The sequence below is a fragment of the Paenibacillus curdlanolyticus YK9 genome (assembly GCF_000179615.1).
Classification (GTDB): domain Bacteria; phylum Bacillota; class Bacilli; order Paenibacillales; family Paenibacillaceae; genus Paenibacillus_T; species Paenibacillus_T curdlanolyticus.
In genome coordinates this window covers 403,411-460,861 of record NZ_AEDD01000002.1, presented here as the reverse complement: position 1 = coordinate 460,861, position 57,451 = coordinate 403,411, and the positions used below count along the sequence as shown (strand labels likewise).

The 57,451-nt window shown below is 47.9% G+C and carries 56 protein-coding genes (2 of these 56 running past the window's edge); 44 read left to right on the top strand and 12 right to left on the bottom strand.

Translation table 11 applies throughout. The annotated features are described in order from the left end of the window. From PAECUDRAFT_RS05360 to PAECUDRAFT_RS05350, 3 genes are all read right to left on the bottom strand, one after another. Positions 1 to 1,050 carry the 5' portion of a Ger(x)C family spore germination protein gene (locus PAECUDRAFT_RS05360; RefSeq protein ID WP_006037098.1) on the bottom strand. The gene continues 144 nt to the left of window position 1, outside the view, so 1,050 of the gene's 1,194 nt are visible here — the first part of the coding sequence; the start codon lies at positions 1,048 to 1,050; its stop codon lies beyond the left edge, outside the window. 6 nt (positions 1,051 to 1,056) lie between these two features. Further along, complete coding sequence (locus PAECUDRAFT_RS05355) at positions 1,057 to 2,472, bottom strand: spore germination protein (protein WP_006037097.1); 1,416 nt, start codon at positions 2,470 to 2,472, stop codon at positions 1,057 to 1,059. A 121-nt stretch (positions 2,473 to 2,593) separates the two neighbouring features. Further along, positions 2,594 to 3,355, bottom strand: coding sequence for an alpha/beta hydrolase (locus PAECUDRAFT_RS05350; RefSeq protein WP_006037096.1), 762 nt, complete (start codon positions 3,353 to 3,355; stop codon positions 2,594 to 2,596). Between the two features lie 130 nt (positions 3,356 to 3,485). On the opposite strand from PAECUDRAFT_RS05350, the gene PAECUDRAFT_RS05345 reads away from it, so the two are divergent. From PAECUDRAFT_RS05345 to PAECUDRAFT_RS05300, 10 genes are all read left to right on the top strand, one after another. After that, positions 3,486 to 3,773 (top strand): HesB/YadR/YfhF family protein, encoded by a 288-nt coding sequence (locus tag PAECUDRAFT_RS05345; RefSeq protein ID WP_006037095.1) that lies wholly within the window; start codon positions 3,486 to 3,488, stop codon positions 3,771 to 3,773. Positions 3,774 to 4,012: 239 nt separating this feature from the next. Next, complete coding sequence (locus PAECUDRAFT_RS05340; RefSeq protein WP_006037094.1) at positions 4,013 to 5,146, top strand: acyl-CoA dehydrogenase family protein; 1,134 nt, start codon at positions 4,013 to 4,015, stop codon at positions 5,144 to 5,146. A gap of 16 nt (positions 5,147 to 5,162) precedes the next feature. Then, a complete protein-coding gene (locus tag PAECUDRAFT_RS05335) occupies positions 5,163 to 6,338 on the top strand; it encodes an acetyl-CoA C-acetyltransferase (protein WP_006037093.1) in 1,176 nt (391 codons plus the stop codon). A gap of 22 nt (positions 6,339 to 6,360) precedes the next feature. Next, positions 6,361 to 7,221 carry a 3-hydroxybutyryl-CoA dehydrogenase gene (locus PAECUDRAFT_RS05330; protein WP_006037092.1) on the top strand — a complete coding sequence of 287 codons (861 nt, stop codon included), beginning with the start codon at positions 6,361 to 6,363 and terminating at the stop codon, positions 7,219 to 7,221. Positions 7,222 to 7,248: 27 nt separating this feature from the next. After that, positions 7,249 to 8,427, top strand: a complete 1,179-nt coding sequence (locus PAECUDRAFT_RS05325; protein WP_006037091.1) for an acyl-CoA dehydrogenase family protein — start codon at positions 7,249 to 7,251, stop codon at positions 8,425 to 8,427. An 18-nt stretch (positions 8,428 to 8,445) separates the two neighbouring features. Then, the gene (gene prpB, locus PAECUDRAFT_RS05320; RefSeq protein ID WP_006037090.1) at positions 8,446 to 9,333 is read left to right on the top strand and encodes a methylisocitrate lyase; all 888 of its coding nucleotides are present in this window, start codon (positions 8,446 to 8,448) and stop codon (positions 9,331 to 9,333) included. Then, positions 9,334 to 10,455 carry a bifunctional 2-methylcitrate synthase/citrate synthase gene (gene prpC, locus PAECUDRAFT_RS05315; protein ID WP_006037089.1) on the top strand — a complete coding sequence of 374 codons (1,122 nt, stop codon included), beginning with the start codon at positions 9,334 to 9,336 and terminating at the stop codon, positions 10,453 to 10,455. Next, the gene (locus tag PAECUDRAFT_RS05310) at positions 10,455 to 11,897 is read left to right on the top strand and encodes a bifunctional 2-methylcitrate dehydratase/aconitate hydratase (protein WP_006037088.1); all 1,443 of its coding nucleotides are present in this window, start codon (positions 10,455 to 10,457) and stop codon (positions 11,895 to 11,897) included. The genes prpC and PAECUDRAFT_RS05310 overlap by 1 nt, the downstream gene beginning before the upstream one ends. Before the next feature lie 204 nt (positions 11,898 to 12,101). Then, positions 12,102 to 12,533, top strand: coding sequence for a PH domain-containing protein (locus PAECUDRAFT_RS05305; protein WP_006037087.1), 432 nt, complete (start codon positions 12,102 to 12,104; stop codon positions 12,531 to 12,533). Between the two features lie 130 nt (positions 12,534 to 12,663). Further along, on the top strand, positions 12,664 to 13,227 hold the full coding sequence (locus tag PAECUDRAFT_RS05300; protein WP_006037086.1) for an NUDIX domain-containing protein: 564 nt from the start codon (positions 12,664 to 12,666) through the stop codon (positions 13,225 to 13,227). 66 nt (positions 13,228 to 13,293) lie between these two features. Here the strand turns inward: PAECUDRAFT_RS05300 and PAECUDRAFT_RS05295 are convergent, their stop codons facing one another. The 3 genes from PAECUDRAFT_RS05295 to PAECUDRAFT_RS05285 all read right to left on the bottom strand — a co-directional run bounded on the left by PAECUDRAFT_RS05295 (position 13,294) and on the right by PAECUDRAFT_RS05285 (position 15,037). Continuing rightward, positions 13,294 to 13,548, bottom strand: a complete 255-nt coding sequence (locus tag PAECUDRAFT_RS05295) for a hypothetical protein (protein ID WP_006037085.1) — start codon at positions 13,546 to 13,548, stop codon at positions 13,294 to 13,296. A 157-nt stretch (positions 13,549 to 13,705) separates the two neighbouring features. After that, positions 13,706 to 14,299: a TetR/AcrR family transcriptional regulator gene (locus PAECUDRAFT_RS05290; protein WP_233516731.1), complete on the bottom strand. Its 594-nt coding sequence runs from the start codon at positions 14,297 to 14,299 to the stop codon at positions 13,706 to 13,708. A 120-nt stretch (positions 14,300 to 14,419) separates the two neighbouring features. Beyond that, positions 14,420 to 15,037 (bottom strand): DUF2238 domain-containing protein, encoded by a 618-nt coding sequence (locus PAECUDRAFT_RS05285; protein WP_006037083.1) that lies wholly within the window; start codon positions 15,035 to 15,037, stop codon positions 14,420 to 14,422. Positions 15,038 to 15,209: 172 nt separating this feature from the next. Here PAECUDRAFT_RS05285 and PAECUDRAFT_RS05280 point away from each other — a divergent pair, with 172 nt between their 5' ends. The 10 genes from PAECUDRAFT_RS05280 (at position 15,210) to PAECUDRAFT_RS05235 (ending at position 25,414) form a co-directional block, all read left to right on the top strand. Continuing rightward, a complete protein-coding gene (locus PAECUDRAFT_RS05280; protein WP_040711684.1) occupies positions 15,210 to 15,524 on the top strand; it encodes a metal-sensitive transcriptional regulator in 315 nt (104 codons plus the stop codon). Positions 15,525 to 15,540: 16 nt separating this feature from the next. After that, on the top strand, positions 15,541 to 15,741 hold the full coding sequence (locus PAECUDRAFT_RS05275) for a copper ion binding protein (RefSeq protein WP_006037081.1): 201 nt from the start codon (positions 15,541 to 15,543) through the stop codon (positions 15,739 to 15,741). Between the two features lie 103 nt (positions 15,742 to 15,844). Beyond that, positions 15,845 to 18,097, top strand: coding sequence for a heavy metal translocating P-type ATPase (locus PAECUDRAFT_RS05270; RefSeq protein ID WP_006037080.1), 2,253 nt, complete (start codon positions 15,845 to 15,847; stop codon positions 18,095 to 18,097). A gap of 173 nt (positions 18,098 to 18,270) precedes the next feature. After that, positions 18,271 to 20,022, top strand: a complete 1,752-nt coding sequence (locus PAECUDRAFT_RS05265; RefSeq protein ID WP_006037079.1) for a sensor histidine kinase — start codon at positions 18,271 to 18,273, stop codon at positions 20,020 to 20,022. Continuing rightward, on the top strand, positions 20,009 to 20,800 hold the full coding sequence (locus PAECUDRAFT_RS05260) for a response regulator transcription factor (RefSeq protein ID WP_006037078.1): 792 nt from the start codon (positions 20,009 to 20,011) through the stop codon (positions 20,798 to 20,800). The genes PAECUDRAFT_RS05265 and PAECUDRAFT_RS05260 overlap by 14 nt, the downstream gene beginning before the upstream one ends. A gap of 118 nt (positions 20,801 to 20,918) precedes the next feature. Beyond that, positions 20,919 to 22,262: an extracellular solute-binding protein gene (locus PAECUDRAFT_RS05255; protein WP_006037077.1), complete on the top strand. Its 1,344-nt coding sequence runs from the start codon at positions 20,919 to 20,921 to the stop codon at positions 22,260 to 22,262. 99 nt (positions 22,263 to 22,361) lie between these two features. Then, positions 22,362 to 23,243: a carbohydrate ABC transporter permease gene (locus PAECUDRAFT_RS05250; RefSeq protein WP_006037076.1), complete on the top strand. Its 882-nt coding sequence runs from the start codon at positions 22,362 to 22,364 to the stop codon at positions 23,241 to 23,243. Between the two features lie 42 nt (positions 23,244 to 23,285). Then, positions 23,286 to 24,167 (top strand): carbohydrate ABC transporter permease, encoded by an 882-nt coding sequence (locus tag PAECUDRAFT_RS05245; RefSeq protein ID WP_006037075.1) that lies wholly within the window; start codon positions 23,286 to 23,288, stop codon positions 24,165 to 24,167. Positions 24,168 to 24,287: 120 nt separating this feature from the next. Beyond that, the gene (locus PAECUDRAFT_RS05240; protein ID WP_006037074.1) at positions 24,288 to 24,752 is read left to right on the top strand and encodes a hypothetical protein; all 465 of its coding nucleotides are present in this window, start codon (positions 24,288 to 24,290) and stop codon (positions 24,750 to 24,752) included. A 215-nt stretch (positions 24,753 to 24,967) separates the two neighbouring features. Then, entirely contained in the window at positions 24,968 to 25,414 is a 447-nt protein-coding gene (locus tag PAECUDRAFT_RS05235) for an aminoacyl-tRNA deacylase (protein WP_006037073.1), read from the top strand. A gap of 111 nt (positions 25,415 to 25,525) precedes the next feature. On the opposite strand, the gene PAECUDRAFT_RS05230 is transcribed toward PAECUDRAFT_RS05235, so the two are convergent. Beyond that, on the bottom strand, positions 25,526 to 26,143 hold the full coding sequence (locus PAECUDRAFT_RS05230; RefSeq protein WP_158306231.1) for a sensor histidine kinase: 618 nt from the start codon (positions 26,141 to 26,143) through the stop codon (positions 25,526 to 25,528). A gap of 368 nt (positions 26,144 to 26,511) precedes the next feature. Beyond that, a complete protein-coding gene (locus PAECUDRAFT_RS05225) occupies positions 26,512 to 27,261 on the bottom strand; it encodes a LytR/AlgR family response regulator transcription factor (RefSeq protein ID WP_006037071.1) in 750 nt (249 codons plus the stop codon). A 642-nt stretch (positions 27,262 to 27,903) separates the two neighbouring features. Here PAECUDRAFT_RS05225 and PAECUDRAFT_RS05220 point away from each other — a divergent pair. The 13 genes from PAECUDRAFT_RS05220 to PAECUDRAFT_RS05165 all read left to right on the top strand — a co-directional run bounded on the left by PAECUDRAFT_RS05220 (position 27,904) and on the right by PAECUDRAFT_RS05165 (position 40,939). Next, positions 27,904 to 29,262 (top strand): B12-binding domain-containing radical SAM protein, encoded by a 1,359-nt coding sequence (locus tag PAECUDRAFT_RS05220; RefSeq protein ID WP_158306230.1) that lies wholly within the window; start codon positions 27,904 to 27,906, stop codon positions 29,260 to 29,262. Next, a complete protein-coding gene (gene trpS, locus PAECUDRAFT_RS24445; RefSeq protein ID WP_006037069.1) occupies positions 29,259 to 30,200 on the top strand; it encodes a tryptophan--tRNA ligase in 942 nt (313 codons plus the stop codon). Before PAECUDRAFT_RS05220 ends, trpS begins: the two co-directional genes overlap by 4 nt. Before the next feature lie 59 nt (positions 30,201 to 30,259). Further along, the gene (locus PAECUDRAFT_RS05210) at positions 30,260 to 31,261 is read left to right on the top strand and encodes an ABC transporter substrate-binding protein (RefSeq protein ID WP_006037068.1); all 1,002 of its coding nucleotides are present in this window, start codon (positions 30,260 to 30,262) and stop codon (positions 31,259 to 31,261) included. A 1-nt stretch (position 31,262) separates the two neighbouring features. Continuing rightward, a complete protein-coding gene (locus PAECUDRAFT_RS05205) occupies positions 31,263 to 32,174 on the top strand; it encodes an ABC transporter permease (RefSeq protein WP_006037067.1) in 912 nt (303 codons plus the stop codon). Further along, entirely contained in the window at positions 32,167 to 32,928 is a 762-nt protein-coding gene (locus tag PAECUDRAFT_RS05200) for an ABC transporter ATP-binding protein (protein WP_006037066.1), read from the top strand. The genes PAECUDRAFT_RS05205 and PAECUDRAFT_RS05200 overlap by 8 nt, the downstream gene beginning before the upstream one ends. Positions 32,929 to 32,946: 18 nt before the next feature. Beyond that, positions 32,947 to 33,765, top strand: a complete 819-nt coding sequence (locus PAECUDRAFT_RS05195; protein WP_006037065.1) for an alpha/beta fold hydrolase — start codon at positions 32,947 to 32,949, stop codon at positions 33,763 to 33,765. A 21-nt stretch (positions 33,766 to 33,786) separates the two neighbouring features. Continuing rightward, a complete protein-coding gene (locus PAECUDRAFT_RS05190; protein ID WP_006037064.1) occupies positions 33,787 to 34,941 on the top strand; it encodes an SDR family oxidoreductase in 1,155 nt (384 codons plus the stop codon). A 157-nt stretch (positions 34,942 to 35,098) separates the two neighbouring features. Next, positions 35,099 to 37,291 (top strand): anthranilate synthase component I, encoded by a 2,193-nt coding sequence (locus PAECUDRAFT_RS05185; protein WP_006037063.1) that lies wholly within the window; start codon positions 35,099 to 35,101, stop codon positions 37,289 to 37,291. After that, positions 37,288 to 37,530 carry a hypothetical protein gene (locus PAECUDRAFT_RS25625; protein ID WP_144266442.1) on the top strand — a complete coding sequence of 81 codons (243 nt, stop codon included), beginning with the start codon at positions 37,288 to 37,290 and terminating at the stop codon, positions 37,528 to 37,530. The genes PAECUDRAFT_RS05185 and PAECUDRAFT_RS25625 overlap by 4 nt, the downstream gene beginning before the upstream one ends. 46 nt (positions 37,531 to 37,576) lie before the next feature. Continuing rightward, on the top strand, positions 37,577 to 38,227 hold the full coding sequence (gene bluB, locus PAECUDRAFT_RS05180) for a 5,6-dimethylbenzimidazole synthase (protein WP_006037062.1): 651 nt from the start codon (positions 37,577 to 37,579) through the stop codon (positions 38,225 to 38,227). A 121-nt stretch (positions 38,228 to 38,348) separates the two neighbouring features. Beyond that, entirely contained in the window at positions 38,349 to 38,618 is a 270-nt protein-coding gene (locus PAECUDRAFT_RS05175; protein WP_006037061.1) for a DUF2277 domain-containing protein, read from the top strand. A gap of 93 nt (positions 38,619 to 38,711) precedes the next feature. Continuing rightward, positions 38,712 to 40,115, top strand: coding sequence for a protoporphyrinogen oxidase (gene hemG, locus PAECUDRAFT_RS05170; RefSeq protein ID WP_006037060.1), 1,404 nt, complete (start codon positions 38,712 to 38,714; stop codon positions 40,113 to 40,115). A 107-nt stretch (positions 40,116 to 40,222) separates the two neighbouring features. Then, positions 40,223 to 40,939, top strand: a complete 717-nt coding sequence (locus tag PAECUDRAFT_RS05165) for a YebC/PmpR family DNA-binding transcriptional regulator (RefSeq protein WP_006037059.1) — start codon at positions 40,223 to 40,225, stop codon at positions 40,937 to 40,939. Between the two features lie 49 nt (positions 40,940 to 40,988). On the opposite strand, the gene PAECUDRAFT_RS05160 is transcribed toward PAECUDRAFT_RS05165, so the two are convergent. Further along, a complete protein-coding gene (locus tag PAECUDRAFT_RS05160) occupies positions 40,989 to 41,912 on the bottom strand; it encodes a tyrosine-type recombinase/integrase (RefSeq protein WP_006037058.1) in 924 nt (307 codons plus the stop codon). Positions 41,913 to 42,518: 606 nt separating this feature from the next. Here PAECUDRAFT_RS05160 and PAECUDRAFT_RS05155 point away from each other — a divergent pair. Further along, positions 42,519 to 43,313 carry an ABC transporter ATP-binding protein gene (locus PAECUDRAFT_RS05155; protein ID WP_006037057.1) on the top strand — a complete coding sequence of 265 codons (795 nt, stop codon included), beginning with the start codon at positions 42,519 to 42,521 and terminating at the stop codon, positions 43,311 to 43,313. A 91-nt stretch (positions 43,314 to 43,404) separates the two neighbouring features. On the opposite strand, the gene modA is transcribed toward PAECUDRAFT_RS05155, so the two are convergent. Then, positions 43,405 to 44,178 carry a molybdate ABC transporter substrate-binding protein gene (modA, locus tag PAECUDRAFT_RS05150; RefSeq protein WP_006037056.1) on the bottom strand — a complete coding sequence of 258 codons (774 nt, stop codon included), beginning with the start codon at positions 44,176 to 44,178 and terminating at the stop codon, positions 43,405 to 43,407. A gap of 246 nt (positions 44,179 to 44,424) precedes the next feature. Between modA and PAECUDRAFT_RS05145 the strand changes: the two genes are divergently transcribed. From PAECUDRAFT_RS05145 to PAECUDRAFT_RS05135, 3 genes are all read left to right on the top strand, one after another. Then, positions 44,425 to 45,630 (top strand): GTP-binding protein, encoded by a 1,206-nt coding sequence (locus tag PAECUDRAFT_RS05145; RefSeq protein ID WP_006037055.1) that lies wholly within the window; start codon positions 44,425 to 44,427, stop codon positions 45,628 to 45,630. A gap of 170 nt (positions 45,631 to 45,800) precedes the next feature. Further along, positions 45,801 to 46,184, top strand: a complete 384-nt coding sequence (locus PAECUDRAFT_RS05140; RefSeq protein WP_006037054.1) for a VOC family protein — start codon at positions 45,801 to 45,803, stop codon at positions 46,182 to 46,184. Positions 46,185 to 46,218: 34 nt separating this feature from the next. Continuing rightward, on the top strand, positions 46,219 to 46,938 hold the full coding sequence (locus PAECUDRAFT_RS05135; RefSeq protein WP_006037053.1) for an MOSC domain-containing protein: 720 nt from the start codon (positions 46,219 to 46,221) through the stop codon (positions 46,936 to 46,938). A 51-nt stretch (positions 46,939 to 46,989) separates the two neighbouring features. Here the strand turns inward: PAECUDRAFT_RS05135 and PAECUDRAFT_RS05130 are convergent, their stop codons facing one another. Both PAECUDRAFT_RS05130 and PAECUDRAFT_RS05125 read right to left on the bottom strand, forming a co-directional pair. Beyond that, positions 46,990 to 47,385 (bottom strand): LysM peptidoglycan-binding domain-containing protein, encoded by a 396-nt coding sequence (locus PAECUDRAFT_RS05130; protein ID WP_006037052.1) that lies wholly within the window; start codon positions 47,383 to 47,385, stop codon positions 46,990 to 46,992. 85 nt (positions 47,386 to 47,470) lie between these two features. Further along, complete coding sequence (locus PAECUDRAFT_RS05125; RefSeq protein ID WP_006037051.1) at positions 47,471 to 49,054, bottom strand: FMN-binding glutamate synthase family protein; 1,584 nt, start codon at positions 49,052 to 49,054, stop codon at positions 47,471 to 47,473. Between the two features lie 448 nt (positions 49,055 to 49,502). On the opposite strand from PAECUDRAFT_RS05125, the gene PAECUDRAFT_RS05120 reads away from it, so the two are divergent. The 7 genes in view from PAECUDRAFT_RS05120 to PAECUDRAFT_RS05090 are tightly spaced (at most 31 nt apart) and all read left to right on the top strand, a layout consistent with a single transcriptional unit that may run on beyond the window. After that, entirely contained in the window at positions 49,503 to 52,046 is a 2,544-nt protein-coding gene (locus PAECUDRAFT_RS05120) for a prolyl oligopeptidase family serine peptidase (RefSeq protein ID WP_006037050.1), read from the top strand. Positions 52,047 to 52,077: 31 nt separating this feature from the next. Then, a complete protein-coding gene (locus tag PAECUDRAFT_RS05115) occupies positions 52,078 to 52,344 on the top strand; it encodes an acyl carrier protein (protein ID WP_006037049.1) in 267 nt (88 codons plus the stop codon). Next, positions 52,341 to 53,675 (top strand): hypothetical protein, encoded by a 1,335-nt coding sequence (locus PAECUDRAFT_RS05110; protein ID WP_006037048.1) that lies wholly within the window; start codon positions 52,341 to 52,343, stop codon positions 53,673 to 53,675. Before PAECUDRAFT_RS05115 ends, PAECUDRAFT_RS05110 begins: the two co-directional genes overlap by 4 nt. A 30-nt stretch (positions 53,676 to 53,705) precedes the next feature. Next, positions 53,706 to 54,812: a glycosyltransferase family protein gene (locus PAECUDRAFT_RS05105; RefSeq protein WP_006037047.1), complete on the top strand. Its 1,107-nt coding sequence runs from the start codon at positions 53,706 to 53,708 to the stop codon at positions 54,810 to 54,812. A 14-nt stretch (positions 54,813 to 54,826) separates the two neighbouring features. After that, positions 54,827 to 56,002, top strand: coding sequence for a radical SAM/SPASM domain-containing protein (locus PAECUDRAFT_RS05100; RefSeq protein WP_006037046.1), 1,176 nt, complete (start codon positions 54,827 to 54,829; stop codon positions 56,000 to 56,002). A 3-nt stretch (positions 56,003 to 56,005) separates the two neighbouring features. Then, positions 56,006 to 57,013, top strand: a complete 1,008-nt coding sequence (locus PAECUDRAFT_RS05095) for a Gfo/Idh/MocA family protein (protein ID WP_006037045.1) — start codon at positions 56,006 to 56,008, stop codon at positions 57,011 to 57,013. A gap of 31 nt (positions 57,014 to 57,044) precedes the next feature. Beyond that, positions 57,045 to 57,451 carry the 5' end (the start) of an ABC transporter ATP-binding protein gene (locus PAECUDRAFT_RS05090; RefSeq protein WP_006037044.1) on the top strand. It continues 595 nt past the right edge of the window, so the window shows 407 of its 1,002 coding nt (coding positions 1–407); its start codon is at positions 57,045 to 57,047; the stop codon falls past the right edge of the window.

Below are 57,451 nucleotides of genomic sequence, written 5' to 3'. Positions count from 1 at the left end.
TTCCTGAATATTTAACAAATCCCATTCGTTCTTATTCGCCAGCTTGATTAAGGCAAGTGCCCTTTTTTTCATTTCCTTATTGAACTGTTTTTCCAGCATGTGTAATGTTTTTGTGCTCAGCTGTTCCTTCTGGTCGATGGAGATCAGCTCAAGCTTCGGCTTGACAACGATATCCAGTTTGGGCAGCCCATCATGAATGGTTAGGTGATAAGCGACTCTCGGTTTGCCTTTCATTTGCAGCTGCGCGGAGTCGCCTTCGTTCCATTTGATATCTTGAATAAACGATTTGTTGGCGCCAAGCAGAAAGAATAGCGTCTCCAGCTGATTCGCGTGCAGCTCGCCTATTGCATGTCCCTGCTTCATAATGGATGCGCCAATGAACTGGAAATTGCCTCGATTGCCTTCAATCGACTGGAACCGTTTCGTCGTTGGGTAGGGCTTGTTGCCGGATAAACGAATGATCGATACGTAAGTTAGCCTGTTATTCTCGAAGTTCTCTAACAGCGTCTTCACGGTTGACTTATTGTCCGACGCGCCTGTTACCTCATATTGCAGCTCTTCAATGCTTCTTAATTCTTTGCCTGGATTCATTTCGATCGGCACGTAAGTGTTCATCACATCCTTCAACGGACTTTTCGTGACAAATATAGTGGTTGCCATGCGTCGCCGGGAATCGCTCTCCAGAAAATTCAATAAATTGCCGATCCCATGCTTCGCTAATCGCTCCGAGACGATGTAGGCTTGAAAATGGCTGATAAAGAGCTTGCGAGATAACGTCTGTGTCGCTAAGCGTGAGAATTCTGCCCATGATTTTCCTTTAAACTCATACGTATAGAGCGGAGAGCGAGCGCTGCCGCTTTTCGACCCGGCGACGCCATTCGGATTAACAATTTGATAATAAGCCTGATAGGATCCATCATCATTCAGATCGACCCCAACCATATCAACAATCGCCAACTCATTGAGCTCGTTATAATCTTTGCAGCCTTGCATCAAGCAGCTGAGGAAGATCAGGGTCATCAGTGAAATGCTGCGAACGATTCGCTTCATGTACCATTACCTCTTCGGTTTTTTCATTTTGTCCCATGGCGCTCGCAGCAAGGTGTCCTTGAATCGGCTAGGAACTACAGGTGCGAGTGGGGAGAGGTAGGGCTCTCCGGTCGTTTTGATCGAAACGAGATGGACGACTAACAGCAGCGTACCGCAGAATACGCCAAACAGACCGAGGCAAACTGCAAGTAACATATATACGAATTGAATAATTCGTTGGCCCATCCCAAAGTTGAACGAGGGGGAAACGAAATTGGCAATAGCCGTAATGCCGACGACAATGACCATAGCAGCAGAAACCAATCCCGCCTCGACTGCTGCTTGGCCGAGTACGACAGCTCCCACTATCGAGATCGCTTGTCCCATGACGGTTGGCATGCGAATGCCCGCCTCGCGCAGCAGCTCGAACATGATGAGCATGATTAATGCCTCGACTAATGAAGGAAACGGAACGCCTTCCCGCTGCGCCGACAGGTTGATTAACAGCGAGGAAGGAATCATTTCCTGTCTGTAATTGGTTAATGCGATGTAGAGGCAAGGCGTGTACACGGACAAGAGAAATGAGAGCATGCGAAGCCACCGAAAGAGCGTAGCGTACATCGATCGTTGATAGTAATCTTCGGCGCTGACGAAGAACTGAAAGAAAGTGACCGGCACAATCAGGCAGCTTGGCGTGCCGTCGGTTAATATGGCAATTTTGCCCTCGATTAAATGCGCGCTTACGACATCGGGTCGTTCCGTGTTCAATAGCCGCGGGAAAGGAGTGAGCTCTTTATCCTCAATCCACTCCTCGATATTCGCGCTCTCAAAGATCGCTTCGGTTGAGATGGCGCTCAGCCGATCGCGATACGTCTGAATGCGTGCCTCTGACGCTTTTCCTTTCATATAGGCAAGCAAAACTTTGGTTCTGGTCGCTTGTCCAATCTCGTAGCTCTCGAATTGGAGATCGGAAGATTTGATCCGATTGCGGATAAGGGAGACATTCGTCATGATGTCTTCATTAAAGCCTTCTCCGGGGCCGCGGACGGTTTTCTCGGATTTGGGCTCTTCAATTGCCCGATGCTTAAACTTCGCCACATCACAAATATAAGCTTGCGGATCGGATGAGACGAGCACGACGCTTCGTCCTTCCATCAGGCTGGCTATCAGCTTATCGATAGCAGCTTCGGCGGTAAATGAGACCCCTGAAAGCCGATCGCGAATGCGTGCGTGCTTTTGCTCGGCAGCCATCTCGTCGTTAAAGTGAAGATCAAGGAGCGGCAGCAGCATGAACGTTTGAATTTGATCCTTGTCAGCAAGCGTGTCCAAGTAGGCGCAGACGATCATCAGATCAGCATCAACGTGAAACTGATGGGTTTTATAATCGGGTTGCGTCGCTAGGCCCTGTTTAATCGCTGCTTCGAATTCATCCAGAAGTGACATTGCGGCAACCCTCCCAGCCATTTAAGCTTAACATTCCCATCCTTTTCCTAGATATGCGCAAAGCATGGCGAAACACCCGCTCTCCGGTTGGAAAGCGGGCAGCAAGCAAATGCTGGCCAATTCAGTCGCGGCCCGCCATGTACAGCAGCTTCGCGACATGGTGGGGCTCAGTCTTGGCTGTCGTCATATGATCGCCATGGCCTTTGATCAATCGGAATAGCCCTAATCGGCTGGACATTTTGGGATGCCAGCTGTACGCAGCGCCAAGCTGCGGCATTACTGCATCTTCGGTCAAATCGACATAGCTTCGCGGTATCGTTAGTTTATAAAACGTTGTCAGATCGAGCTTCTCATATAGAGGACCAGCTGGCTCAGGGGAAATGCGAGCGTACAAATACTTCGCTTGCTCTAATGTTGCGAGATTTACGAAGTTTTCTCTGAACAGCGGGAAGGGCAGCATGATCGTATTGTTGCCGGACGCTTTGCGTACTTGATCGAATGCCTGCTGGGCAGCGGGAGGAAGCTCGTCGTTCGCGCTTTCGCCATTATTTAGAACAAATGCGTTCCAGAACACGAGCCGCTTGATCCGTTCAGGCACGAGCTCCGCCGTTTTCTGCACGACCGTGCCTCCAAAACTGTGTCCGACAAGGACGATATCCTGCAATTGATGCTGGATGATATAGTCGGCGACCGCTTGACTTTGCATGGCGTGCGTCACGTTTTTGTTCAAGTCGCTGCCATGACCGGGGTATTCCGGCGCATGGACGTTATGCCCCATATGCCTTAATTGCGCTGCTATGCCGTCCCAAAAGCTCGCATCCGCCCATGCGCCATGCACAAGGACGAACGTAAGCGGTTGAATATACGCGTGAGGATGAATCATGATGTAAAGTTCCTTTCCAATCGTGATAAGCTACCATATGCCCTGTTCATCGGAAAGGTAAATAAAAGTTGCAGCTTCGGTTGTCCTTGTTGTAGGATGAGGGACAAGGAACAGGGTGAGGAGAATCGCGATGAAAATTAATGTGGAACCCGCTGTAGCTCAGTGGTATATTGACGAAATGGGGCTGAAGCAAGGCGACCAGCTGCATATATTCGTCCGGCTGGGCGGCTGCGGGAGCGTTCAGCCTGGCATGTCGCTTGGCATTACGAAGGAGCCTTCACAGGCGCCGCGCCTGAAGCACGTCAGCGAAGGAATCGAATTTTATATGCTGGAGGATCAGCTTTGGTATTTGGATAATAAGAGCTTATCGCTTCAGTATAACGAGAAAGAAGAAGGCGTTGGCTTCTACGTTTCTTAAAGAATGGCATAGATGGAAGGCATGCATGGGCCGATGGTTCATGCATGCTTTTTTTCATACAGGGTTAAACGATATAAGTTTACATAATATTATTTATGTAAATTAATATTTCCTGCAAGCTCGCAGCTGTTATATAGACATGTTCTGCATTCATATAGATAGGGTAAGCGCAGACATCGTCGAACCTTGTCCCAAAGAAGCAGCCAGCATGATTACGAAGGGTCAAAGGGGGGAGGGGGTTGCGGTTTCAGCTAACAGAAGAGGCAGAGATGACGCGAACTGTTCTGCAGCAATTTGTAAGGGAGCAGGTTGCGCCAGCTGCTGTTGCCCGTGATGAGGCTCATCTATTCGATCGGGCTCTATTCAAGCAAATGGGCCAGCTCGGCTTGACTGGCATTTTGTTCCCGGAGCGTTATGGCGGCGTAGGCGGCGATAAGCTCACTTATGCTGTTGCGCTGGAGGAAATCGCGAAGGGTTGCGCTTCGTCAGCAACAAGCTTGGCGATGCATACCGTTTATTGCGCGTGGCCGATCTATCACTTTGGTGCTGAACCCATTCGTGAGCGGGTGCTCATACCGTTGGTGCAGGGAACCGCCTTAGGCGGAGCATGTTTAGCTGGCGTCACGCGGCAGTCAGAGCATGGGACCAACGGAGCCTCGGTTACTGCAGATGAAGCTGGCGATTGGATTCGGCTGAATGGTTCGCATCCGGTTATGCTGCATGCCGGTTATGCGGATACGTACGTGATCTGCGCTCCAATGGCACGGAATCGGCAATGGAACATGTTACTAATCAATGATCAGGAAGCGGGCCTGACTTTAAAGCCGACTGTACAAAAGCTAGGCTTGCATGCAGTGCCAGTTGCAGAGGCGTTATTTCAAAATTGCACCATACCGCGCGAGCAGCGCATTGGCAGGTTTGGGAGCGGAGCTAAGGCTGTTTCGACGATGCTGCAGTTAGGACAGCTGAGTGCAGCTGCAATCGCAGTCGGCATTGCGCAAGGCGCGCTCGACGAGGCAACTGCATATGCGAAAACACGAAAGCAATTCGGCGTGGCGATCGGCCGCCAGCAAGGCATTTTATTTAAGCTGGCCGACATGTCCGTTCGAACGGAGGCGTCACGGCTGCTTATCTATCAGGCTGCTTGGCAGCTCGATGCCGGTCTTGATAGCTCGCGCGCATGCGCAATTGCGCGGCGTTATGCCGCAAGGACAGCCGTAGCCGTAGCGACGGAGGCGGTTCAGGTGTTCGGCGGGTACGGTTATATGCGCGAATATCGAGTGGAGCGCTATATGCGGGATGCGAAAGGGATCGATTCTGATTTTATGCTGGGCGGCATGATTGTCGAGGAGGAGCTACGAATTTTGCAATAGTTTAGGGGGCGGCACCATGCGGGGAACGGTCATCGTAAACGGTGCACGGACGGCATTCGGGAAGCTGGGGGGCGTGTTTCAGCATGTATCTGCAGCAGAGCTAGGTGCCGCTGCGATAAGGGGAGCGTTGGCGACTAGCGGAATTGAAGCTTCTCGAATCGACCATGCCGTCATGGGAATGGTGCTGCAGGGCGGAGCCGGACAAATTCCATCGCGGCAGGCAGCGCGGCTTGCCGGACTGGCTTGGGAGGTACCGTCCGAAACAGTGAATAAAGTGTGCGCCTCCGGTATGCGGGCGATCACGATAGCTGATCAAATCGTGCGAAGCGGTGCGGCGCAAGTGCTGGTCGCCGGGGGAATGGAAAGCATGAGCAGCGCCCCTTTCGCCGTGCCATCCGCACGATGGGGCGTGCGGATGGGCCATGCCGCACTTACCGATCTGATGCTGTATGACGGCTTGTTGTGCGCATTCGACAATGTTCCCATGGCTGCTCACGGCAATGCGGCTGCCGTGCGGCACGGCATAAGCCGTGAAGAGCAGGATGAATGGGCGCTGCGAAGCCATGCATTAGCTGTTGCGGCAGGCTGGCAGGGTAAATTCGCAGAGGAGATCGTACCTTTCGATTCATCTGGAAGTCGGATCGACGCGGATGAATGCCCGCGACCAAGCACGAGCATGCAGAAGCTTGCCAAGCTTGTTCCGATTCTTGATCGAAGTGGAACGGGGACCATTACGGCAGGCAACGCGCCAGGCGTTAATGACGGCGCAGCAGCAGTTGTCGTCATGTCAGCGGAAGTTGCCCAGCAGGAAGGCATTAAACCGTTGGCTGTCATTATCGGGCATACGTCAATTGGCGCGGAGCCGCACCAGCTAGCGGAGGCTCCGGCACTAGCCATTCGAAAACTGCTGCAGCAGACAGGCGTTACTTTGCCCGATATCGACTTGATCGAGGTGAACGAGGCATTCGCGGCAGTAGCTTTGACCTGCGGGCGCATGCTGCAATGGGATGCGGAACGGGTGAATGTCAACGGCGGCGCAATCGCGCTTGGGCATCCGATCGGCGCGAGCGGCGCCCGCATCGTGTTAACGCTTGCCCATGAGCTGAGGCGACGAGGCGGAGGACTGGGCATCGCAGCGATTTGCAGCGGCGGCGGCCAGGGCGATGCGATAATGATTCGCGTAGACGGATGATCGCGATGAAGAAGGTGAAACCATGACGGTTCGAGCCGTAACGGTTATTGGTGCGGGGCAGATGGGTCGCGGAATCGCCCAGACGCTGCTGCAGTACGGATTTGCAGTGACGCTGTACGATATTCATGAAGCCGCAGTTGCGCGAGGTGTCGCAACGATTGCAGAGGCATTCCGGCGTCAGGTCGGCAAGGGTCGGATTGCTGAGGAGCAAAAGGAAGAGTGGCTGGCGCGATTGGCGGCAACGACGGAGCTGACAGCTGCCGAGGATAGCGAAATTGTAATCGAAGCTGCGCCAGAGCAGCTTGAAACGAAGCTTGCGTTGTTTCAAGCGCTGGATCGGATTTGCCCGTCGCAAACGATCCTTGCCTCCAATACCTCTTCGATTTCGATTACAGCCATTGCGGCAGTCACTGACCGAGCCGATCGGGTCATTGGCATGCATTTTATGAATCCGGTGCCGGTGATGCCATTGGTGGAAGTGATACGCGGCTTACGCACGTCTGACGATACGTTTGCCAAGGTTGCCGACTTAGCGGTCCAGCTGGGTAAAGCGCCAGTCGAGGTGCGCGATTATCCCGGTTTTGTCTCGAATCGGCTCTTAATGCCCATGATTAATGAAGCGATTTATGCGGTGTACGAGGGCGTAGCCGAGCCAGAGGCGATCGATCAAGTGATGAAGCTGGGAATGAATCATCCGATGGGGCCGTTGGCGCTTGCTGATTTGATCGGGCTCGATACCTGTCTTGCCATCATGGAGACGCTCCACGAAGGCTTCGGCGATAGCAAATACCGGCCCTGCCCGCTGCTTCGCCAATATGTGCAGGCAGGCTGGCTCGGACGCAAGAGCGGCAAAGGCTTTTTTCAATACGAAGAACGGAGGTAAGCCGCTCATAGGAAAAGGGGTGCGGCAATGGAGCTCCGATTTACGGAAGAGCAGGAGAGGATTCGACAGAAGGCGCGGCTGTTTGCAAGAGACGAGATAACGCCAAACATTGCGCGGATGGAGGAGGACAGCGATTTCTCATTCCCGGCGGATCTGGTTAAACGTATGGCGGCATTGGAGCTAATGGGCATTCCGGTGCCTCGGAAGTGGGGCGGCGCAGGCGCAGATTTTATTGCCTACATTGCGGCGATCCATGAGATTGCGAAGGTGAGCGCAGCTGTCGGCGTTATTTTGTCGGTGCATACCTCAGTTGGCACGCTTCCGATTGTGTACTACGGCACTGAGGAGCAGCGCAACGAGCAGGCTCGAAAACTTGCTGCCGGGCAGTGGCTTGGCGCATTTGCGTTAACGGAGCCGCATGCGGGCTCTGATGCAGCTTCCATCCGGACGCGGGCCGTGAAGGATGGCGATGAGTATCTGCTGAACGGGACCAAAATGTTTATTACAAACGCAGGCGCAGCCGATCTGTACATTACGTTCGCCGTTACAGATCCGAGCCGCGGTCCAGGCGGCATTACCGCATTTTTGCTCGAACGGGGCGTTCAAGGCTTCATCGTCGGCAAAAAGGAGAAAAAAATGGGCCTTCACGGCTCCAACACCTGCGAATTGAGGTTTGAGGATGTGCGAATTCCGGCATCGCAGCGGCTTGGCGAGGAAGGGCAGGGGTTCGCCATTGCCAAAGGCTCGCTTGACGGCGGAAGGATCGGCATCGCCGCGCAGTCGCTTGGCATCGCAGAGGCTGCCTTGCAGCTGATTCAGTCAGCGATCTGCCCTACGCTGCCGAATCGGGCCCGGTCAACGCCACTGATTCGCAGCGTGCATCACAGACATAAGAGCATTAGCGCTGAAATGGCGGAGCTTGCAGAATTAACGGCACAGGTCGAAGCCGCACGGCTACTCGTCTATCGGGCAGCCTTCCTGCGCCAAGAAGGGTTGCCGTGTACGAAGGAGTCGTCGACAGCAAAGCTGTTCGCATCCGATACTGCGGTCGAAGTGGCAGGCGCGGCCGTTCGTTTGCTCGGAATGAAAGGCTATACGAAGGCGTCTCCTGCTGAACGCCTGTTTCGCGATGCGAAGGTAACGCAAATCTATGAGGGAACCAACGAAATTCATCGCATTGTAATCGGCAATCAGCTGCTCAGATAGCTTGGCGGAGGTGAAACGATGCGTCAAAGTGCCGGTCAACGCCTGCGCAGCGCGGTTGAAGCGGAGCGCCCCTTGCAGGTCGCAGGAGCAATTAACGCCTATGCGGCCATGATGGCGGAGCAGGTCGGATTTCGAGCGTTATACGTTTCAGGGGCTGGCGTAGCGAATGCTTCTTTCGGCTTGCCGGATCTTGGCATTACGAGCTTGAACGATTGTGTCGAGGACGTTCGGAGGCTGAGCAGCGTGACGGAGCTGCCCATTCTGGTCGATGCGGATACCGGCTTCGGCAGCGCCTTTCAAATTGCGCGAACGGTTCAGCAGATGGAGCGCGCAGGCGCGGCAGGCATTCACATCGAAGACCAGGTCGCAGCCAAACGATGCGGCCATCGCCCGAATAAAGCAATCGTCAGCCAAGCGGAGATGACGGATCGTATTCGAGCAGCGGCAGATGCGCGAGCGGACAGCCAGTTTGTCATTATGGCACGGACGGACGCGCTGGCAGTCGAAGGCATCGATCGCGCGATTGAACGGGCGCGCGCATGCGTCGAGGCAGGAGCCGATATGATTTTTCCAGAGGCGGTTACGCGACTGGAAGATTACAAGGCGTTCGCGGAAGCCGTTCAAGTGCCGGTGCTTGCGAATATTACGGAGTTTGGATTAACGCCGCTGTTTACGACCGAGCAGCTCGCTTCCGCAGGCGTTGGATTAGCGCTTTACCCGTTATCCGCCTTTCGCGCGATGTCGGCCGCAGCCCTTCTCGTGTACAAAGCAATTCGCGAAGAAGGGACGCAGCAGTCCGTTATCGACCGGATGCAGACGCGCTCCGAATTGTACGCATTCCTTCATTATCTCGATTATGAACAGCGGCTTGATCGATTGTTCGGCATAGAGAAGGGAGTGGATTAGATGGTCATTAAAAAAGCCGGAGGATTGTCAGATGTAGTAGCGGGGAAGACCGAGATCGCGACGGTTGGCAAAAAGGGCAGAGGATTAACCTATCGCGGGTATGCGATTGAGGATTTGGCGCAATCGGCTTCCTTCGAGGAAACGGCTTATTTGCTGCTGTATGGCAAGCTGCCCAATGAGGTGGAATTTGAAGCCTATAAGAGCAAAATGGCGAAGCTGCGCGGCCTGCCAGCAGGGCTGCGCGTCATCCTCGAGCAGCTTCCTGCTCATACGCATCCGATGGATGTGATACGTACAGGCGTTTCGGCGCTTGGCGCCTTCGAACCAGAGAGAGACCGTCAGGAAGTGCGGGAGGTCGCAGACCGTTTAATTGCAAGCGCCGCTTCCATTTTGCTGTATTGGCGCCACTTTCATCTGGATGGTATTCGAATCGACACAGAGACGGAAAACGAGAGCATCGCCGGCCATTTTTTGCAGCTGCTGCATGGGAGGAAGCCGGATGATCTGCATGAAGAAGCGCTTGATATCTCGCTTACGCTGTATGCGGAGCATGAATTTAACGCGTCGACATTCGCAGCGAGGGTGACAGCGTCGACGATGTCGGATATTTATTCGGCGGTGACGACAGGTATCGGAACACTGCGCGGATCGCTGCATGGCGGAGCTAATGAAGCTGCAATGGAGCTAATCGATGCATTCGCCACACCGGACGAGGCGGAGATGGGCGTACAGCAGATGCTCGTGCAGAAGCGGCTTATTATGGGCTTTGGCCATCGGGTGTATACGGTATCCGACCCTCGTTCGGATATTATGAAACGAATATCGCAATCATTGTCCTTGCAAGCCAATGACTGGCAACTCTATCACATTTCCGAGCGAATCGAGCAAGTGATGCAGCGCAAAAAGAAGCTGTTCCCAAATCTTGATTTCTACAGCGCGTCTGCGTACCGGCTAATGGGTATTCCCACTTCGTTGTTCACGCCGATCTTTGTCATTGCCCGCATGAGCGGCTGGATCGCGCATATTATCGAGCAGCGCGATAACAATCGGATCATTCGTCCAATCGCCGAATATACGGGACCCGAGCAGCAGCCATGGATTTCAATCGAAGGACGTGCCTGATGTCAAGCTCGATCCCGAACAATCGGCCCGATCCGGATCAGCTATTAACAGATATTGCTAGTTATGCAGCGGAAGCTGCCATCGAAAGCGATGAAGCGTATGTTACCGCGCGATATTGTCTAATGGATACGCTGGGGTGCGGATTGCTGGCATTGCGTTACCCGGCTTGTACGAAGCTGTTAGGCCCAACCGTTCCTGGCACCATTGTGCCTAACGGCGTCAGGATTCCAGGCACCTCGTATGAGCTGGATCCTGTAACCGCTGCTTTTAACATCGGCTGCATGATCCGTTGGCTCGACTACAACGACACATGGTTAGCGGCGGAATGGGGGCATCCGTCCGATAACTTGGGTGGGATACTAGCTGCAGCTGATTATCAGAGCAGGCAAAACGTCGCTCGCGGCGGTCAGCCGCTCATCATGAGGGATGTCCTTACTGCCATGATTCAAGCGCATGAAATCCAAGGCGTTCTTGCGCTTGCGAACAGCTTCAATCGAGTGGGTCTGGATCATGTCATCCTTGTCAAAGTCGCTTCGGCTGCTGTCGGCACGCGGTTGCTGGGCGGCACGAAGGACGAGATTACGCAAGCGATCTCCCATGCGTGGGTCGACGGTCATCCGCTGCGGACGTATCGGCATTCGCCGAATACGGGCACGCGCAAATCATGGGCAGCTGGCGATGCGACGAGCCGGGCGGTGAGGCTGGCGCTAATGGTGCTCAAGGGAGAAATGGGGTATCCGTCTGTATTGACGGCTCCGACATGGGGGCTGCAGGATGTGCTCATGAAAGGGAAGCCGCTTGTGATGAATCAGCCTCTCGCGAGCTATGTGATGGAGAATGTGTTGTTCAAAATCTCGTATCCAGCTGAATTTCACGGCCAAACGGCCGTCGAATGCGCCGTCCGCCTGCATAAAGAGGCGATTGGAAGGCTGGATGAGATCGATCGGATCGAGCTGACGACGCATGAGTCAGCGCTTCGTATCATTGATAAGACAGGACCGCTTCATAATCCCGCGGATCGGGATCACTGTTTGCAATATATGGTGGCGATCGGACTGCTGCATGGGACGCTGGAGGCTGATCATTACGAGGACTCCGCCGCAGCGGATCCGCGAATCGATGAGCTGCGGAGCAAAATGGTTACGATCGAAGAAAGCCGCTATTCGCGAGATTACCTAGATAGCCAAAAGCGTTCGATCGCGAATGCCATCCAAATTTTGTTCAAGGACGGGACGGCCACCGAGCGAATTGAAATCGAGTACCCGATCGGCCACCGGAGGCGCAGGGCAGAAGGCATCCCGCTGCTGGAGCAAAAGTTCGAGGCGAACGTGCGAACGCGGTTTGCCGATAAGCAGGCGAGAGCAATCTTGGAGCTATGCAGTGATCAAGCGGCGTTGGAGCGGATGCCGGTGCCGCAATTTATGGAGCTTTTTGTGGTCTAGCCCGCAGAAATAAAGCCAGCATAGGCATGCATAGAGTGCAAATGAGCACTCTTATTTTTTTGTGTGTAAAAGTTCGTTATATATATTCAATAATCGTTAATAGCTTATATATTTTTCGATCGTTATGTCCTGTAACATGTTTGTTACATCATAAAGATCTGAAATGAAAGGTCACCGTGATTATTTTTGCTTAGAGGTGATAGTGTGATTAATTGGAACGCTCCGATACTGCCGGGCATCGGGCTTGGCAATCTTCGATTGTATAGCCATATCAGCGGGTTTTATCCTTACCTGTGTAAGCATGAGGTGAAGGCGAAGCTGCTTGATAAGTTTTTAATTCGTTATGAAATGAAAGATTTCGTCGATCTGTGGTTTAATATCATCAACGGAAAACTTGTTAAAATCACAGCGCTGCGAAACTACTCGGGAAAGTTGTTTGATACGATTCAAATCGGGATGCCGATTAGCGAAGTGCTCGCGATTGAGCCTAGCTTTGAATATGATGAGTTTGAAGAAATCTATTGCAGCAGTAAAGGGATCTACATCGAAGTGGACCCAGATACGAAGGCGGTATTATGGATATCGGTTTTTGTAAAAGAAATGGAATGCCATGAGTTTGAATGCGGTAAGTGGTAACCCCTGCATTGCTTGAAGGCGGGTAAATAATGGTGTGCTGAGCCTTGCGAGGCTCTTTTTTTTATGCCATGATAGATTTCATTGAATAGATCGCGGACATAGAGAGAATGCCGACGGAGGGGAACGACAGATGACGATTAATTACTGTGTGACATGCGGAAGCCCAATGGAGACGCGAGTGTTGGATGGCTTAGAACGGCGGGTATGCGCCTCGGAATCATGCGGTGCGGTACACTGGGGCAATTATAGCATTGGCGTAGGCGCGCTTGTCTTTCGGGACGGAAAGATCTTGCTCGTTCGTCGGGCGCAGGAGCCGGGCAAAGGCAATTGGACGAATCCGGGCGGTTACATCGAGCAGCATGAGGACATCGGAACGACTGTGGCGCGAGAGGTAATGGAGGAAACGGGAGTAGAAGCCAAAGTGAAGAGCATTATCGCGCTTCGCGATCAGCCGCGCAGCATTCACAATGTCTATATTGCATTCGAGATGGAATATGTGGGGGGAGAACCGACGCCAGATGGCGTAGAGGTGGATGCCGCAGGATTTTTTGCATTGGATGAGTTGGCGCATATGCCAGTCGCTGGCTTCACGCAGTGGCTTCTCGATGCTGCCATCCATAAGCAGGGCGAAGGCATGCAGGAGGATAGCCAAGCGGCAACCGCTGCGAACGGAAATCGGTATTATCGGCTGTAAAAAATGGTAAGTATCATACAAGCGAGCGAAGCGGAGATCTTCGTTCGCTTGTTTTTGGTTCCTGCATTACATCCGTACAATAACAGAACCGCCTCCTGCTGTCACAACGCGGTTTTGCTGCTGTTCGATCGAGCGGAGCAGGTGATTGTTCTCTTCCATCAACCGGATGATATGATCCAATCGATGCTCCAGGTTGGCGAACAATTGCATCATTGGCTGCATATCCGGCGTGGAAGCGGGGGAACGGTGGTCGTGTGCAATGGGATGTGCATACTCGTTCGAATAGGGGTTAGCCGGGTAAGCTCTCCAGTGTGGGTGCATGGGCAAACACCTCCTTGCTCGGAAAGTGCGTGATATATCTTACGCTGCCGCGGAGTATGCGTACGCCTAAATTTGTGTGATCGTGACGAAATTCGACCATTTGTTTAATCGATCAATTAATTGCATTAAACATATATGACATTAAAATTTCGTGCAGTTAACAGACGACTGCTTGAATCCCCTTTAACACGATATCCAGTTGTCTGCGGAACGAATCCCGTAGTGGTTGGCTGAAATTCCCCCGAATCCAATCAATCGTTGTGTGGAAGAAAACGCCACCCAGCAATGCAGCTGTCTGCTGCGCATCCAAATCGTTTCGCAATTCTCCTGAATCAATCCCTTGCTCGATAATGACACGTATTACCGCCGAGGCCTCATTATAATTACGGCGATCTCCGCTTGTATACCGCTGCATAAAATCCTGAATGACCAGTTGGCCATAGGGCTTATCCTCCTCGTTCACCTTGGCAAGCGCATCGAAGATGGCAAAGAGTTTGTTCACGACGCCGTCAACGTTTTGTACGCTATGCTCAATTGCCGATTTGATTAGCTGTACACGAATTTCACCGAAATGGGTCAGGAGTGCATTTTTGCTTGCAAAATGATTGAATAGCGTGCCTTTGGCGACATTTGCTTTTTCGGCAATTTGATCCATCGTTGTCTGGTCGAACCCGTGAGCAGTGAAAAGGGTAAGAGCGGCATCGGCGATTTTTTGCTTCGTTTCTTGTTTGCGTTTCTCGTAGCGAGACATCGAAGTCAAAGTGATTCCCCCACAAATAAAATTGTGTCCGATGGCGTTGATCTAGGTAATCAATGTTCCAAGCTTCATATTAACCTGCCAAGCGGAGAGCTGACAATCACGATAAGCGAATCAGCTCGCTTTACGCTTTCGTATATAAGCTAAGATACCCATCGCCAGAATTGAACCAATCAGGCCTATGCTCATATCCTTTTGCGTATCGAGCACATCGCCCTGCAAGCCGATAAATCGAGCCTCTCCGCCTTTTCCGCCAGCGAGCGCCGCCAGCATTTCCAAGATTTCGAACAATCCGCTAAAGCTGAGTACGACAACAACCGGCATCAAATAGGTCCAGACGCCTCGAATATGCACCTTGCTCATGAGCCATTCGCGGAAAGGCAGCGACCAGCATAAGCCGAATGCCAAATGGACAAGGCGGTCATAATAGCTTCTTCGGGTATGGTAATGGGATTTTAACCAATGATCGAAAGGCGTACCCTCATAAGTGAAATGGGCAGCATAGGTATGTAAGCACATAAAAATGAGAATGAGCAGATAGGAAAGGCTCGATAGGCGAGCAGATCGATAAGTGAACGCAAGAAAGGCGATTGTAATGACGATAAGGACATTTTCTGCGAGCCACTGCAAGCGATTTGTAGGTGTGATCGCCATGATGATCCAGTCAACGATATAGATTCCAATCCAAAGATGCAGCACATAATTTCGTTTGAATGGGAGTTGCTCAAGCATTCGATGTCCCTCCAAGGGTGTGGCATTTGCTGCTAATAGGGTGTACGGGATTTTGTATAAATATGTGCAATCAACTACTTGATATACCCCTTAGGGGTATGTTATGCTACTACTAAGAGGAGGGATGCTCGTGAAGGAGTCCCAACAAACGGATCATACGCAGCTAGAGCATATGACTTGCCATGATGAATGCGCATCGCAAGGCGGAGAACGCAAGAGCCACCATTCGGACAAAACAAAAGCAAACCTGATCGCACGATTGAATCGAGTGGAAGGCCAGATCCGTGGGATAAAAGGTTTGATCGAGAAGGACACGTACTGCGACGATGTATTGAATCAGATCTCCGCAGCCCAGTCGGCATTGAATAGCGTTGGCAAGCTGCTGCTCGAGCACCATTTGAAAAGCTGCGTGACCGAAAGGCTTCAAGCAGGCGATGAGCAAGTGATTGCTGAGCTAATGATTACGATGAACAAACTAATTCGTTAACGAGGAGCGTGTGAATATGCAAACCGTCACATTGAAAGTAGAAGGAATGTCTTGCGGCCATTGCGTCAATTCGGTAGAGGGCGCCGTACGGGAAGTCGGCGCGGAAGGCAAAGTGAACCTGAGCGCAGGCGAAGTAACGGTTGCGTTCGACGAGTCGAAAGTAACGCTTCAAGCGATCAAAGCAGCGATTGAAGAGCAGGGGTACGATGTCGCATAATGCGTTGCCGCCTCTTCGGCGGCACCCTCGCAATGCTTATTTTTTTAAAGAAATATATACCCTATAGGGGTATGATTCGTATAATTCGAAGGAGATAGTTGCTATGAATAATCAAACGGAAATCGAACAAACGACACTTCAAATTACCGGCATGACTTGCGCGGCTTGCGCCGCCAGAATTGAGAAGGGGCTTTCTCGGCTTCCCGGCGTTAATCAAGCAACTGTCAACTTCGCAATGGAAACGGCTTTGGTCGATTTTGACAGCGCACAAGTGTCCATCACTGATTTGACGCAGAAGGTTGAAAATCTGGGGTATCATGCGAGCGAGAAAAGTTCAGATGAAACAGCAGCGCATGACAAACAACGCGAGCGCAAGCAGAAAAAGCTGCAGCTGCTGGTATCCGCTCTTCTTTCTTTGCCGCTGCTATGGTCAATGGTCAGCCATTTTACTTTTACCTCATGGATATATATTCCGGCGTTTATGATGAATCCATGGGTGCAGCTAGCGTTGGCAACGCCCGTGCAATTCGTAATTGGGAGCTCGTTCTATATCGGAGCTTACAAAGCACTTAGAAATCGAAGCGCGAACATGGATGTGCTAGTCGTGCTCGGCACATCAGCCGCTTATCTATATAGCTTGTACAAAACGATCGATTGGGCAACAGCAGCCCAGATTCATGGCCACGCGCAGCATGCGCCAGATTTGTATTACGAAACAAGTGCGATTCTGATTACGCTCATTTTGTTAGGCAAATGGTTTGAAGTGCTTGCCAAAGGCCGTTCTTCTGAAGCGATCAAGAAGCTGCTCGGGCTGCAAGCGAAGACGGCAAACGTCATTCGCAATGGCGAATTGCTGACGCTGCCGATCGAAGCGGTAATCGCAGGCGACCATGTGATCGTAAAGCCGGGCGAGAAGATCCCCGTAGACGGCATGGTCATCGAGGGGTATTCGAGTATTGACGAATCCATGCTGACAGGCGAAAGCATTCCAGTCGACAAACAGGCTGGGGATCAGGTGATTGGCGGAACGATCAACCGCAACGGGAGCTTGACTGTAGAAGCGACGAAAGTCGGAGCGGAAACAGCATTGGCTCAAATTATTAAAGTTGTCGAAGATGCGCAAGGCTCCAAAGCGCCGATTCAACGAATTGCAGACGTCATCTCGGGTATTTTTGTTCCGATCGTAGTCGGCATAGCGTTGCTTACGTTTATCGTATGGTTCTTCTGGGTATCGCCTGGCGAATTCGCGCATGCGCTCGAAAAAGCGATTGCGGTGTTGGTCATTGCATGCCCGTGCGCGCTCGGATTAGCTACGCCAACCTCGATTATGGCCGGTTCGGGACGCGCCGCTGAGCTTGGCATCCTATTCAAGGGCGGCGAGCAGCTTGAAACGCTGCATAAAGTAAACACGGTCGTCCTTGATAAAACAGGCACGGTGACGAAAGGAAAACCGGAGCTGACTGATATTTTGTTTGCCGAGGATCTTGAGGTGCGTGGCATTCAAGAAGCGCGTGTCCTTCAGCTGATTGCTTCGGCAGAAAATCATTCGGAGCATCCGCTTGCTGGGGCCATCGTTACGGGGATTTTGGCTAAGGGCATATCGCTGCTTGGGGTTGATCACTTCGAGGCGATACCCGGCTACGGTATCCATGCGCAGGTGGATGGCAGCGAAATTTGGGTTGGCACGCGCAAGCTGCTGCAGCGGGAAGGAGTTGCTGTTAGCGAGCATGTAACGCAGGCAATGGAGAAGCTGGAAAACGAAGGGAAGACTGCGATGCTCGTCGTTGTCGATGCGCAGTATACGGGGCTGGTTGCTGTCGCCGATACGATAAAAGAATCATCGAGGCAAGCGGTCGCTAGCCTGCTTGAAGCCGAAATTGAAGTGATCATGCTCACTGGCGATAATGCGCGCACGGCGCAAGCAATTGCCCGTCAAGCAGGGATCACGCGCGTTATTGCAGAGGTTCTTCCGGATGGCAAAGCCGCTGAGATTAAGAAGCTGCAAGCCGAAGGGAAACGCGTAGCCATGGTTGGCGATGGCATCAACGATGCGCCTGCTATCGCAACGGCTGATGTCGGCATTGCAATCGGAACGGGAGCCGATATCGCGATGGAGGCTGCTGATGTCACGCTGATGCGCGGCGAACTGACCAGCATCACCGAGGCCATTGTGATGAGCCGCCAAACGATGGCGAACATCAAGCAAAATCTGGTCTGGGCGCTCGGATACAATACGCTGGGCATCCCAATCGCCGCAATGGGCCTGTTGGCGCCATGGGTAGCTGGTGCAGCAATGGCATTAAGCTCCGTATCGGTCGTCTTGAATGCGCTGAGGCTGCAACGGGCAAAGGTATAAGGATGGGAATGGATCCCGCGATAGGCTGACAATCCTATATGGATGTCAGCCTTATTGCGTTCTGCTTGACATGGCATAGCCTGATCGATATACAATTACATGCGAAGAACGGTGAAGCATGAAGTCGCGACAATCGCGGCTTTTATTTTATTATCGGAGGAGGTGGAACATCGATGCGGCATAGACTTCAAAATATGAATACGCTGCGTAATCAAATTCTTGCGATGTTTCTTCTCGTCATGGCGATCGTGTTATGCTTCGTTGGGCTGACCACCTATACGCGCGTATCCGCGTTGATTAAAAACAATGCGGAACGGCAGCTGAAGCAGACCGCGAATGAAGCGACCGGCAGGTTGGAAACGCTTTATCGACAGCTTGATATGCTGTCAAGCCAAGTCATGACCACTACGGAAGTGCAACAGCTGCTGCTGCAGCATACGTATGGGCAGAGAGCCAGCTTGCAGCAGCGACAATCGCTGATGCAGAGCGTTAGCACCTTCCAAGTATATTCGGACGGCATTCAAGCCTTTGACTTGTACGCCAATAATTACAGCAGCATGTTCCCGCTAGATGACACGACATTGAACGGGCGAATCGGCTCCGCTTGGATTCAACAGATCGATTTGGCCAGAGGCAAGCTTGTCTGGATTGGCCAGGATCCAAAGGACCCCAATTACTTTTTGGCGGTTAGGCAAGTGAGGCTGATCGACCACTGGTTTGCAAGCGGCGGCTATTTGCTCATTCGCGTGAATCGCAGCTATTTTGATCTCGGGGTGCAAGGCGATCAGCAGCGAGACGAACTCATGCTGCTGCTGGACCGCAATCAATTACTCATTACATCCAATTTTGCAGGGAATAGTAAGGCAGTTGTTCACTCGAACGGACAGACGGTCACGATACGCGGCAAGGAATATATCCAAGTCGACCAAAAATCGGAGCTCACCGGCTGGAAGCTTGTGATCCTGACCCCGGTCAGCACGGTGCTTGAGGGGATTACGGTGCTCCGAACAGCGATTATCGTATCTGGCTGCGTCGGATTTTTAATATGCTTGTTGTGCTCCTTCTTCCTCTCCTCGATGATAACGCGCCCGATTTTGCGATTGATCAAGACGATGCGCGGCTCGCGCTTGGGCGAAATGCGACCAAGCCCCGAGGTGCAGTCCACCGTTGAAATTAATGAGTTGACGAAGACGTATAACCAGATGGTTGAGCATATGAACGAGCTCATTCAAGTGATCTATGAGAAGGAGTTAGTACGCAGCCGATCGGAGCTCAAGGCGCTTCAGGCGCAGATTAATCCCCATTTTCTATATAACACGCTTGAGGCGCTGTTCTGGTCCTTGCAGGAGAAGGAAGAGGAGGAGCTTGCGGAGCTCGTTGTGGCAATGTCGGAGCTATTCCGCTATACGATTGGCAGCGACGGGATGAGCGAATGGGTAACCTTCAGCGCAGAGCTGGAGCATATCGAGCGATATATGCAGCTCATGCAGCTTCGCATGGGGGATCGATTATCGTGGAACATTGAAGTGGCTCCGGAATGCCTGAACATTCGAATTCCAAAGCTGATTATTCAACCGATCGTCGAGAATGCCATTTTGCACGGCATAGGCAACAAGAAAGGACCGGGCTGCGTATCGCTAACGATTCAGGCGGACCATGAAACGTCAGGCTGGCTCGTTCAAGTGACGGATGATGGGCCAGGCATGGACGAGCAAACGGTCCATTCGCTTATGAATGAGCGCGAATCGGCCGGCATTACGAATACCAAAGGCAATGGTATGGCGATCGACAACGTGAACAAGCGGCTTCACCTTTATTATAAGGACTCGTCGTTGCATGGCCTTTCGATAAGGAGCGCATTGGGCGAAGGAACGCAGGTTTCCTTTCTAATTCCGGGAGATGAGGGATGGCATGAAATACAGTAAAACGATACTCATTGTGGATGACGAACCGAGAACACGCGAAGGATTAAAGAAGACGTTGGAAACGTGGGCAGGGAGCAGCTATGAGATCGTAACGGCGGAAAATGGCGACGACGCTCTAGCTTTTATCGCAGAGCGCCCCGTGCATCTCATGCTGACGGATATTCGCATGCCCGAGATGAACGGATTAAGCCTCATTCACGCGATAAAGGAGCAGGGGCGTAACCCTGTCGTCATTTTATTGTCGGGTTATTCGGAGTTTGAATATGCGCAGGAGGGCATTAAGCTCGGCGTCGTCAATTACTTGCTTAAGCCAATTACGAAAGCCAAGCTGATCGAAGCGGTTGAGCAGGCGCTGCTTGTATGCGATAGCCGCGAGCGCGCTGGCACGATCGAGAAGATCGTCGATCATCAGCTCATGGAGGCGAAGCAGCACGATGTACGCATGCCGCAGCCGATTCAAGCGGCCATTCAATATGTCGAAGCGCATGTGCAGTTGCCAGTCAGCCTCCGCGAGGTAGCTGATCATGTTCACTTGAATGCCAGCTATTTCAGCTCGTTGTTCAAGGAGAAAATGGGCATGAATTTCAGCGAATTTCTGACGCGAAGCAAAATACAAGCGGCCAAAAAGCTGCTTCTATCGACATCGCTGCCCATTACGGCGATTGCCGAGGAAGTGGGCTACCAATCGACGAAATATTTTATGACGTTATTCAAAGAATATGAGGGCATGACGCCCAGCCAATACCGCAAGGATGTGCCGAAAGGCGATATCGTATAAGGAAAGCTCCTAAATATAGCGAACCTTTCCCTAAACGCTGTTACCTTATGCAGAAACCAAGAAAGCGTTAACATTGGATATGTGAACGAGAAAGCAACGAACAATAGGGGGATGGAACATGGTTAAAAAATCGCTATCAATCGTGATGACGGTCGCAATGGCTTCAGCATTGACGCTAGCAGGCTGCGGCAGCGAAAGCGGCAGCAAGTCGGATACCGGCACGAAAGATGGAAGCGCTTCATCCAGTTCGAGCGAGAAAGTGACAATCAAGATGATGCATCTATGGCCTTCGGGAAGCTCGAAGCAGCAAAATATGATTGTGAACGACATCATTAATGAATATCAAACCGCGAATCCGAACGTGACGATCAAGCAAGAGATTTTGGAAAACGAGCAGTACAAAAACAAGCTTAAGGTGCTCTCCGCATCGAACGATCTGCCGGATGTCGGCATGACGTGGGCAGCAGGCTTCCTTGAGCCGTATGTGAAAGGGCAGCTATTCGCGCCGCTGGACGATACGCTGAATGACGGATTGAAAGACTCCTTCGTATCGGGCACAACCGACGCGTATGCCATCGACGGCAAAACCTACGCGCTTCCGTTGGAACTGAATATTACGCCAATTTACTATAACAAAGCCATTTTCAGCAAATACAACCTAGAGGTGCCGCAAACCTACGAGCAATTCAAGCAGGTAGTGAGCACACTCGAGAGCAACGGTGTTGCGCCGATCGCTCTGGGCAATAAGGATCGTTGGACGGGTTCGCTCTGGTATATGTATTTGGCTGACCGGCTTGGCGGCCAAGACACATTGCGCAATGCAGTCGCGCGTACAGGGTCCTTCGAAGACGCTAGCCTGGTGCAAGCCGCGCAAGAGGTACAGGATCTTGTCAAAGCCAATGCATTCAACAAAGGATTCAACGGCTTATCCAATGATGAAGGCAAATCCGAGTTCATGAACGGCAAAGCAGCGATGTACATGATGGGCACGTGGGAGCTTCCGAATTTCACGACGAATGAAACGGTTCCGCAGGCGTTCCGCGACAATGTTGGATTTTTCAAATTCCCGACGATTGACGGCGGCAAAGGCAATATCGATAGCTGGGTAGGCGGTCCAGGCGTCGGACTGTTCGTTGCCGAAAATTCGAAAGTAAAAGACGAAGCGAAGAAGTTTGTGAAGTTCTTTGTGCAAAAATGGGGCGAGCAATCGGTAACGAAGGCTGGCGTCATCCCTGCAACGAAGGTGGATACGTCGAAAGTGAACCTTCCGCAGATGTATATCGACATCCTCAACGAACTCGGCAAAGCAAGCAATATTACATTGTTCGCAGATGTTCAGATGAGCCCAAGCGTTGCGCAAGTCCACTTGAACATGATTCAAGCGTTGTTCGGCAATGAGGTTTCGCCTGCTGATTTTGCCAAGAACCATGAGAAGGCGCTGGCAGAACAGGCTGGCAAATAGAAGAGAAGGATTGAAACAGGGAGAAGGGCATATCCGCTTCATGCTGCGATATGCTCTTTTCTTATACCCGAGTGCGTTCCCAAGGAGTGTGATTGAACGATGGATCGTGTCATGTCGAACAAGAAAATGATTGCATTATATGTACTGCCTGCATTCATGCTCATTCTAGCGCTTATTTATATCCCGATCGTGCTGACCGGCTATTACGGGCTCATGAGGTGGGATGGCATCGGCGCGATGGCGTTTATCGGATTGGACAACTATAGTAGACTCGTGCAGGACGCTGATTTCTGGCAGAGCGCTTATCATTCCTTCCTTCTGGCTTTGTTCTCGGCAGCCAGCCTGATTGGATATCTCGCTATCGCGCTAGTATTGTCAGGAGATGTGAAAGGCGCGAATCTGCTTCGCAAAATATATTTAGTGCCGATGCTGCTGTCCTCGGTTGCGATTGCGCAGTTATGGCTGAAAATCTATCATCCGACTAGCGGCGTTCTGAATAGCTTCTTAACGTCGATTGGCGGCAGCGGCTCGGTCGAATGGCTATCGAATACGAAAATCGTCCTGCTTGCGATTTTTATTCCGATTATTTGGCAGTATGCAGGCTTCTACATTCTGATTTATTATGCAGCGCTCAAAAACATCCCGTCCTCGCTAATCGAAGCGGCGCGGATCGATGGGGCAAACCCTTGGCAAATCGCATTCCGCGTGAAGATACCGCTCATCGCAAACGTTGCCAAAGTGACGGTTGTGCTCGCAATTGTCGGGTCGCTCAAGTACTTCGACTTGATCTATGTCATGACGGACGGTGGCCCGAACGGCGCAAGCGAAGTGATGGCTTCCTATATGTATCATCAAGCTTTTCGCAGCTTTGACTTTGGTTATGGCAGCGCAATCGGCTTTTTCTTATTACTGATTTGCCTTGTAATTACATGGTTGATCCGTAAATTGACCGCCTCGGGCGACGACATTCAGTATTCATAACGTTGAATTCTCCGTAAATTCGGAAGAAGGGGGGAGCCGTTGATGGAACCGACCATTCTAGCTCCACGCAAATTCGCACGTCTTGCTACTCATCCGTTGTGGCGCGGAGCAGGGGTGACTACGTTGTATGCCATCCTTGCCATTATCGCGATTATTCAAGTGTTTCCGTTGATCTGGCTGCTGTTTTTCTCGCTTAAGGATAATCAAGAGGTTTTTAATCTATCGCCATTTGCGCTTCCAACGCATCCCAAATGGGAAAATTATACGAAGGTTTGGACTGAAGGCAACATCAGCCGATATTTCCTAAACAGTGTGTGGTATACGGCTGCGTCGGTGCTGTTGACCGTTTTGCTCGCAAGCCTCGTCACCTTCGCGCTGACGAGAATGAATTGGAAGCTGAAGGGACCGGTTCTTGGCCTGTTTATGGTCGGGCTCATGATTCCGGTGCATTCGACGCTTATTCCGTTATTCCAAATGTTTATGAAAATAAACCTGACGGATCACCCATTGTCGATCATCTTAACGTACACGGCGTTTAACCTTCCGCTTACGATTATGATCTTGCTAGGCTTCTACCAGTCGCTGCCGCGAGAGGTAGAGGAGGCTGCTGTCATGGACGGCTGCTCGGTTAATCGGATTTTCGCGCAAATCGTATTGCCGATGACTTCCTCCGTTGTAGCGACGACAGTCATTATTAATATGATTTATAACTGGAACGAGTTCGTGTTTATTAATACGTTTATTAGCTCCGATCATCTGAAAACGTTAACGGTCGGCATCCAGAACTTCATCGGCCAATATACGACGGACTGGGGCGCAATCGGCGCAACGCTGATGATCAGCATTTTGCCCATTCTAATCGCTTTCTTCGTCTTGAGCAATCGGATTGTTGAAGGAATTACGGCTGGTTCAGTTAAAGGATAATGCCAATAAAGCTGTCTCTAAAATCCGCTGGAGCGGGTGACTGAGGCAGCTTTTCTATCGAAATGGATAACCTTTTCATGCTAGCTTCATATACTAGTAGAAAACGAAGAAGGTGATGAATTGACGATTCAGTTTTTGGACGGCCGATTGTCTGTCAACCGCAATGACAGCAGCGGAACGGATGGCATCACGGATACGCCTCTCCTAATTGGCGATATCGGACTGCAGACCGGCGCAGCTGCGCTCTTGGGCAATGAAGGGGATGTGCGCGTTGCCCTAACAGGTACTGTAGGCATCGTCGTTGATGGAGTCGTTGCAGAATTGACGTTCACAATTGAACGCAATGGCACAAGCGCGCCTGGATCAGGGGTGCTAATTCTAACGGAAGCATTCAATACAGGAGGCGTGAACACAATTGGTCCAGTCAGCATTTCGGCAGGCGATTTCCCTCCTGCAGCCGATGTTCTTGCCGGCGAAATTCGCTATACGTTATTTGTTTCCGCTACCATAACCGAAGGTAACATTGCGTTATCCGGACCTGTTGTTTTTAATGGTACGGCTTTTGCCGGTACGACAACTTCGTAGTTTGATAGCAGCGCAAGCGAATGGATGAATGAATAGGAGTACTGTAAAAAAACGATGCAGGGATGGATTCCCTTGCATCGTTTTTTTAATGAGGGATGATTACGATATCATCAAAATTGGTCGTACTGTGTGGATTATCATAAAAAGGGAAAAGCTACTACTTGTCGAATTGGATGTATAGGTTATTCAAATTGAGAGTGAAAGAGGGAAAGACGATGGAGCAGTTACTGTCAATTCTAAACAATCAGAAAATTGAGCACGAAATCCTCAAGCATAGCGAGAAAATTCATAGCGCACAGGAAGGGGCTGACTATTTTGGCATCGAGCTTGGCCAAACGGCTCCGACCTTAATTCTGAAGACAGATAGAGGTTATTATTCACTTATTCTATCAGGTGATTATGGACGAGTTGATTTTGAGGCATTAAAGGGACTGTTGGAATTTGAAGAGGTCAAGTTGGCAAAGCCACAAGAAGTAGAGCAAGTAACAGGATGTAAGATTGGCGATGTATCGTTAGTAAATCCTGATATCCCAACAATAATGGATAGAGGGCTGTTACGGTTTCCGTATATTTATGGTGGAACAGGCGTGCCCCAGACGACGTTGAAAATAAATCCCCAAGATGTAGAGAAATTAAACGATGTCGTAGGTTATTTAAGATAGTCGACATTCGTAAGTCGGGTTTAAACGGAGAAGTCATTCAGCAGTGGATCCGCTCTTGCCGATTCTGTAACGTTGGTTTGGGTTTAGTGCCATATGGCAAGAGCGGTGAGATTAAGCGGGGAACTCTTCCTCATTGATGATCGAAAAGGGCAGTACGACTAAGGTTTCAAACTGGTTGTCGCTTACGTTCATTTTTAGATGGCCGCCATACTTTTTGGCTATTTCTTGAATGATTTTTAATCCGATTCCATGAAATTCAGAGTGTTCATTCGTTGTTTTTTTCGTGTGTTCTATATCTTCGGTACGCGTATTTATTACATGAATAAATAATGCGTAGTTGCTCGAGAATATTCGCAGTTGAATTTGCTTGTTGTCAATTTCTTGGACTGATCTAGCAGCTTCAATGGCATTATCAAGAATATTGCCAAGCAAAATACATAAATCATAGTTGTCAATCTTTAAGGTTGTAGAACTGATGTTAATGGAATAGTCCATATGTATTTGGTTTTCTTGTGCGAGACTCAGTGCATTGCTAACAAATGTATCAATAGCCAGGTTTCCTGTGCGGGTCACATTCGAACAATGGTTAATTTGGTTGCGTGTTTTTTTGATATGTTCCACTGCGGTTTGTGGACAGTTTTCCTCAATGCATTTTTCTATATAAAGCAAATGTTTGTTTGTGTCATGAATGGATTTTTTTATGGCATTAAAAGCACGCGTGGATTTCATATAATTATGTTCTTGATAGGTTAACAGTTCTTTTAAGTGGGCGTTCTCTATTACTAACATATATTTCTTAAGCAAGGTCTCGAATACATAGATGATCAGGCAATTCTCTACGATAACAGTCGTAACCAATAGAACATTCAAGGAACTATCCGCTAAACTAAACCAGACTGTACTCGTTATCACGTTACAAATGACTACAACCGAAAATAAAAGGACTGCATGTATGCTTTTATTAAACTCTTGAATGGCATCTCGAATCGGCCGATTAAGACGAGTCCTAAAGTATAGGTATGTAAACCAGACACATCCAATCGATGCTAGACATGTGACTTGAGGGACAACGTGGTACAGGGCGCGATTAATCAAGTTTAAAAACCTCTTTCCATAAACCGAGTAATCATTAATCTTGCAAACGTATCTTTGACTTGTTTTATATAGGATCTGCCAATCGGAAATTCATCATTAGTGGACATAATAACCTTAGTGGATGTGAATCTCACGATATGCTCGATATTGACGAAGATTGAACGATGGACGGCCATGAAAGGGAACTTAAGCGTGGTCGTATATTCAGATAACGTCCCGGTACTCATGAGTCGTTTTTCTGTAGTAATCACTTCAAGTCGGTTTTTAGCGATGCAATGTTTTATTTTCGTAATGGCAACGACGTCGCAGCTTCTAATCATCATTTGCATTTGGTCTGTTTTTACGATTACATAACGATTTATGGAAGAGAGTAGGTAATTACAAATGAAACTAATCTTCTTCTCAAATAACTGATTCGATATCGGTTTGATTAGATACTGGAATCCTTGCACATCAAAGCTTTGCATCATGTACTCTGGGTAATGAGTGAGGAAAATGATAAGGACATCCCGGTCGGGGAGAGCTCGAATTTCTTTGGCAGTGTCGATGCCGTTCTTCCCTTCCATTTCAATATCTAGAATAATAATGTGAAAGGGATGTTTATGTCCCTTGTAAAATTGGAGCAACTCTTCCCCAGAGGAGAAATATCGAATATCGAAAGACAAGTGAGTTTTATCCGCGAACATTAAAAATGAGCTCTCCAATTGCTTATGAATATAAGCATCATTATCGCATACGGCTATGTTGAACATCACAAAGACCCCTCTTTATTCTAAATCTACCGATTCAACCCACGGAAAGACCACCTCCAAAATACCATAGGATACTAATCTTTACAACTATGAGTATTCATAGATCTTCTTCTTAAACTTACATTCCCGCTATAGACGTCTTCGGAATAACCCCGTTCGCAACCCATATTTTGCATTTCGCAACCAATTTCCTCTAAAAGAGGAATGGTGTGTTATGATGCGATTTGTGACGAGCGTTTGCTTATCACAGCCCGCTTTTGTGATTAACAGGGGGGAATTAGCATAAGGATTGGGATGAGTTGAATAACCATTGCTGGAAAAGACCTTGGTTTGATATTCGTCGAATTGTTGTCCTAGAACGCGAGTAGTCGTAAGTTGTTATTCGGAAAAAATTTTTAGTGAGAGTGAGTGATTGCTTTGGCTAAAGTAGTATTTTTAAAACCTTACTTGGAAACAGATGCGTCTTGGGAAATGATCCGAACGAGCAGATACTTGGGATTGTGGTATATGGCTTCTAAATTAAAAAGCAAAGGGCACTCGGTTTGGTACTTGGATGAAGTCATTCGAAACAACGGGATTAACAAGACGAGACTGTATAGGACGGAATTAGAGGGGGACTCGTATACGGAGACTCCTTTGGATATGTCTATACAAGAATACAGAAGAGAAAAGCGTGATTTGTTCCAGTCGCTTTCATCCAAAGATTTTGTTGATAAGTACAGTGCTTTTCAGGACGAAAAGATTATTAGGACGATTGCAAAAACGGGATGTACAACAGAGGAGACACTAGAGGAACTCGGCATTATACAACCAGATTTTGTAGGGATCGCTTTAATTTCAACTTCGAATGTTCGAGCAGCAGTCAAAACAGGAAAAGCCATTAAAGATCAATTTCCTAATACGAAGATTATTTATGGCGGTCACCATGTTTCTGCCTTGCCTGAGCAGTTTCTGAAAGAAAACCCTTGGGTGGATTACGTTGTTATCGGAGATGGAATTGATATCGTTGAGGACATCGTTGAGGGCAAGGTTAAAGATAAGATTCTTTATCAAGGATTCAAGCCTATGGAGCGGTTCCCGTTGCTAGACATGGATATTATTGAGGCGATAAGCTATCCGATTGACCAGCAGTATTCCTATCCTTCTTTTGGTCGTAAATCGACTGACTTCATGTTTTCAAAAGGCTGTTTCCGCAAATGCGAATTTTGCGTAGCAGGCGGTCAGGAAGACAATAGGGTCGTGTTTCTGAATTGGGATCTTATCGATGAACAACTGAGCCTATTTAAACAGTGCGGCATCGAGGAGCTCATTATCCAAGACGATGCTTTTATATTTGGCGGCAAGAATGTTATGGCTCGTAAGCTGGCGCTTATGAAAAAATACGGTTTCTATTGGCAGAATAGCGGCGGCATTGATTTTGAGCTGTTGACGGATGACATTACCGATCTGTTCATTGAATACAACAAATCGGGTCCTGGAAGGCTGACAGGCATGTATATCCCATTCAATCCGAGACTATGGAATAAAGGGAAAAGCGCTACGGATACGATGATCAACCGTTACACAAGACATTTTAATAACTTGAAACGATTGCGTGAAGAAGGCGGCGTTTACATCTTTACGAGCGAGATTGTCGGCGAGCCGAATCAAACATGGGAAACCATACTGGAAGATATTGAGAGCCATAAGCAAATGATACTCGAAGGTTTTTTGGATACAGCCTTGACTTTGTCCGCTACGATGCTGCCAGGTACGAAATGGTATGAGGAAAACGGTCATAACATTATTAACAAAAATGATATTGCCGGATTTTCTTTATTCCCGACACATCATAAAACGAAAAACCTACCGGATCCACGTTTAATCGAAGAATTATTTGCGCTGAGAACGAAAGAACTCAACAGCATTCAGAATACGTACAATTGGCAAACTCCTTTCCCGAATTCAGATTGGGCTTATAAGGATGGAAACTATAACGGGGTGGCAACGCTAAAACTATGAAAAAAATCATATTAACTGGAATAAGAGCAACTGGTATACCGCATATCGGCAATTATTACGGCGCTATTAAGCCGCTCATTGACTTGCAGGAAGAATATCGGGTATTTCAACTGATTGCTGATCTTCATGCGATACCGCATGTGAGAGATCATGCTGTTATGCAAAATAATATTCGGATTATTACAGCTTGTTATCTTGCCTGTGGATTCGATGTAAACCAGTCCGTGTTATGGAGACAGTCGCAAATAAAAGAAATGGCTTGGGTTTCATTGGTACTGATGTCATTAGTGACTTCAGGAGAATTAGAGGAACTAATGGCTCTATCTCAAAATCCAACGTTAGACATGGTGAGCTGCGTTTATCCTGTTTTGATGGCTTCTGACACATTAATGCTCGGAGCAGATCTCGTTTTTGCAGGAAGAGATCACACGCATGGTTTGGAGTTTGTTCGGAACTTAGCCAAAAAATTCAATGCTTGTTATGGAGATATTCTTGTTGCTCCAGAGCCTATTTTCCCAAATTTGACGAATATGGTTCAGGGATTAGACGGACGCAAAATGTCCAAATCATTTGATAATACAATCTCAATATTAGATTCTCCAGACGTGCTCAATGAAAAGATTATGCGTTTGAACAGCGGGGATGACGAAGCGAGTTACGAAACAATCCTCGAATTACTGTCATATTCCGTTTCTGTAGAGCAGCTTGAAGAGATCAAAGCGCGCATTCAGACGAAGAACATCGCTCTATCTGAAATGAAATCAGCTTTGTTTGATGCTCTAAATATGCAACTAGAGCCAATACGGAACAGATTTAATGATTACATGAAGCAACCAGAGTACCTCGATCAAATTTTGGCGGATGGATTGATTAAGGCAGAGGAGCAGGCAGAACTGCGAATGAAAAAAATACTTCACTCTGCAGGATTATCTTATTAAAGAGGGTCCTGCGGGATCCTCTTCAGCAGTTGAAAAAATGAATGCAGGGAGTGTTATTTGTGGCAAGGCATAATTCGTTCTATTCTGTTTTACTAATTGTTTTACTCGCAATGATTAGTATTACTGGCTGTGGGGATTCAAAAGAGACGAATGGTCAAATCACGAAAAAAATTGGGATTATACAGATTGTTGAGCATCCATCCCTAAATTCGATCAGAGAATCCTTCATCAAACAATTGGCCGCAAACGGGTTTAAGGAAGGAAGCAACCTAACGGTCGATTATCAAAATGCGCAAGGTGACCCTAATAATTTGAAGTTGATCGCGCAAAAATTTAAGAACGCAAAATACGATCTTATCGTCGCTATTGCAACTCCATCAGCGCAAGCAATTGCAGGTGAAACAAAGGATATTCCAATTGTTTTTGCAGCGGTAACAGATCCAGTGTCGGCAGGGCTTGTACAAGATCTACAGAAGCCCGGCGGTAATATCACAGGAACATCGGATGTAACTTCTGCAGAACAAAATATAAAACTTGCTATGCAGATCACACCCGATATACATAAATTGGGTGCCATCTACAATCCCGGCGACACAGCTGCTGTAATGGTTATGAACGAACTGAGACAATATTTGAAATCTAGCAACGAGAAAATTGAGCTGGTTGAAATGACCGCCAGCAGTACGGGTGATGTACAGCAGGTCATGCAGTCGCTGGCCGGTAAAGTGGACGCGATTTTCGCGCCGCCTGACAATACGATTGCTTCATCCATGCCTGTTGTATCTAAAGTGGCAAGAGATGCTAAGAAACCACTTTATGTTGGAGCTGACTCGATGGTTAAAGATGGCGCTCTCGCTGGTTACGGTATTGATTATGACATATTGGGCCAGAAAACCGCGGACATGGCAACTGAAGTTTTGAATGGCAAGAAACCGGGCGATATTCCAGTGAAGGTCATGACGGAATTAAACATTTATGTCAATACGGACACAGCGAAGGCAATTGGAGTTTCCTTGCCAGATGATGTGCTGAACAAAGCAAAAGAAAACTTCGGAAAATAGCATGGCAACGATTGCTTATGGCACATTGGAGTTAAGTTTAATCTACACACTGCTCGCATTGGGCATGTTTATTTCTTTTCGAATACTCGATGTACCGGATCTTACCGTTGACGGCAGCTTTGTAACAGGATCAGCTGTTTCAGCCATTTTAACGTTCAACGGACATCCGTTTCTGTCGCTGCTGCTGGCTTTTATGGCCGGTTGTATTGCTGGGAGTATAACGACTTTTCTTCATGTGAAATTAAAGATTCATCTACTCCTAGCAGGCATCTTAGTCATGTCTGCCCTGTATTCGATAAATATAAGAATCATGTCGGGAAGCCCCAATATATCATTACTGAATGTGAGGACTATATTTAATTGTTTTACGGACGGACTAGTCGATGATCGTGTCAGCATTATGATCTTAGCAGCAATTATCATTGTCCATGTCATTCTGCTAAATGTATTTTTAACGACACGATTCGGGCTTGCATTAAGAGCGACAGGCAACAACGAGCATATGGCAAGGTCAGTTGGTGTAAATACCGACATTACAAAATGGACGGGACTTGCCTTATCTAACGGATTAGTCGCTTTATCAGGTGCAGTATTGGCTCAGTTCCAATCGTTTACGGATATTGGGATGGGGCAGGGGGTCATCGTAATCGGCTTAGCTTCTGTCATTATTGGGGAAGTGATCTTCACAAACAGTTCGATGTTGAAAAGTTTGGTTGCAGTTGTGTTGGGTTCCATTGTGTATCGATTCGTGATCGCGATAGCTCTTCAAATGGGCATGCCGCCAACGGATTTGAAGCTAGTTTCAAGCACGATCGTCGTGCTTGTCTTATCGATTAAGATTATGAATAGTAACTGGTTCAAGCTTAAAAGTGAATGGAACAAGAGAAGCTTAGGTGGGAGGATGGATGCTTGACATCAGGTCATTAAGAAAAGTTTATTCTAAAAAAAGCGTAGATGAAAAAATTGCACTCGATAATATTAATCTTCAAGTTCGTAAAGGTGAATTTGTAACTGTCATTGGCAGCAACGGGTCGGGCAAGTCGACACTGTTTAATTGTATAACGGGTGTCGAACAGCCTGACGAAGGCCAGATTGTTTTGGGTACCGCAGATATAACTAAACTTGCCGAACATAAGCGGGCTAAGTATATCGGAAGGGTGTTTCAAGACCCCCTTAGAGGTACTGCCTTCAATATGACAGTTGAAGAGAATTTGTCTTTAGCACTTGCTAGGGGACAGATAAGAGGGCTAGGGCAGGGCATTCGAAAACGTGACATTACTATGTTTCGCGAACGCCTGTCATTATTAGATCTGGATTTGGAAAATCGACTAAAAGTTAAAATGCGCTTATTGTCCGGAGGACAAAGGCAAGCGATAACTTTATTAATGGCAACGATCGTAAAGCCTGAGCTGCTGCTTCTTGACGAACACACAGCAGCGCTCGACCCCTCCACAGCAAGCAAAGTTATGAAGCTTACAGCAAGCATTGTAAACAGAGATCAAATTAGCACAATTATGATCACGCACAATATTAAGGATGCTTTGGAATATGGCACACGCACTTTAATGCTTTCTTCCGGCAATCTGGTACTTGACTTAAAAGGTGAAGATAGGAAACGAACAACAGTAGAACAGCTGCTGGTGAAGTTTGGTTATCATTATTGCTAAATTCAGGGAGGGTACATTATGCCAATTGTGAAATTTCCGAATGATATTGAGATTAGCTACAAATATGAGAAGAACGAAGGAAGTAAGGAAACACTAGTATTTCTTAATGGTACATTCAATACGATGAACGATTGGGAAGATGTGGGGAAAGCGCTTCTTGAAAAACAACCTTTCAACATTTTAACTTTCGATATGCGTAATCAAGGTGAATCCACCCAATTAAGGGAGGCATTCGATTATTATGATTTTATCGATGATATTAGTTTGCTAATCGAACATTTAGATCTTTCCAACATTACATTCATTACGTATTCCAGCTCTTCTGCGATGGCAATCGACTACATGTTAATGAATTATGGCAAAGTGAGTCGTTTGATTTTAGTGGCCCCGGTAATTAATCCGTATGGTAACTTTAAAGGTCAACTTCTCTCAAAAGCTTCTCTTAAGATGTTTGAGATGGGAGATGTTAGAGACATCGTTACATTGTCATTCCCGCTCATGTACAGCAACGCGTTTATTGATCAGTGCAAAGACTTTTTTGATGCGATCGTCCAACAGTTTGAATCGAAAATAGATAAAAGCCTTCTGGAGCCTTACATGAGAGCTTGGGATGCAAACGAAATGAATTTATCGAAACTAAAAACGGTGATGGATGGCATCGAGGTACATTATATTCAAGGCGAGGAAGATATCTTTAATGGCAATATTTTCACTCAGAAGCTCAAATCCGAAATCGAACAATTACAGGTCCAGATCTTACCTGGAAAAGGTCATGATTTTTTAACTGAAGACAAATCGGCGTATATCAAAGTGCTTGACGAAATTCTGATTAAATAAAATTACGATAGTGGTGTATGAATGATGTCGGACATGGCTTCTCCTTTTTACGGGAATATATTGATCACAGGCGTCACTGGCTTAATTGGCAGGCATTTGCTATATGAGTATATCCATTATTTCCTACAACACCAGTGGCAAGGCAACCTTTATGTGCTTATGCGGAGTAAGAAGTCAGCATCTGCTAGTGAACGGCTGGAGCACATTTTAAGACATGAGTTCGCGCCAAACTATTTTAAAGTATATCCGTATGACAGGGTAAGACAAAAAATCAAAATCATTGAAGGCAGCATAGAAGATAAAGACTTAATCGGCAAAATGAAGAGCGTTATTCCGTTTAACGAAAAAGTATACGTGATTCATTGTGCAGGATCTGTTAACCTTCTCAACACGGAACAAGCGGAGAAAGAGGTTCAGCATAATAATGTAATGGGGACACAAAACCTGCTGCATGCCGCTTTGGACTTTAATTCGAAATTTATCTTCATAAGCACTGCATTTTCTTGCGGGATTGTTAACGGGACAATAGGGAACGATTATTCACAATTCAATAAGAATACGTTCCGAAATCCTTACGAACAATCCAAACTAGCAATTGAGCGCATGGTTGAACAAGAATGCTTGAAAAAAGAAAGAGAATATCAAATCTTAAGACCTAGCGCCGTTTGTGGCAGAATGATTGATCCACCGCTGTATTATACATCGAAGATAGACGTCATGTATGGATGGACCAAGTTTTTCTGGAACATGAAGAAACAAGAAGCTAGTGACCATATTCGAATTCATATGGCAGAGCATACCGTTCTTAATGTTGTGCCAGTCGATTTTGTGGCAAAATCGATCGTTCGATTATTCAGCCAAAACATCCCTTATGTTAATCTTACTTATCCTAAATCACTGAGTAATCGAGGTTTATACGGTCAAATGTTGCAATCGATTGGGTTTAGCAATTATAGCTTTGTAGATGTGCTACCTGATCATCTAAACAAGGGTGAACGGCTGTATTATCGGTTAATCGATAAAGTATACAGTCCATATCTTAATAATTGCACGATTGAATACGATACGAATGAACTGAACAAGCGGATTAATAGTCATGATATACCAGAGATCGATTTGCATCATCTTACAGAATTTGCAATGGAATTTGATTTTGACGATTCGTTGATTTATTGATCGGACAAGAATACTGAAGATCGATAAGCTATTATGCGGGCATCAATTCTGAAAAACAGGTCATCCTACAAGATCGCTTGTCTTTCTGCAATAATGCCCGCTTTTTTATTTGCAAAGGTGAAGAACTAATAATCTGGACTGATAAGGAGGAATGTGAGTGAATCAATTCTTCCACCTCACTGCATACCCTGAAGTGTATACATATTCACCGTCGAAGGATCTGACAATTAAGAGGACAATTGAATTGCTCAAAGCAGATCAAGCGATTTTACCCATACTGGGAGCGTTGGATTCCTATAAAGGAGCATTGTTTACAAGTCGATACGAATACCCAGGACGCTATACCCGATGGGATATCGGGTTTGTTAATCCGCCGATTGAGATTCGTTCATTTGGAAAGCGGTTCACGTTGACGGCTCTTAACGATCGCGGCAAAATCATTCTTCCATATATCGGAAGATACTTATCTGCATTTGAAGAGTTCCAGATTAGTGAAAGCATAGATTGCCTGAACGGAATCATCATTGCGGAGGAAGGCGTTCTCTATGAAGAGGAAAGAACCCGTCAGCCTTCTATATTCACTGTAATGCGAGCGTTAAGAGGAATATTCCATTGTCCGGATGATAATTTCCTTGGATTATATGGTGCATTCGCATATGATTTGATTTTTCAATTCGAACCGATGGAACTTAACCATGTCCGTGATGAAAATCAGCCTGATCTGGTTCTTTATTTACCGGATGAACTTGTAATTGTAGACCATCAGGCGAATCGCTCTCATAAAGTTTCTTATGAGTTTGAACGGGAAGGGCAAACAACGGCGGGTATACCTCGTACTGGAATGAAAACAGAGCGGAGACTAGAGGAAACACTAGATCTACCTGTTTTTAAACAAGGAAGTTATGAGAAATTAGTACATACAGCATTAGAAAAGTTTAAAACCGGTGATCTATTTGAGGTTGTTCCATCACACACCTTGTCTGAAGAGTGCACTGTGCCGGCTTCGACAGTCTTTACGCAATTGACACAAATTAACCCTAGTCCATATTGCTTTATCATCAATCTTGGCAATGAATATTTAGTGGGAGCTTCTCCGGAAATGTACGTAAGGGTAGAAGGTGAGCGTGTAGAAACTTGTCCGATTTCTGGAACGATAAGGCGCGGTGCTACTGCAATTGAAGACTCCGAGCAAATCAGAATGCTGCTAAACTCCATAAAAGATGAGACAGAGCTTACGATGTGTACAGATGTTGATCGAAATGATAAGTCGCGAATTTGCGTTCCCGGTACTGTTGAAGTGATTGGGAGACGCCAATTGGAAATGTATTCGCATCTCATTCATACAGTTGATCATGTGGAAGGGCGATTGGAGCCGCAATTTGATTCATTGGATGCATTTATGACACATATGTGGGCCGTTACCGTCACCGGTGCTCCAAAGCGTTCGGCTGTCAGTTGGATTGAAAGGAATGAAGACACGCCCCGTAACTGGTACGGAGGAGCTGTCGGGTATTATACGTTCCAAGGTGATTTGAATACGGGATTAACGCTGCGTACCGTGAGAATTAAAGATCGTTTAGCTGAGATTAGAGTAGGCGCCACTTTACTGTACGATTCTGTGCCGAAAGATGAGGAACAGGAGACCTTGGTCAAGGCTGCTGCCATGTTGAGTGTGATTCGAGCGAATGAAGCTGCATCTTGTGATTCACTTAACACGACAGCCAAACAGCTCGGCAGAACAAAGCGGGTTCTATTAGTAGACCATGAGGATTCATTCGTCCATACATTAGCGAATTACTTGCGACAATGCAATTCAATTGTGCAAACCTTACGTTCTGAAGCAGCTCGACAAATCATTTCTTCAGAAGCACCAATTGATCTCGTCGTCCTTTCACCTGGTCCAGGGCGTCCGGACCAATTCCATTTGTCCGAAACGATCGAATTATGTATGCGACGGAATATTCCTATACTTGGAGTCTGTTTAGGACTTCAAGGAATCGTGGAGTATTTCGGGGGGCAGCTGTCTTTGTTGTCATATCCACAGCATGGGAAGTCATCTGAAGTGAAAATAACTTCCAAGAGCGCAATGTTTAAGGACATGCCCGATCGTTTTGTGGTTGGCCGATATCATTCTCTCTATGCATCCCGTATTCCTGACTGCCTGCAGGTTATCGCTGAAACAGTAGATGATCGGATTGTTATGGCGATTGAACATAAGGAATTGCCGATTTTTGCAGTTCAGTTTCATCCGGAGTCCATTCTGTCTTTAGGAAATGGTACAGGTATGACTATCATACGTAACATCATAAATGCGTTATCGGAGTTTGAGCATTGGAAGGTAGTGGGATGAGTTTGTCAATTAAAAAGTGTAAATTAACGACCCAATATCGAAAGAAATTAATCGCTGAATTAACAAATATCGGGGCGGATATGCATCGTCCACATGAAATGAAATTAAAAGTTCTTGAAGCATTGGCGCTAAATATGGGTTTAGACCCATCTCAATGGCATCCTCTTCCTGATCGTAATAAGCAAAATAGGGGTAGACCGGTTACTCGTGTTATCCATTATGAGTATAATACGAGATAAGTACTCTTTTTCAACTAGAGTAAGATGCAGGAAAGGTGTGTTTTGGATGTTTACAGAAGAAGAAAGGCAGGGTTTGTATAAGGCAATTTATAGACGAAGGGATATCCGCTCTTTTTTACCTGACCCTATTCCAGAAGAAACGCTCAGCAATCTTTTGAATGCTGCGCATCACGCGCCGTCTGTCGGGTTCATGCAGCCTTGGAATTTTATACTGGTCAGTTCCCAGACCATTAAGGAACGGCTTGCTTGGGCAGCTGATAAGGAAAGAAGAGCACTGGCTATCCATTATGAGGAGGGGCGGCAGGAGCAGTTCCTTCAGCTCAAAGTTGAAGGGATCAGACAGGCTCCAATCACGATTTGTATCACTTCCGATCCAACTCGCGGGGGTTCACACGTATTAGGCAGAAACTCAATCCCTGAAACCGATGTACTTTCGGTAGCTTGTGCCATTCAAAATATTTGGCTGGCCGCATGTGTCGAGGGAGTGGCAATGGGATGGGTAAGTTTTTATAAGAAAAACGATGTCAGGGATATATTGGAAATCCCTCCTCATATAGACCCGGTGGCCTTGTTATCTATCGGTTATACGGATCATTATCCGGATAAACCAATTCTTGAATCCAGCAATTGGGAAAAGCGCAGGAGCTTGGATGACCTCATTTTTATTGATTCCTGGGGAATCAAAAGAGAGGGGTAATTAGGGAAAAGCCGCGATTTCGCGGCTTTTTTATGTTGTTCGCGCTTGAGATTCAACTTCAATCCTACTATGATGAAGACAAATCCATATTCGATGAAGCAGAAGAAAAGGAGAGACGCACATGTGCAGAAATATTAAAACGTTATACAATTTCAGTCCGCCGGCAACGGATGATGAGGTTCACGCAGCAGCGCTCCAATTTGTACGTAAGCTGTCGGGTTTTCAATCGCCGTCCAAAGCGAATGAGCAAGTATTTCATCAAGCGATAGAAGAGGTGTCGGCAGTGGCGCGCAAGCTGTTGGATTCGCTAGTTACGAACGCAGAGCCGCGCAATCGCGAGGTTGAAGCCGAGAAAGCGCGACAACGCAATTTGCAACGTTTCGGAGAATAGACACATTCCCTTCTTTGTTCGGCTCCATGATTGCTGGTATCATTATGGCATAAGGATAAGACGACCAGCTTACATAGAGTGAGGTGTTTACGGATGAAGACCATTGCGATTATCGGCGGCGGCATCACAGGGCTATCAACCGCTTACTATTTACAGAAGCAGATTAATGAACGAAAGCTGGACGCAACAATCGTGTTGATTGAAGCGAGTGAACAGCTCGGCGGCAAGATTGCTACACTTCCGGCAGGACCCTTCATGATGGAGACGGGTGCCGATTCCATTGTTGCCCGTAAATCGAACATGACGCCATTGCTGGACGAGCTTGGGCTGCAGGATGAGATTGTGTATAATGCAACAGGCCGTTCCTATATTCATGTAGATGGCGAGCTGAAGCTCATCCCGGAGGAAGCGGTTTTCGGCATACCGCTTAGTCTGGAGTCGCTTGCTGGCAGTACTTTGCTATCTGCTGAAGGAAAAGTCGATGCGTTGCGTGATTTTTATACGCCGAACACGACGTTCACGAAGGACGATTCCATTGGGGACTTCCTTTCGTTTTTCTTAGGGAAGGAGCTCGTGGAGAAGCAGATTTCACCGGTGTTGTCCGGCGTGTATTCTGGCGAACTGCATGAGCTGACATTAGCATCGACGCTACCTTATTTGCTGGACTATAAAAATGAGCATGGCAGCATCATTCAAGGACTGGCTGCGAATCGTGCGAAGTTCAAAGGCAAGGGAGACAAGAAGTTTTATTCGTTCGCGAATGGTCTATCTGCGCTCATCGATCGAATGGAGGAGCGAATCCCATCTGTCGATATACGCAAAGGGACGAAGGCGGAGCGAATTGAAAAAGCGGAAGGTAGCTCCTATTCGATTCGGCTCATGAATGGCGAAACGATTCAGGCAGACAGCATTGTATTAGGTACGCTGCATCCCGTCGCTCAATCGCTGCTGCAATCGCCAATGCTCGATGAGGAGTTTGATCAGATGCGCAACAGCTCGCTAACGAGCGTATACATTGCTTTTGACATTGCCGATGACGAGCTTCCTCTGGATGGAACAGGGTTTATTGCTGCGGAAAACAGCTCGCTCATATGCAATGCATGTACATGGACAAGCCGGAAGTGGACGCATACGTCGAAAACAAGCCAGCTGCTTGTACGATTATTTTATAAAAGCACGAAGCCTGCCTTCGAGAAATTGCGGAATGGCTCCGAGCAAGAGCTGCTGAAGACTGCGCTGTCGGACGTAAAAGCGGCGATGGGCATTGTGGCTGAGCCATTGCACTATGTCGTCACCAAATGGGATGATACGATGCCAAATTACCACATTCGCCATCACGCCATTGTCCGAGCCTTGGAAACAAAAATGGCAGAGCAGTTTCCCCGAATCCGCTTGGCAGGCTGCTCCTATTATGGGGTCGGCATTCCAGACTGCGTAGCTAATGGCGAACAGATTGCAGTTGATCTTGCTGAGTGGCTCGCGGGGGAAAGCGAATAGGCGGCTAACTCGACATTTTCCGTTGGAAGAGTAGAGGAACGACTGTCCACGCCAGCCTAAAATCGGTTATAATAATGAAATAGATTAAAGTAGAAAGTGGGAGCAGCATGGGTCGTAAGTGGAATAACATTAAAGAGAAGAAAGCATCGAAAGATGCGAACACAAGCCGTATTTATGCGAAATTCGGCCTCGAGATTTATGTAGCAGCGAAGAAAGGCGAACCAAACCCTGAATCCAATGCTGCGCTGAAATTCGTTCTGGAGCGTGCCAAAACGTACAACGTACCGAAAGCGATCATCGATCGCGCGATTGAGAAAGCGAAAGGCAGCTCGGACGAGCATTACGAGGAGCTTCGTTACGAAGGCTTCGGCCCGAGCGGCTCTATGATTATCGTAGATGCACTGACTAACAACGTTAACCGTACAGCGCCAGTCGTTCGTTCCGCGTTCAACAAAAGCGGCGGCAACATGGGCGTAAGCGGATCTGTTTCGTATATGTTCGATGCGACAGCTGTTATCGGCGTTGAAGGCAAGTCGCTGGATGAAGTCATGGAGATCATGCTGGAAGCGGACGTAGACGTACGCGATATTCTCGAAGAAGATGAAGCGGTTATGGTCTATGCAGCGCCAGATCAATTCAATGCCGTACAAGAAGCATTCAAAAACGCAGGCGTATCGGAATTTATTATCGCCGAAATTACCATGCTTGCACAAAACTTCGTAACGCTTCCTGAAGATGCTATCGCTTCGTTCGAGAAGCTGATCGATGCGTTGGAAGATCTCGAAGATGTTCAGCAAGTGTATCATAACGTTGAATTGGAATAGATTGCACGTGAGAAACGGTCACCCGCGGGTGACCGTTTTTGTTTGGACTTTAAAACAATTCAGCAAACACTGGTAAATTCGGCTGCACTGCAGCCATTGCTTGTTTTTTCTTCTTATCGGTAATGTGGGTATAAATTTGCGTTGTCGAAATATCCGCATGGCCGAGCAGCTCTTGCAGCGTCCGAAGATCGACCTTATCGGTCGATAACAAGTTCGTTGCAAACGAATGGCGAAGCTTATGAGCGGAAAATTTGCGTTCGGCCATATGCTCGTGCTGCTGTTTAAATTGCTCGAACGTTCGCTCAACGATAAACTGCACGGTGCGCCGGGAAATCCGGCGGCCGAGCCGAGAGACGAAGAAAGGGTGTTCATTTTTGCGCTTGGGCGGGATACGTTCCTGCAAGCATTGCTTTAACAGCGTTATGATAGAGGGCTGCAGCGGAATATACCGCCACTTGCGGCCTTTGCCCAAAATGCTGAGCTGGCCGGCCTCGGGATCAAAATCTTGCAGATTCAGCTGCGACACCTCGCTTACCCGCAATCCGCAATAAGACATCAATGCGAGCATTGCGATATCTCGAACGCGAAAGTTGCCTTCGACTGAACGGAGCAGATCACCTAAGTAGCTTTCCTCCAAATAAAGAGGAAGCCGGTTTTTCTCAACCTTCGATTTCGACACATCCGCTGCCGGATTATGCTCCATCCGTTCAAACTCGATCATCACTTTGAAAAATAACCGAATCGCCGATAGGGCACGGTTGCGTGCGCCATCGCCGGCGCCGCGTTCGCGCGCATCCGTCAGATGCGACATCACATCGATCTTACGAATGGAGGGAAGGGGCTTGCCTCGCAGAGAACGGCAGAGCAGCTGGATATCATTCAAATAGCCTTGCTGCGTATCTTTGGAATAGCCGCGGTCTTTCATCCAGATTTTGAACATATGTAAATCTTCTTCATAAGCATCCTGCGTCATGTTGGGCTCCTCAATGTAACAAAATGGGTTAAAATCCGGCCAATCGGCGTGGAATACGACCAAACTCCTTCTATTATATCGCATTTGATAGCGAACTGCATGAAATGTGTATTTCACGCAGTTCATTTCGCTAGAATTTCTGCCAATCTTTCTGCAACAATTCATTCCTTGAAGCCAAATGCCACCTCAATAACCCTTATTATCGGAAAATCGCCTCAGCAAACGCTTAACGAACGGTCTGGATACTTTCACTTTATGCGGTACATCGGGGAAGGCAAGCCATTGGCGCAAGCTTTCTCGATTGGTTGCGATTGACTGGAATAGTTCATCCGCAAGACTTGTCTCTAACAGAGCAAGATAGGTACCGTTGTCTATGGTTGCTTAAAGAGAAGGGAAAATGAAGCGGGAATCAGCTAGATCGGACGCACCTGACCTAATATGATTCAAAGTTGCCGCGAAATAGGTTAACATAATATATATTATGTAACTTATAGACTGTGAAACAATTTGAATGTTCAGAAGAATCATATTAATATAGTAGATGGTACAATTATCCATACCTAATGAGACCGAAGCGCAGCAAGACGAAAGGAGTAGAGTGTAATCATGGTTATCCATATCGATCAGGTGAGCTGGGTACGCGACGGCTCCACCATATTGCAAGATGTCAGCTGGAAAGTAGAGCCTGGCGAGCATTGGTGCATCGTCGGACTTAATGGATCAGGAAAAACGACGCTGCTTAATATGATTAACGGATATATATGGCCAACGAAAGGCAGCGTATCGGTACTCGGTCACAAATTCGGCGAATATGACTTGCGCGAGCTGCGTAAGTCGATCGGCTGGGTAAGCTCGTCGCTGCAGCAACGATTATACGGGGGAGAGACCGCGTTAAATACGGTGCTTAGCGGAAAATATGCGACAATTGGGCTTTATGACAAGCCTGATGCAGCTGATTTGGAGCAAGCCAATGACCTGCTGCGCCTGCTCGGGTGTGAAAAACTGACGAATCGAACGTATAACACGTTCTCGCAAGGGGAGCGACAGCGGGTGCTGATCGCTCGAGCTTTAATGGCGGCGCCGAAGCTGCTCATTTTGGATGAGCCTTGTACAGGGCTCGATGTTTTCGCGAGGGAATTGCTGCTCCGCATGGTTGAGCGGATCGCACAGCAGCCAAATGCGCCGACACTCCTTTTTGTTACTCATCATATTGAAGAAATCATGCCCGTTTTCACGAAAACACTGCTCGTCAAGCAGGGGGAAATCTTCGATGCAGGACCTACGCAGGACATGCTGAATACGGAGCTGATGTCCCGGTTTTTCGATGCTCCGCTTGAAGTGGAGCGCCGTAATGAGCGTGCATGGCTGCACCCGCTGGGCGTAATTGAGACGAATGTATGAATCGAAGGTTAATTATTGACAGAAAAAACACGCCAAAACGAACGGTTTCGGCGTGTTTTTCGTGTTTTTTGTATGCTTTTGAACGATTACACTAGTTCAGCTTAAATCCGTACTTTTTGAACACAGTGCCTGCATCCTTGGATTGTAAGTACGTATAAAATGCAGATGCTTCTTCTGCATGCTTCGATTCCTTGATGACGCCTGCAGGATAGACGATAGGCGAGTGAACGCTCGATAAGATATTCAGTGCAATTTTTACTTTTTTGGACGTGAGCGCATCGGTTTTATAGACGAATCCTGCATCCACATTGCCCGTCTCCACATAGGTGAGCACTTGGCGAACATCTTTGGCATAAACGAGCTTGTCTTGCAAGGTGTCCCAAACCTTGCGGGCGGTTAAAGTTTCTTTCGCATATTGGCCGGCTGGCACTGTTTCTGGCTGGCCGACTGCAACTTTCTTAACCGCTTTGTCCGTAAGTTGTTTGACCGTTGTGAAGGTCTTATTGGAATCAGACGGGATGACGAGAACAAGTTCATTGGTGAGTATGGTTTTGTTGCTGCCAATCAAGCCTGCTCTTACGAGCGCGTCCATTTGTTTTTTCCCTGCTGAGAAGAACAGGTCGGCGGGAGCGCCTTGCTCGATCTGCTTTTGGAGCGCGCCTGAGGAGCCATAGTTGAATGTAAGATTGATGTCGGGATGTTCTTTTTCATAGGTTTTTTCGATTTCATCCAAGCTATCCTTCAAGCTGATAGCAGCGGAAATGAGAAGCTCAGTAGGAGCTTTCGCCGCGATAGCCGGTTGAACGGGGACAGCGAGCAAGGCGACAGTGAGTACAAGACTAAGTAAGGATAACAGCTTTTTCAAAATCAATCTCCTCCAATAGGTGTGATATTAGAACGAGTCTTTCATATAAAACCATACTAGTTATAACTAGATATGCCTAAATATATATCGAGAAACGATGGAAGTCAATGCATATATGTAAAGTTATATGACATGAAAAAAAGAGAGTGGATGCTTGTATTGACTTCTTTCCATACAGAGCTTATTATTTTTATTTATCGTAATAATTACGATATAAGATGCAAACATGTAAAGGAGCGTAAGGAAATGAATGAACGACCAATGGATACACGAGTCCCAGTCACGGTGTTAAGCGGTTATTTGGGATCAGGCAAGACGACGCTGCTGAATTATGTTCTAAACAATCGGGCCGGCTTGCGAGTAGCGGTTATTGTAAATGATTTGAGCGAAGTCAATATCGATGCTGCACTCGTTCGAGATGGCGGGGGATTGAGCCGAACAGACGAGAAGCTGGTAGAAATGTCTAATGGCTGTATTTGCTGCACGCTGCGAGAAGATCTGCTGCGCGAGGTAGAGAAGCTGGCGAAGGAAGGGCGTTTTGATTATATCTTGATCGAATCGACTGGAATCGGCGAACCCATTCCGGTAGCGCAGACGTTTATGTATGAGGATGAGGAAGCAGGCATTCGGTTATCTGAGCTCTGTCGGCTGGATTGTATGGTAACCGTCGTGGATGCTTACCGTTTTTGGTCTGATTTTGCTTCAGGAGAAACGTTATTGGATCGCCAGCAGGCAAGCGATGAGCTGGACAATCGGGATGTTGTGGATTTGCTCATCTCGCAGATCGAATTCTGCGATGTGCTAATCTTGAACAAATGCGATAGGGTAGCGGACGAGGAGCTGGACCAATTGGAGTCCATTCTTCGTAAATTGCAGCCGCGTGCACGGTTTATTCGCGCTATTCATGGAGAAGTGTCGCCGCAGCAGCTGTTAAATACGCGACTGTTTGATTTTGAGGAAGCAAGCGAATCGCCTGGTTGGTTGAAGGAATTAACGCACGGCATACATACCCCCGAAACCGAGGAATACGGCATATCGTCTTTCGTTTATGAGAGGCAGCTTCCGTTCCATCCCGAGCGGCTTATGGCGTGGATGAGCGATTGGCCGTCGGAAATTGTACGTTCTAAAGGCATCGTTTGGCTTGCCTCGCGCAATGAAATGGCCCAAAGCTTTAGCCAAGCTGGACCGTCGGTTCAGTTTGGGGCCGCTGGCAATTGGGTCGCTTCACTACCAAAAGCAGAGCAGCAGATCATTTTCCAACAAGATCATGAGATAGCCGCAAGCTGGCACCCACGATTCGGAGATCGATCGACGAAGGTTGTGTTTATAGGCATTCACATGGATCGGAAGCAGATCGAAGCGGAGCTCGACCAGTGTTTGATAACCTCGTCTGAGCTGGAGATGGATTGGCAGTCATTGCTGGACCCGTTTCCGCAGCAGACTTCCGCTTAACATCCTGAACTACCATTGTTTAGAAGAAAAGGGGAAGCGTATCAGGCGCTTTCCCTTTTTGCATGGAATAGATTTGATTATCGGCGCAATACGGATTATTCTGGACTAGGAGCGATTAATCATTTTAGAACATTAAGTATTAGCATAATAAAATAGATGGAGGAAATCACATGTCACATTTGTCGATTCTCGATTTTTCCTTTAAGGATGATGAAACACGAATGAAGGATTTTCGATTCATTCAGCAAGTATTGCAGTTTAATGTGTTATTTGAAAGCGATGTATACAGCTCGATGATTGATGATACTGGGCTGTCAATCGGTTTTATGAACACAAGCGAGCTGGAGGAAGCCGCGCAAGCAGGATACAAGGCATCCGTCGTTCCTAATTTTTCGGTCGATGCTGAACGTTTTGACGCGATGCTGGTCCAAACAACGGACAATGGAGGCAAGATTTTGATGCCTAAAACGTATATAGAAGGGACAGGCTATTATGCGATCATTCAAACGCCGTCCGGCATCAATATCGCATTGGCAGAGCAGCCAACTGAATAGTGCAATTACATAACATTTAACGGAGGGTTTTGTGGTGCAGCATAATGTAGGAAAAATAACAGAAATTAACCGCTACCCGATTAAATCATTTGCTGGCGAGAGCCTGGAATCATGCACAATCGAACCATACGGGATGGTTGGCGATCGATTCGCTACCTTCTATGATGAGACGAAGAAGGATTGGTGGAAGTATATTACCGTTCGGAATATCCCGGAATTGTTTACGTATCAAGCGCAGTATGTGGATGGTGCCATTCGCGTAACAGCATCAGATGGGCGCGTCTTCGGCTGGAATGAAGAGCTGTTGGATGAAATTCAAAGCTATACGAAGACGGCGATTACGATGTCTAACGTGAAAGATCCGCATCCGGAGCACCCGCATCTCTTGTCGGTCGAAGGGGCAAGCATTTTGCTCATCACGGATTCCAGCATGCGCAAGCTGCAAGAAAAGTGGGGCAAGGAGCTGGATCAGCGCCGCTTCCGGGGCAACTTTATCGTATCGGTGGATGACGAGGCTGTCCACGAAGGGGACTGGATCGGCAAACAGCTGATCATTGGCGACGTGCAATTGCAAGTCGATAAGTATTGCGAACGATGCGTAGTTATTACGATGGACCCCGACACAAGGGAAAAAGATCCTTCGTTGTTGAAGCTCGTAAACGAAGAATACAATTTGCATTTTGGCGTTTACGCTTCAGTCGTCAAGACGGGAACCATTCAGTTAGGCGATAACGTAATCGTTAAGGATGTTTAACCCTATAAACAAAAAGGCGCTAACCGGAAAACCCGGACTAGCGCCTTTTTGTTATTTAGGTTGAGTCGGAGGATTGGTGGCCTCAGAGTAAGTCTTATGGCACAGCATATTGGAAATGCGCGGCACGTAAACCGTCTCGCCAGCACGCAGCTGATTCGGATTCGAGAGATGCATGTTGGCTTCTTCTAAAATCGGATGCGGCATGTTGTATTGATGACCGATAGAAGCCAACGTTTCGCCGGCTTTTACTTGATGCTTTGCGTAAACCATGTCATCGGACTCGCCGTCTCTAAAGAAAGGAAAGAAGAAAGGCGAGAATGCAAAGAATGGAAACAAAAAGCGGCCAGGGAAGAAGGGATGAGCAAACGGACGAAAGAACGGTCTACCGAAACCTCCTCCGAAACCTCCGCCAAAACCACCAGCGCCAGGGAAGAAACCACGATCCATTACATTACCTCCACGAGTCATATAGTCAACTGACTATACAACATATCGCTTACAGCTTGATCGCGTTACACCTTACAAACATTTTTTATGGGCGTTGCGATGTGTCCGGATAAGGGAAAAGATCGATGATCCGGAACGTCTGACCGCTTTCATTGGCAAGCACGACATGCTCTCTGGTCAGATCTCGCGGGCTTTCAAGTCCGCAAGCTGCCGAGAGGGAGAACAGTCCTTCGCGAAGCTGCAAAATATAGTTCATGACGCGCCATTGTTTCTCTTCAGGTGCCAGCGCCTCCTGGTATTTGGAATCGGTCGTCGCTATTCCAGTTGGGCATTTGCCGGTATGGCATTGAAGCGCCATAATACAGCCGTTAGCCATCATGAAGCCGCGGGCCGAATTCACGCAATCCGCGCCGAGCGCAAGCGCGATCGCAACCTTATCCGGCGTAATCAGCTTGCCTGAGGCAAAAATGCGGAAACGGCTGCGAATGCCGAATTTTCTTGCCGTATCGTCAAGAATGAGCAATGCGGCATAAAGCGGCAAGCCCATGCTGTCGGCCATTGCCTTATACGTTGCGCCGGAACCGCCTTCTGAGCCGTCAACCGTTATGAAATCGGGATAAATGTTCAATCGAATCATCGCTTCGAATAGAGGCTCCAGTCGTTTCGGGTCACCGACAACGATTTTGATCCCTACAGGCTTGCCGCCTGCCTCTTGCAAGGTTTGAATGAAGGCAAGCGCTTCTTCGGGCGTCGATAATGCTTCGAATCGGTTAGGCGAATTTACAGATTTGCCTACGGGCACTTTGCGCGCTGCAGCGATCTTCTCATTAACCTTGGAGCCTTCCAGATGTCCTCCACGGATTTTGGCGCCTTGATGGAACTTTAATTCGAATGCTTTAATGTTGTCGATTGCAGCTTTGAGCTTGAATTCTTCAATCGAAAACCGGCCTTCGCTATCACGAAAGCCATACATGCCAGGTCCGATTTGTGAAACGATATCGGCGCCTGAAGCAAGATGTACGTCCGCAACGCCGCCTTCGCCAGTGTTAATCCATGAGCCGCCAGCCATGAAGGCTCCGCTGCCCGTCGATTGGATGTAATGCTCGCCGACAGCGCCGTATGAGGTGGCTGACGCGCCGAACATGCCCTTTAGTCGCCATGGATGCTTACGGTTCTCGCCAACGATAATCGTATCGTCATCGTGCAGGAGCCACTTTTTGATGTTTTCGTCAATCATTTTTTCTTTGCGGGTAATGAGCCCTTCGCTCGTAATTACATACTTTTTGCCAGGGACAAGCTCGGCGTTATCTACACGAAGCTCGCCCGTGAGCTTCGGAAACATCGCATTGGATATGTAATAGCCCGGTTTTTCATAATCGCGTTTGCCTCCGAAGGAGATGAGGTCCGTCCGATATTTGGCTGCATAGACGAGACCGACAAAATCGTTTCGGGAGAATGGTCGGCCTTCGGTATCATTATCAAACCAATATTGTCGGAATTCAGGGCCAAGCTTCTCAAGCAGATAGCGCAGCCAGCCAAGGAAAGGGTGCGAACGAATGATCGAATGCTTCGGCTGCTTGGATAATACGAACATATAGCCGAAGAAGGCGATGGGCGGCAGCAGAAGGACTACAATGATGATGACTACGAACAATGTTTCAATTGACACAAGCATACCCTCCTGCAACAATAGAAGTATTTTAGGCGATCCGTTCCATTATCTCATACTTTACAAATCATTTCCTGCCGTTGGCGTTTATTTATTGAGCCAATAGCTGTCCATCTTTTTCATAGATACTTACGAATGTAGGGCTTGGCGAACAATAGCAGGTTTTGTCGAAATGAAAATCGATTCAATTAACGGAATTGTAAATCGTTGATTTCTTACACAAATCGTTGATTTGAGCAATTGTGGACTGCTACTTTAATTGGTATTTTATTAATCAGTTGGTAATTAGAGACGCAACATGATACAGCTTAGATTCACAGGGAGGGATTGGACGTTCCAGGCAGTCGCCTGTCACATATAACAACTAGAACAGCAGATTGAAGTTTGACTGAACACCACGAGCGCAGAGGAGGGAAATTGTATTTTTGTTTTATCGGAAAAATCGGCTGTGTCATTGGAACAGGAAACTGTCCGTATTCAAGCCGCATATGCAATAGGCCCGGTACGCAATCCGTTCGGTAATGACCGATTAAACGATGACCTGAGCCGCATTTTTAATCAAGATCGGATTTGCTTGGAAGATCGGTCTTCGATTGCGCTTGCAGATGGCCAGATTGCCGAATGTCGATTCATTGACAGCGTCAATAATGAAACGAAAGAATTGGATTTAAACGATTATACGTTGTGCGAGAATGAACGGTTATTTCTAGTTACGACGCTGAAGACGACCGAAGCGAAAGACGTATGTGTCCGTACATTTGATATCATCGGCAAGATCTGGGTGAACGGCGAGCTGTTATTTAACAAATCTGGCCCTTTTCGTTTCCGATTAGAGCCCGGCGAACATTTGCTAGTGATCGAGTATTTTGAGCTTCGCGTTAATTATTCCATTCGTATTAGCGACATGGCCTTTGAGCTGTCGAATGCAACCGAATTGACGGAAGATTACTTGTCCTATTGGCTCGATCAACGTGTGCAAGTTGTAAGCGAGAGTGCTTATGCAGTCAACTCCGATTTACACGCTTTTTATATTTTTGGAGCCGATCGACTGAATGTGCCGAATGGTACGCCGGTATCGGTAATCGTCGCCAATGACGAGGGACGAACGGTCGACCAGTTTACGGCTTGTACTGGCATGAGAGTAGAATATGATGTCAGAGCCATAAGCCATGAAACCTATTGTATGCTTCGTTTTCATCTAATGTACGCAGATGCTTATGGGGAAAGTCGTGTCACCGATCATCTAGCTCTCGTTCATCCGATAGAAAACGTTTTATCGAATCTGGATCGGCAATATGAACAGCTGGTCTTGAATGGATTTAGAAATGAAATCGATAACATTCAGCTTTTAGGTCTATTAAACCGCATTCGGGCCGTGGCTGCACTTGAGCCTGCGAAGGTATTAGTCAAGCAGCTTCGTCTCGTAAAGGAGCACTGGCAAGAGTTTGTGCATGCATGCCGCTTAATCGAAGAGGGGCATCGTTTCGAGGATACGTTGATAGAACGTCGAATCGGGGATGGCTACTATCAATCTCGATTAGATGACAGTCTAGAACGATACTCGATTGTGCTCCCGGATGGCTACTCATCAGATAAGCAATACCCGCTTGTTATTTTACTACCCGTATGCCGTTATGAGCTTGATCTTCCTGACGTTCGCGCCTTCTTTCAAGACCGAATGGATGAAGATGCAATTCTCGTTACCTTTACCTGTCGCGGCGTCACAATGGGAAGCTATGTAGGAGAAGCATCGTTTCTAGAAGGCTTGGATGTAATCCAGCAGCGATATTCCATCGATGAGGATCGCATTTACCTTTCTGGTTATTCCAATGGCGCATTCGCCGCATGGGCTATCGCACAGGCTTACCCGGATCGATTCGCAGGAATTGCCGCATATGCGGGCTCAGCAAGCGCGGATAAACTGCTGAATCTCTCAAATGTTGCTGTCTTGAACGTATGCGGCGAATTCGATTACGCAATCGAAGCTTCATACAAGAAGCCGGCTGCTGCACTTGGCGGTTATCGCTATCAAGGCATTATCGACCCGCAAGCGACCCACTGGGATACCTGCTATTATCATCACCTGATGTACGGCATTCGCTGGTTGTTACAGCAGCGCCGACCGGAGCATCCGCAGCGGCTTCACTATCGGACTGACAATGCTAGACATCGAAAGTGCTATTGGATCGATCATATCACATTCGCGCAGGAGCATCCGTTTGGACAACTAAATGCAGAGCTGAAGACCGATTCACTGATCCAGATCGATACGCTGCACATTGATTCGTTCGAAGTGACGCTTCCGCGGGAAGCAATGGCTGAGCGGCTAACCATCATCATTGATGGACAATCCATAAAGCTTCAGCCTAATACATCGTCTCAGATACGGTTCCAGAAATCAGGTGACGAAGGATCTTGCTGGCAGCAAGAAGCGCTTATATCGTCAAAAGGGCCGCTGGCCTATGCCAGCATTGGTTTTGGCGTATTGGATATTTATATGGACCGAATCAAGGTCGTACTGCCTGACCGATACGATTCGCTGCAAGAGGAATCGATTATTCAGCGAGTGGCGAACCTCTACGCACGCCCTAAAAACAATAGCTGGGATCCGAATATTTACGTTCATTACCCGATTATTGCTGCTAGCGAGCTCACGGCAGCAGACATTATGCAATGTAACTTAATCATCATTGCCGGGAAGATGGACAACCACGGCTACTTGTCTATGCTTCACTCACAACTATCCATCGACCTTACCAAACAAGCAGATAGTTGTGTGCAATATATTCAACCTAACCCCATGAATCCTCAGAAGAAACTGCTCATAATGGCTTCCTGCAACTACGAGAACTTTAACAAGCATATGTATACCCGCAAGCTTACGATTCCGAGTTACGCCAGCGGCATTCACCCACATCTTAATAAGGAGGTGATCCAGTTTAACGGCAGGCTGCAAGCGACGAACTTAGACCAGTTCATAACAACAAGATAGGGAACTGGAAACCAAAATTTGGGGAGTGATCATGATGAAAGAGAAAATGATTCAGATGATTAGCGAGATTAAGAACGAACCGGCCCTTTTAGACACGCTGACCGGCAGCTCCAGTATTTTGCATGATTCGGGCATGGAGTCGCTGCAAATCGTGCATTTCATATTGCAAGTGGAGGATGCGTTCGATTGCGAGATCAATTTCGATGAATTCGACATGGACAATCTCGGCACGATCGATACGTTCTGCGAATATATTCGCCAACTGAACCCTGAGCTGAGCAACCAAGCACAACGATGAGCGTGGCTGGCCAAATCACTAGAATTCATTGCGGCACCTTTGATGCCGAGCAATACTGGCGGGGATCTGAGCTTGCAAAATTGCCAGGACTCGTTGATAAAGAAAATTTGCGTATTGTATCGATGATGGATGAGCTTCTGTTTGCGTTTTGCAATCCAAACGAGGCGCTCATTACGCGTAAAGCGATGAATCCGGCGCACAAGCAGTATTTGGGCGATATCGGGTTCCGGTTTTACAACAATGAGTTCGATCTCGACGGGGAAGGCAAAGAAACAGGCAAAAGCATGCTGCAGCTATTGACTGAAGCAGATCATTCAGCATTCACTGCTATTTCTGGCGGGAAGCCTGAGCTTGAACCTTTTGCCGCAATTCCGTTTACGAGAGAGGCCAGTGAGCGTCATGGCTTTGACTGCCGGATGCCTGATATGGACATTATTCGCCGCGTGAATACGAAAACGTACTCGACCGAAATGAAGGAGCGTCTTGACTTGGCGAATGATAGCTTCATCGTCAATCATTCGAGCGAGCTGCAATTGCTGGGCGAGTCGCTGCTTCGCAGAGGACCGTTTTTGATCAAGGACAATTATGGCGTATCAGGTCAAGGCAATCTGCTTGTGGAATCGATTTCGATCTTGGAGCGTGTCGTATCTTATACGGCGATGCAGGAAAACAAAGGGAAGCAATCGCAATTTGTCGTAGAGCCTTATCTCGACAAGGATTGTGACTTCTCTTGCCAATTCATGATCGCTGAAGACGGCGCTTATCAATTGATTTCAGTCCAACGGCTCGCAAACGACGAATTCGCGTATCAGGAATCGTATACGCCGGAGCCGGAGTTCTTGCAAATGCTGGAGGGCAAAGGCTACTTCGACCTGATGGAGCGCATTGCCAAAGGGCTGTATAGCGATGGTTACTATGGCCATGTTTGCGTTGATTCCATGCAGCTGCGCAATGGCGACCTCATACCGCTAATTGAGATCAATGCGAGGAAATCGATGAGCCTGATCAAAAATCAGGTTGACCGCTTCTTGACGCCACAGGATCTGCAGGGCAATCTGCGTTACTACTCGGTGACGACGACGAACGCGGAGCTGCAATTCGAGGATCTTTTGGCCGCTATGGAAGATTCGGATCTGCTGTATCGGCCGGGCAAGGATGCCGGTATCATTCCGCTGACGGCGAATACGCTCACGATCAACCGTAAAGCTGACAAACCGTATAAAGGCCGTCTGTACGTTTCAATGGCTGGCCGCCACGGGCAAGTTCGACAAGAGCTGCATCAGAAGCTTAGCGGTTTGTTATCTTCGTTCTCGCTTCAAGTCATGAATTAATCGAACGCAGCGTAATCGGGGTGAACAGTGATGGAGAAGAAAACGATTTTAAGCTCCGGCTTCGGCCTTGGGTTCTATATTCCGGCGCTGTTGCTGGAGCAGCAGCTGATTGCGCGCCAGCAGCCGGTTGAAGTGGTTGTATTCGAGAATTTTATCGTGGGCGACAAGAAAGGGAAAATCGCGGAGAGCCGCTTTGACTACCATAAAAACTTCGCTCTTGCCCGAATCGCGCAAAAGATGCCGATCGACATTCGAGACAGCATCGATTTTGATGCGGTGGAAGAGCTGCTGCAAACATGGGAACAGGAAAAGCGCCGCGAGTTTATCGCCTTGTCTGGCCATTGGATCTATATTCTCGACATGTATAGCGAGCGTGTCGGCATCGATGCATTGGATGTGACTTTGCTATACGTGGACTCGGAATTGTCTCCTTCTTGGAAAGGCGTTAAGAAATACGTGCCGGATTACAGCACCCGCTATCGCGAGCAGTATTTGTTCGATGCTGCGAATGAACGAGTTTGTTTCCGGTTGGATGTCACGGATGAGCCAATTGTACCTTACGAAAGCCGACCGTACCGATTTACGGTGCATGGCGGAGGCTGGGGAATGGGTACTTATTTGGCCAAGGTAGAGGAGCTAGAGCGCGAATATGCGCTGGACCTGTCGATCTATCACGAGTCAGATTTCGATTTGTCCAACACGAATCACCGTTATTGGATGGTCGATCCGACATGGGAGGCTTGGCAGAAAGACCCGTCTACCGGCAGGCATACGTTCCCAAGATTCGGCGAAGTACGAGCGGGGGAGCCGCCTGCATTCGTTAATGACATTCATGCAACCCATCATCATCTGTTCGACAACATGAAGCAAGCAAAAGGAATCATTAGCAAGCCGGGCGGTTCGACGTTAATCGATTCGTTAGCTTCGGCTACGCCGATCATTTTCCTCGATGCTTTTGGCCCCCATGAGCAGAAAAATGCTGACCTATGGATCAAGCTGGGCTTCGGCATTTCTTATGAAACTTGGAAGCAAGCTGATTTTTCGCTTGAATTGCTGCAGCCGCTCCATGAAGCGTTAGCTGCGCAGCGTACTGCTTTTCCCAATTATGTAGATGCATTGTTCGATACCATAAAATAACGAGGTGAACCGATATGCAGCCGAAAAGCAGTGTAGTTATTGATGAAAAAGCGTTTCAGGTCATGAAGCGTACGATGAGAAACATGGCAGTCCCTTATCGCGAGCGGGTAAAAAACCCGAAATACCGTACGCCGGTGCCTGAATCGGTCGGCATCAAGCTGACGAACCGATGCAATCTTCGCTGCATCCATTGCTTCCAATGGAATGAAGACGGCTACCACCATGCGATGGATAAGGAAGAGCAAAACAAAGATATCGATCTGGATGTATTCCGTAAAATCATGGAGGAGACGTCGGAAGTCAAGTCGCGACTGTACCTGTGGGGCGGCGAGCCGATGTTCCATAAGCAGTTTGACCAAATCCTCAAAATGCTTGCGGATGACCCGCGGGAATTGACGATTTGCAGTAACGGCTTGCTCCTCGATAAATATATCGACGGCATTATCGAGATTTCCCCAGGTCTTGAGCTATTGATCGCAGTAGAAGGGCTTGAATCCGAGCATGACTTCATTCGCGGCAAAGGCACATTCGCCAAAACGATGCGCCAAATTGAGCGTTTGGTTCAGTTGCGGGACCAAGGCATCTACAAAGGCCGCATTTCCGTTCACTCCGTTATCAATGAAGCGATGATTCCTAAGCTCTACGAGCTGCTTGAATACTTCGAATCGCTGAAGCTGGATCTTGTGATCATGTGCTTCCCATGGTACATCTCTTCCGAAACGTCCAAGGAGATGGACGGCTACTTCATGGAGAAGTTCAGCTGGCTGAAAAAGCTGCATGAGAATCAAGTTAACTCGTGGCACGCATTCAAATACCGGATGGAAGCCGAGCATGTCGATGCGCTTGTTGAATCGTTGGAAAAGATCAATGAACGTACGTGGAACATTCGGATTCGTTATCAACCGGGTCTGGATTATGACGAAATCGAGCAATTCGTCCGCGGTGGATCGATGACGAGCCGTTGTGCAACGACATGCATGGCTTTATCGACTCGTACAGACATCATGCCGACAGGAGACGTAACCGCTTGTAAGTTCTTCTCGGAATTTACTGTCGGCAACCTGAAGGAGCAGGGGCTGCAGGAAATTTGGGATTCGGAATCTTATGAACGCGTCCGCGAAATTATTAACGTTGAAGGCTTAACGCCTGCTTGCTCGAAGTGCAGCGTGCTGTACCTGCACGGTATTTAGCGCATGAAGCAAGAGCGTACAGTCAAGAACATCGGCGTCATCGGATGCGCGGCAATTTTGCCGCGCGTACTGATTGAGCCGCTCAAAAGCATTGAGCATTTGCGAATTCACGGTATCTCCAGCCGTACAAAGAGCAAAGCGGAAAGCTATGCGGAGCAGTACGGAATACCGGTCGTCTATGATTCTTATGATGCGTTGATAGCAAGTCCTGATATCGATTTCATTTATATATTGCTGTGCAACGATTTGCACGCGGAGTGGATTATCCGCTCGATCGAAGCTGGCAAGCATGTACTAGTCGAGAAGCCTCTTTGCCTTAATGGCAAGGAGGCAGTTCGAATTAAAGCCGCTTACGAACGCGCACAGGGCCAAGTTCACGTACTGGAAGGGCTCATGGTGCAGCATCACCCTTGGCAGCAGGCGGTTAAGGAATTAATCGATTCCCGGCAATATGGCAGCTTGCAGTCCATTTCGTCGGTCATCAGCTTTATTCCGAAAGAGTCGTTCCAAACGAATTATCGCAGCTTCCCCGAACGAGGTGGCGGCTCCTTCTATGATTTGGGCTGCTACTGGATGCAGTTTCTGCAAGCCGTCGTGGGGCTCGATCACGAGTCGTACGAAGGCCATTCCGCATTCGATGGGCCTAACGGCGCTGATTGGACGTTCGAAGCAGAAATTAAGCTGGCTGGCGGTGTCCAGGCAAGCTTGACGACTTCGTTCGAGTTAGCCTACAAGGCTGCGCATACGCTGCATTTTGAACATGCGATCGTTCAGATGGATGATTTTTTCAGAGCGAATTTGGGAAGCTTGAAGGTTTCGTTCAAAGTAACAGATCTTCGTACGAATGAAACGAGCAAGGTCTCGTTCGATGCGCAGAGCTATTACGTGAATCAATTGCACTTCTTCAGCGATGTCATTGATGGCATCAAGCCTAATGTTTCGCTAGATGCTACGATTGATCGCATTGTATTGCAGGAGTCGATTTATCAATCGGCCAAACAACTGGTGTAAGGCACTCGAATTAGGAAAGGATGACGGGGCGTTGTCTATTGTCGTTCGTAATTTATCCAAAACATTTGAATATTACAAAAAAGAGGTCGGCCTCAAGAGTTCCCTTCGTAACCTTTTCCATCGGGAGACACTGCATAAAAATGCGGTGTCCGATGTTTCCTTTGAGATTGAGAAAGGGGAGATGGTAGGCTTCTTGGGACCGAATGGCGCGGGGAAGACGACGACGCTGAAGATGCTCACAGGCATCCTGTTCCCAACCGAAGGTCAAGTCACCGTACACGGTTTTGTGCCATGGGAACGAAAGAAGGAGTTCAAGAAGAAATTTGCCATCGTGATGGGCCAGAAAAGCCAGCTGTGGTGGGATCTTCCAGCAAGCGAATCGCTTCATCTGAACAAATTCATTTATGAGGTTGAAGAGACGACGTTCCGCAATACGGT

What these genes read in the sequence shown, in the direction of transcription:
- PAECUDRAFT_RS05350 (WP_006037096.1), bottom strand. Translation starts at nt 3,355, where the DNA reads ATGATTCATCCTCACGCGTATATTCAACCGCTTACGTTCGTCCTTGTG.
- PAECUDRAFT_RS25625 (WP_144266442.1), top strand. Translation starts at nt 37,288, where the DNA reads ATGAGTTTGTCAATTAAAAAGTGTAAATTAACGACCCAATATCGAAAG.
- PAECUDRAFT_RS05165 (WP_006037059.1), top strand. Translation starts at nt 40,223, where the DNA reads ATGGGTCGTAAGTGGAATAACATTAAAGAGAAGAAAGCATCGAAAGAT.
- PAECUDRAFT_RS05230 (WP_158306231.1), bottom strand. Translation starts at nt 26,143, where the DNA reads ATGAAATCCACGCGTGCTTTTAATGCCATAAAAAAATCCATTCATGAC.
- PAECUDRAFT_RS05235 (WP_006037073.1), top strand. Translation starts at nt 24,968, where the DNA reads ATGGAGCAGTTACTGTCAATTCTAAACAATCAGAAAATTGAGCACGAA.
- PAECUDRAFT_RS05225 (WP_006037071.1), bottom strand. Translation starts at nt 27,261, where the DNA reads ATGTTCAACATAGCCGTATGCGATAATGATGCTTATATTCATAAGCAA.
- PAECUDRAFT_RS05295 (WP_006037085.1), bottom strand. Translation starts at nt 13,548, where the DNA reads ATGCACCCACACTGGAGAGCTTACCCGGCTAACCCCTATTCGAACGAG.
- PAECUDRAFT_RS05300 (WP_006037086.1), top strand. Translation starts at nt 12,664, where the DNA reads ATGACGATTAATTACTGTGTGACATGCGGAAGCCCAATGGAGACGCGA.
- PAECUDRAFT_RS05260 (WP_006037078.1), top strand. Translation starts at nt 20,009, where the DNA reads ATGAAATACAGTAAAACGATACTCATTGTGGATGACGAACCGAGAACA.
- PAECUDRAFT_RS05130 (WP_006037052.1), bottom strand. Translation starts at nt 47,385, where the DNA reads ATGGATCGTGGTTTCTTCCCTGGCGCTGGTGGTTTTGGCGGAGGTTTC.
- PAECUDRAFT_RS05275 (WP_006037081.1), top strand. Translation starts at nt 15,541, where the DNA reads ATGCAAACCGTCACATTGAAAGTAGAAGGAATGTCTTGCGGCCATTGC.
- hemG (WP_006037060.1), top strand. Translation starts at nt 38,712, where the DNA reads ATGAAGACCATTGCGATTATCGGCGGCGGCATCACAGGGCTATCAACC.
- PAECUDRAFT_RS05250 (WP_006037076.1), top strand. Translation starts at nt 22,362, where the DNA reads ATGGATCGTGTCATGTCGAACAAGAAAATGATTGCATTATATGTACTG.
- PAECUDRAFT_RS05325 (WP_006037091.1), top strand. Translation starts at nt 7,249, where the DNA reads ATGGAGCTCCGATTTACGGAAGAGCAGGAGAGGATTCGACAGAAGGCG.
- PAECUDRAFT_RS05270 (WP_006037080.1), top strand. Translation starts at nt 15,845, where the DNA reads ATGAATAATCAAACGGAAATCGAACAAACGACACTTCAAATTACCGGC.
- PAECUDRAFT_RS05245 (WP_006037075.1), top strand. Translation starts at nt 23,286, where the DNA reads ATGGAACCGACCATTCTAGCTCCACGCAAATTCGCACGTCTTGCTACT.
- PAECUDRAFT_RS05220 (WP_158306230.1), top strand. Translation starts at nt 27,904, where the DNA reads ATGTCTATACAAGAATACAGAAGAGAAAAGCGTGATTTGTTCCAGTCG.
- PAECUDRAFT_RS05145 (WP_006037055.1), top strand. Translation starts at nt 44,425, where the DNA reads ATGAATGAACGACCAATGGATACACGAGTCCCAGTCACGGTGTTAAGC.
- PAECUDRAFT_RS05190 (WP_006037064.1), top strand. Translation starts at nt 33,787, where the DNA reads ATGATGTCGGACATGGCTTCTCCTTTTTACGGGAATATATTGATCACA.
- prpC (WP_006037089.1), top strand. Translation starts at nt 9,334, where the DNA reads ATGGTCATTAAAAAAGCCGGAGGATTGTCAGATGTAGTAGCGGGGAAG.
- PAECUDRAFT_RS05195 (WP_006037065.1), top strand. Translation starts at nt 32,947, where the DNA reads ATGCCAATTGTGAAATTTCCGAATGATATTGAGATTAGCTACAAATAT.
- PAECUDRAFT_RS05140 (WP_006037054.1), top strand. Translation starts at nt 45,801, where the DNA reads ATGTCACATTTGTCGATTCTCGATTTTTCCTTTAAGGATGATGAAACA.
- trpS (WP_006037069.1), top strand. Translation starts at nt 29,259, where the DNA reads ATGAAAAAAATCATATTAACTGGAATAAGAGCAACTGGTATACCGCAT.
- PAECUDRAFT_RS05285 (WP_006037083.1), bottom strand. Translation starts at nt 15,037, where the DNA reads ATGCTTGAGCAACTCCCATTCAAACGAAATTATGTGCTGCATCTTTGG.
- PAECUDRAFT_RS05280 (WP_040711684.1), top strand. Translation starts at nt 15,210, where the DNA reads ATGACTTGCCATGATGAATGCGCATCGCAAGGCGGAGAACGCAAGAGC.
- prpB (WP_006037090.1), top strand. Translation starts at nt 8,446, where the DNA reads ATGCGTCAAAGTGCCGGTCAACGCCTGCGCAGCGCGGTTGAAGCGGAG.
- PAECUDRAFT_RS05100 (WP_006037046.1), top strand. Translation starts at nt 54,827, where the DNA reads ATGCAGCCGAAAAGCAGTGTAGTTATTGATGAAAAAGCGTTTCAGGTC.
- PAECUDRAFT_RS05355 (WP_006037097.1), bottom strand. Translation starts at nt 2,472, where the DNA reads ATGTCACTTCTGGATGAATTCGAAGCAGCGATTAAACAGGGCCTAGCG.
- PAECUDRAFT_RS05200 (WP_006037066.1), top strand. Translation starts at nt 32,167, where the DNA reads ATGCTTGACATCAGGTCATTAAGAAAAGTTTATTCTAAAAAAAGCGTA.
- PAECUDRAFT_RS05335 (WP_006037093.1), top strand. Translation starts at nt 5,163, where the DNA reads ATGCGGGGAACGGTCATCGTAAACGGTGCACGGACGGCATTCGGGAAG.
- PAECUDRAFT_RS05110 (WP_006037048.1), top strand. Translation starts at nt 52,341, where the DNA reads ATGAGCGTGGCTGGCCAAATCACTAGAATTCATTGCGGCACCTTTGAT.
- PAECUDRAFT_RS05310 (WP_006037088.1), top strand. Translation starts at nt 10,455, where the DNA reads ATGTCAAGCTCGATCCCGAACAATCGGCCCGATCCGGATCAGCTATTA.
- PAECUDRAFT_RS05330 (WP_006037092.1), top strand. Translation starts at nt 6,361, where the DNA reads ATGACGGTTCGAGCCGTAACGGTTATTGGTGCGGGGCAGATGGGTCGC.
- bluB (WP_006037062.1), top strand. Translation starts at nt 37,577, where the DNA reads ATGTTTACAGAAGAAGAAAGGCAGGGTTTGTATAAGGCAATTTATAGA.
- PAECUDRAFT_RS05265 (WP_006037079.1), top strand. Translation starts at nt 18,271, where the DNA reads ATGCGGCATAGACTTCAAAATATGAATACGCTGCGTAATCAAATTCTT.
- PAECUDRAFT_RS05175 (WP_006037061.1), top strand. Translation starts at nt 38,349, where the DNA reads ATGTGCAGAAATATTAAAACGTTATACAATTTCAGTCCGCCGGCAACG.
- PAECUDRAFT_RS05255 (WP_006037077.1), top strand. Translation starts at nt 20,919, where the DNA reads ATGGTTAAAAAATCGCTATCAATCGTGATGACGGTCGCAATGGCTTCA.
- PAECUDRAFT_RS05290 (WP_233516731.1), bottom strand. Translation starts at nt 14,299, where the DNA reads ATGTCTCGCTACGAGAAACGCAAACAAGAAACGAAGCAAAAAATCGCC.
- PAECUDRAFT_RS05205 (WP_006037067.1), top strand. Translation starts at nt 31,263, where the DNA reads ATGGCAACGATTGCTTATGGCACATTGGAGTTAAGTTTAATCTACACA.
- PAECUDRAFT_RS05345 (WP_006037095.1), top strand. Translation starts at nt 3,486, where the DNA reads ATGAAAATTAATGTGGAACCCGCTGTAGCTCAGTGGTATATTGACGAA.
- PAECUDRAFT_RS05105 (WP_006037047.1), top strand. Translation starts at nt 53,706, where the DNA reads ATGGAGAAGAAAACGATTTTAAGCTCCGGCTTCGGCCTTGGGTTCTAT.
- PAECUDRAFT_RS05095 (WP_006037045.1), top strand. Translation starts at nt 56,006, where the DNA reads ATGAAGCAAGAGCGTACAGTCAAGAACATCGGCGTCATCGGATGCGCG.
- PAECUDRAFT_RS05155 (WP_006037057.1), top strand. Translation starts at nt 42,519, where the DNA reads ATGGTTATCCATATCGATCAGGTGAGCTGGGTACGCGACGGCTCCACC.
- PAECUDRAFT_RS05115 (WP_006037049.1), top strand. Translation starts at nt 52,078, where the DNA reads ATGATGAAAGAGAAAATGATTCAGATGATTAGCGAGATTAAGAACGAA.
- PAECUDRAFT_RS05160 (WP_006037058.1), bottom strand. Translation starts at nt 41,912, where the DNA reads ATGACGCAGGATGCTTATGAAGAAGATTTACATATGTTCAAAATCTGG.